52 protein-coding genes and 18 pseudogenes (1 of these 70 cut by a window edge) are annotated in these 55582 nt (G+C 68.7%); 36 read left to right on the forward strand and 34 right to left on the reverse strand.

Annotation, left to right across the window (positions count from 1 at the left end; genetic code table 11):
* The 4 genes and pseudogenes from ABZ937_RS29490 to ABZ937_RS29505 form a co-directional block, all read right to left on the reverse strand.
* The coding region (locus ABZ937_RS29490; RefSeq protein ID WP_361696376.1) for a hypothetical protein at positions 1-1197 on the reverse strand (1197 nt) is incomplete at its 3' end.
* A complete protein-coding gene (locus ABZ937_RS29495; RefSeq protein ID WP_361696377.1) occupies positions 1194-2339 on the reverse strand; it encodes a hypothetical protein in 1146 nt (381 codons plus the stop codon). The genes ABZ937_RS29490 and ABZ937_RS29495, both read right to left, overlap by 4 nt.
* A 919-nt stretch (positions 2340-3258) precedes the next feature.
* Positions 3259-4224, reverse strand: coding sequence for a serine protease (locus ABZ937_RS29500; RefSeq protein WP_361696378.1), 966 nt, complete (start codon positions 4222-4224; stop codon positions 3259-3261).
* 255 nt (positions 4225-4479) lie between these two features.
* Positions 4480-4578 (reverse strand): annotated as a pseudogene (locus tag ABZ937_RS29505) (LysR family transcriptional regulator); the annotation flags it as partial.
* Positions 4579-4703: 125 nt separating this feature from the next.
* Between ABZ937_RS29505 and ABZ937_RS29510 the strand changes: the two are divergent.
* Together ABZ937_RS29510 and ABZ937_RS29515 are read left to right on the forward strand one after the other, a co-directional pair.
* Positions 4704-4904, forward strand: a complete 201-nt coding sequence (locus ABZ937_RS29510) for a DUF5707 domain-containing protein (protein WP_361696379.1) — start codon at positions 4704-4706, stop codon at positions 4902-4904.
* Between the two features lies 1 nt (position 4905).
* Positions 4906-5154, forward strand: coding sequence for a DUF5707 domain-containing protein (locus ABZ937_RS29515; protein ID WP_361696380.1), 249 nt, complete (start codon positions 4906-4908; stop codon positions 5152-5154).
* 219 nt (positions 5155-5373) lie between these two features.
* Here ABZ937_RS29515 and ABZ937_RS29520 read toward each other — a convergent pair whose 3' ends face one another.
* Positions 5374-6054, reverse strand: coding sequence for an NAD(P)H oxidoreductase (locus tag ABZ937_RS29520; protein WP_361696381.1), 681 nt, complete (start codon positions 6052-6054; stop codon positions 5374-5376).
* A gap of 104 nt (positions 6055-6158) precedes the next feature.
* Between ABZ937_RS29520 and ABZ937_RS29525 the strand changes: the two genes are divergently transcribed.
* Both ABZ937_RS29525 and ABZ937_RS29530 read left to right on the forward strand, forming a co-directional pair.
* Complete coding sequence (locus ABZ937_RS29525) at positions 6159-7097, forward strand: AraC family transcriptional regulator (RefSeq protein ID WP_361696382.1); 939 nt, start codon at positions 6159-6161, stop codon at positions 7095-7097.
* Between the two features lie 381 nt (positions 7098-7478).
* Positions 7479-7991 (forward strand): annotated as a pseudogene (locus ABZ937_RS29530) (transposase family protein); the annotation flags it as partial.
* Here ABZ937_RS29530 and ABZ937_RS29535 read toward each other — a convergent pair.
* Positions 7973-8808, reverse strand: a protein-coding gene (locus tag ABZ937_RS29535; RefSeq protein WP_361696383.1) for an IS5 family transposase whose coding sequence is annotated in 2 segments (ribosomal slippage) — positions 7973-8482 and positions 8485-8808 — 834 coding nt in all. Because the reading frame shifts where the segments join, the coding sequence is not laid out codon by codon here. The pseudogene ABZ937_RS29530 and the gene ABZ937_RS29535 overlap by 19 nt on opposite strands.
* A 316-nt stretch (positions 8809-9124) precedes the next feature.
* Between ABZ937_RS29535 and ABZ937_RS29540 the strand changes: the two genes are divergently transcribed.
* A complete protein-coding gene (locus tag ABZ937_RS29540; protein WP_361696384.1) occupies positions 9125-10579 on the forward strand; it encodes an RNB domain-containing ribonuclease in 1455 nt (484 codons plus the stop codon).
* 63 nt (positions 10580-10642) lie between these two features.
* Here ABZ937_RS29540 and ABZ937_RS29545 read toward each other — a convergent pair whose 3' ends face one another.
* Together ABZ937_RS29545 and ABZ937_RS29550 are read right to left on the reverse strand one after the other, a co-directional pair.
* Positions 10643-11017: a transposase gene (locus ABZ937_RS29545; RefSeq protein WP_361696459.1), complete on the reverse strand. Its 375-nt coding sequence runs from the start codon at positions 11015-11017 to the stop codon at positions 10643-10645.
* 133 nt (positions 11018-11150) lie between these two features.
* Positions 11151-11360: pseudogene (locus ABZ937_RS29550) on the reverse strand (Tn3 family transposase); the annotation flags it as partial.
* A gap of 228 nt (positions 11361-11588) precedes the next feature.
* On the opposite strand from ABZ937_RS29550, the gene ABZ937_RS29555 reads away from it, so the two are divergent.
* The 3 genes from ABZ937_RS29555 (at position 11589) to ABZ937_RS29565 (ending at position 13991) form a co-directional block, all read left to right on the forward strand.
* The gene (locus ABZ937_RS29555; protein WP_361696385.1) at positions 11589-12668 is read left to right on the forward strand and encodes a protein kinase family protein; all 1080 of its coding nucleotides are present in this window, start codon (positions 11589-11591) and stop codon (positions 12666-12668) included.
* Positions 12669-12991: 323 nt separating this feature from the next.
* Complete coding sequence (locus tag ABZ937_RS29560; protein WP_361696386.1) at positions 12992-13132, forward strand: hypothetical protein; 141 nt, start codon at positions 12992-12994, stop codon at positions 13130-13132.
* 469 nt (positions 13133-13601) lie between these two features.
* Positions 13602-13991: a transposase gene (locus ABZ937_RS29565; RefSeq protein WP_361696460.1), complete on the forward strand. Its 390-nt coding sequence runs from the start codon at positions 13602-13604 to the stop codon at positions 13989-13991.
* 7 nt (positions 13992-13998) lie between these two features.
* Here the strand turns inward: ABZ937_RS29565 and ABZ937_RS29570 are convergent, their stop codons facing one another.
* Positions 13999-14523, reverse strand: a complete 525-nt coding sequence (locus tag ABZ937_RS29570; protein WP_361696387.1) for a MepB family protein — start codon at positions 14521-14523, stop codon at positions 13999-14001.
* A gap of 456 nt (positions 14524-14979) precedes the next feature.
* Between ABZ937_RS29570 and ABZ937_RS29575 the strand changes: the two genes are divergently transcribed.
* The 3 genes and pseudogenes from ABZ937_RS29575 to ABZ937_RS29585 all read left to right on the forward strand — a co-directional run.
* Positions 14980-15540, forward strand: coding sequence for a hypothetical protein (locus ABZ937_RS29575; RefSeq protein ID WP_361696388.1), 561 nt, complete (start codon positions 14980-14982; stop codon positions 15538-15540).
* A gap of 1605 nt (positions 15541-17145) precedes the next feature.
* Positions 17146-17661: pseudogene (locus tag ABZ937_RS29580) on the forward strand (phosphotransferase); the annotation flags it as partial.
* A gap of 539 nt (positions 17662-18200) precedes the next feature.
* Positions 18201-18435: pseudogene (locus tag ABZ937_RS29585) on the forward strand (IS630 family transposase); the annotation flags it as partial.
* Positions 18436-18470: 35 nt separating this feature from the next.
* Here the strand turns inward: ABZ937_RS29585 and ABZ937_RS29590 are convergent.
* The 4 genes and pseudogenes from ABZ937_RS29590 to ABZ937_RS29605 form a co-directional block, all read right to left on the reverse strand.
* On the reverse strand, positions 18471-19115 hold the full coding sequence (locus ABZ937_RS29590) for a dihydrofolate reductase family protein (protein ID WP_361696461.1): 645 nt from the start codon (positions 19113-19115) through the stop codon (positions 18471-18473).
* A gap of 186 nt (positions 19116-19301) precedes the next feature.
* Positions 19302-19633: pseudogene (locus ABZ937_RS29595) on the reverse strand (transposase); the annotation flags it as partial.
* Positions 19633-19951, reverse strand: a pseudogene (locus tag ABZ937_RS29600) (transposase); the annotation flags it as partial. The pseudogenes ABZ937_RS29595 and ABZ937_RS29600, both read right to left, overlap by 1 nt.
* Positions 19952-20037: 86 nt before the next feature.
* The gene (locus ABZ937_RS29605; protein WP_361696389.1) at positions 20038-20835 is read right to left on the reverse strand and encodes a VOC family protein; all 798 of its coding nucleotides are present in this window, start codon (positions 20833-20835) and stop codon (positions 20038-20040) included.
* Positions 20836-20912: 77 nt separating this feature from the next.
* On the opposite strand from ABZ937_RS29605, the gene ABZ937_RS29610 reads away from it, so the two are divergent.
* Both ABZ937_RS29610 and ABZ937_RS29615 read left to right on the forward strand, forming a co-directional pair.
* Positions 20913-21164, forward strand: coding sequence for a helix-turn-helix domain-containing protein (locus tag ABZ937_RS29610; RefSeq protein WP_361696390.1), 252 nt, complete (start codon positions 20913-20915; stop codon positions 21162-21164).
* 2 nt (positions 21165-21166) lie between these two features.
* Positions 21167-21451, forward strand: coding sequence for a hypothetical protein (locus ABZ937_RS29615; RefSeq protein WP_361696391.1), 285 nt, complete (start codon positions 21167-21169; stop codon positions 21449-21451).
* Between the two features lie 129 nt (positions 21452-21580).
* Here the strand turns inward: ABZ937_RS29615 and ABZ937_RS29620 are convergent, their stop codons facing one another.
* Positions 21581-22570, reverse strand: coding sequence for a YafY family protein (locus ABZ937_RS29620; RefSeq protein WP_361696392.1), 990 nt, complete (start codon positions 22568-22570; stop codon positions 21581-21583).
* A gap of 94 nt (positions 22571-22664) precedes the next feature.
* Here ABZ937_RS29620 and ABZ937_RS29625 point away from each other — a divergent pair, with 94 nt between their 5' ends.
* Positions 22665-23063 carry a VOC family protein gene (locus ABZ937_RS29625; protein WP_361696393.1) on the forward strand — a complete coding sequence of 133 codons (399 nt, stop codon included), beginning with the start codon at positions 22665-22667 and terminating at the stop codon, positions 23061-23063.
* Positions 23064-23220: 157 nt separating this feature from the next.
* On the opposite strand, the gene ABZ937_RS29630 is transcribed toward ABZ937_RS29625, so the two are convergent.
* On the reverse strand, positions 23221-25632 hold the full coding sequence (locus ABZ937_RS29630) for an ADP-ribosyltransferase domain-containing protein (protein ID WP_361696394.1): 2412 nt from the start codon (positions 25630-25632) through the stop codon (positions 23221-23223).
* A 96-nt stretch (positions 25633-25728) separates the two neighbouring features.
* Here ABZ937_RS29630 and ABZ937_RS29635 point away from each other — a divergent pair, with 96 nt between their 5' ends.
* Positions 25729-26025 carry a hypothetical protein gene (locus tag ABZ937_RS29635; protein WP_361696395.1) on the forward strand — a complete coding sequence of 99 codons (297 nt, stop codon included), beginning with the start codon at positions 25729-25731 and terminating at the stop codon, positions 26023-26025.
* Here the strand turns inward: ABZ937_RS29635 and ABZ937_RS29640 are convergent.
* The 3 genes from ABZ937_RS29640 to ABZ937_RS29650 form a co-directional block, all read right to left on the reverse strand.
* The gene (locus ABZ937_RS29640) at positions 26009-26296 is read right to left on the reverse strand and encodes a hypothetical protein (RefSeq protein WP_361696396.1); all 288 of its coding nucleotides are present in this window, start codon (positions 26294-26296) and stop codon (positions 26009-26011) included. The two genes, ABZ937_RS29635 and ABZ937_RS29640, sit on opposite strands and share 17 nt — an antisense overlap.
* Before the next feature lie 31 nt (positions 26297-26327).
* Positions 26328-26636: a hypothetical protein gene (locus tag ABZ937_RS29645; RefSeq protein ID WP_361696397.1), complete on the reverse strand. Its 309-nt coding sequence runs from the start codon at positions 26634-26636 to the stop codon at positions 26328-26330.
* Positions 26637-27735: 1099 nt separating this feature from the next.
* Complete coding sequence (locus ABZ937_RS29650; RefSeq protein ID WP_361696462.1) at positions 27736-28551, reverse strand: class I SAM-dependent methyltransferase; 816 nt, start codon at positions 28549-28551, stop codon at positions 27736-27738.
* A 195-nt stretch (positions 28552-28746) separates the two neighbouring features.
* Here ABZ937_RS29650 and ABZ937_RS29655 point away from each other — a divergent pair, with 195 nt between their 5' ends.
* Both ABZ937_RS29655 and ABZ937_RS29660 read left to right on the forward strand, forming a co-directional pair.
* The gene (locus ABZ937_RS29655) at positions 28747-29205 is read left to right on the forward strand and encodes an SRPBCC domain-containing protein (RefSeq protein ID WP_361696398.1); all 459 of its coding nucleotides are present in this window, start codon (positions 28747-28749) and stop codon (positions 29203-29205) included.
* On the forward strand, positions 29202-29546 hold the full coding sequence (locus tag ABZ937_RS29660) for a metalloregulator ArsR/SmtB family transcription factor (RefSeq protein WP_361696399.1): 345 nt from the start codon (positions 29202-29204) through the stop codon (positions 29544-29546). The genes ABZ937_RS29655 and ABZ937_RS29660 overlap by 4 nt, the downstream gene beginning before the upstream one ends.
* Positions 29547-29563: 17 nt before the next feature.
* On the opposite strand, the pseudogene ABZ937_RS29665 reads toward ABZ937_RS29660, so the two are convergent.
* Together ABZ937_RS29665 and ABZ937_RS29670 are read right to left on the reverse strand one after the other, a co-directional pair.
* Positions 29564-29941, reverse strand: a pseudogene (locus tag ABZ937_RS29665) (transposase); the annotation flags it as partial.
* A 325-nt stretch (positions 29942-30266) separates the two neighbouring features.
* Positions 30267-31536 (reverse strand): annotated as a pseudogene (locus ABZ937_RS29670) (transposase).
* 109 nt (positions 31537-31645) lie between these two features.
* Here ABZ937_RS29670 and ABZ937_RS29675 point away from each other — a divergent pair.
* Positions 31646-31830: pseudogene (locus ABZ937_RS29675) on the forward strand (methylmalonyl Co-A mutase-associated GTPase MeaB); the annotation flags it as partial.
* A gap of 43 nt (positions 31831-31873) precedes the next feature.
* Here ABZ937_RS29675 and ABZ937_RS29680 read toward each other — a convergent pair.
* Both ABZ937_RS29680 and ABZ937_RS29685 read right to left on the reverse strand, forming a co-directional pair.
* Positions 31874-33493 (reverse strand): exo-alpha-sialidase, encoded by a 1620-nt coding sequence (locus ABZ937_RS29680; RefSeq protein ID WP_361696400.1) that lies wholly within the window; start codon positions 33491-33493, stop codon positions 31874-31876.
* 649 nt (positions 33494-34142) lie between these two features.
* Positions 34143-34363: pseudogene (locus ABZ937_RS29685) on the reverse strand (IS1380 family transposase); the annotation flags it as partial.
* A gap of 200 nt (positions 34364-34563) precedes the next feature.
* On the opposite strand from ABZ937_RS29685, the pseudogene ABZ937_RS29690 reads away from it, so the two are divergent.
* Positions 34564-35298: pseudogene (locus tag ABZ937_RS29690) on the forward strand (transposase).
* A 54-nt stretch (positions 35299-35352) separates the two neighbouring features.
* Here ABZ937_RS29690 and ABZ937_RS29695 read toward each other — a convergent pair.
* Positions 35353-35970 carry a hypothetical protein gene (locus tag ABZ937_RS29695; RefSeq protein ID WP_361696401.1) on the reverse strand — a complete coding sequence of 206 codons (618 nt, stop codon included), beginning with the start codon at positions 35968-35970 and terminating at the stop codon, positions 35353-35355.
* 532 nt (positions 35971-36502) lie between these two features.
* Here ABZ937_RS29695 and ABZ937_RS29700 point away from each other — a divergent pair.
* The 6 genes and pseudogenes from ABZ937_RS29700 (at position 36503) to ABZ937_RS29725 (ending at position 39996) form a co-directional block, all read left to right on the forward strand.
* Positions 36503-36760 carry a hypothetical protein gene (locus ABZ937_RS29700; protein ID WP_361696402.1) on the forward strand — a complete coding sequence of 86 codons (258 nt, stop codon included), beginning with the start codon at positions 36503-36505 and terminating at the stop codon, positions 36758-36760.
* Positions 36761-36876: 116 nt separating this feature from the next.
* A pseudogene (locus ABZ937_RS29705) lies at positions 36877-37119 on the forward strand (peptidoglycan-binding protein); the annotation flags it as partial.
* 99 nt (positions 37120-37218) lie between these two features.
* A pseudogene (locus ABZ937_RS29710) lies at positions 37219-37503 on the forward strand (M23 family metallopeptidase); the annotation flags it as partial.
* Positions 37504-38261: 758 nt separating this feature from the next.
* Positions 38262-38840, forward strand: coding sequence for a glycoside hydrolase family 25 protein (locus ABZ937_RS29715; RefSeq protein WP_361696403.1), 579 nt, complete (start codon positions 38262-38264; stop codon positions 38838-38840).
* 3 nt (positions 38841-38843) lie between these two features.
* A pseudogene (locus tag ABZ937_RS29720) lies at positions 38844-39067 on the forward strand (hypothetical protein); the annotation flags it as partial.
* A 344-nt stretch (positions 39068-39411) separates the two neighbouring features.
* Positions 39412-39996 carry an RICIN domain-containing protein gene (locus ABZ937_RS29725; protein WP_361696404.1) on the forward strand — a complete coding sequence of 195 codons (585 nt, stop codon included), beginning with the start codon at positions 39412-39414 and terminating at the stop codon, positions 39994-39996.
* A 348-nt stretch (positions 39997-40344) separates the two neighbouring features.
* On the opposite strand, the gene ABZ937_RS29730 is transcribed toward ABZ937_RS29725, so the two are convergent.
* Complete coding sequence (locus tag ABZ937_RS29730; RefSeq protein WP_361696405.1) at positions 40345-41331, reverse strand: alpha/beta hydrolase; 987 nt, start codon at positions 41329-41331, stop codon at positions 40345-40347.
* Positions 41332-41477: 146 nt separating this feature from the next.
* On the opposite strand from ABZ937_RS29730, the gene ABZ937_RS29735 reads away from it, so the two are divergent.
* Positions 41478-42107 (forward strand): XRE family transcriptional regulator, encoded by a 630-nt coding sequence (locus ABZ937_RS29735; protein WP_361696406.1) that lies wholly within the window; start codon positions 41478-41480, stop codon positions 42105-42107.
* 192 nt (positions 42108-42299) lie between these two features.
* Here ABZ937_RS29735 and ABZ937_RS29740 read toward each other — a convergent pair whose 3' ends face one another.
* Positions 42300-42824 carry an AAA family ATPase gene (locus ABZ937_RS29740; protein WP_361696407.1) on the reverse strand — a complete coding sequence of 175 codons (525 nt, stop codon included), beginning with the start codon at positions 42822-42824 and terminating at the stop codon, positions 42300-42302.
* A 311-nt stretch (positions 42825-43135) separates the two neighbouring features.
* Here ABZ937_RS29740 and ABZ937_RS29745 point away from each other — a divergent pair, with 311 nt between their 5' ends.
* Complete coding sequence (locus tag ABZ937_RS29745) at positions 43136-43441, forward strand: DUF6247 family protein (RefSeq protein WP_361696463.1); 306 nt, start codon at positions 43136-43138, stop codon at positions 43439-43441.
* Positions 43438-43698: a hypothetical protein gene (locus ABZ937_RS29750; RefSeq protein ID WP_361696408.1), complete on the forward strand. Its 261-nt coding sequence runs from the start codon at positions 43438-43440 to the stop codon at positions 43696-43698. The genes ABZ937_RS29745 and ABZ937_RS29750 overlap by 4 nt, the downstream gene beginning before the upstream one ends.
* On the opposite strand, the gene ABZ937_RS29755 is transcribed toward ABZ937_RS29750, so the two are convergent.
* The 4 genes from ABZ937_RS29755 to ABZ937_RS29770 all read right to left on the reverse strand — a co-directional run bounded on the left by ABZ937_RS29755 (position 43638) and on the right by ABZ937_RS29770 (position 45771).
* Positions 43638-44135 (reverse strand): DNA alkylation repair protein, encoded by a 498-nt coding sequence (locus tag ABZ937_RS29755; protein WP_361696464.1) that lies wholly within the window; start codon positions 44133-44135, stop codon positions 43638-43640. The genes ABZ937_RS29750 and ABZ937_RS29755 overlap by 61 nt on opposite strands.
* A 329-nt stretch (positions 44136-44464) precedes the next feature.
* Positions 44465-44884, reverse strand: coding sequence for an SRPBCC family protein (locus tag ABZ937_RS29760; protein WP_361696409.1), 420 nt, complete (start codon positions 44882-44884; stop codon positions 44465-44467).
* An 11-nt stretch (positions 44885-44895) separates the two neighbouring features.
* On the reverse strand, positions 44896-45357 hold the full coding sequence (locus ABZ937_RS29765) for a MarR family transcriptional regulator (protein ID WP_361696410.1): 462 nt from the start codon (positions 45355-45357) through the stop codon (positions 44896-44898).
* Between the two features lie 39 nt (positions 45358-45396).
* Complete coding sequence (locus ABZ937_RS29770; protein ID WP_361696465.1) at positions 45397-45771, reverse strand: transposase; 375 nt, start codon at positions 45769-45771, stop codon at positions 45397-45399.
* Positions 45772-45773: 2 nt separating this feature from the next.
* Here ABZ937_RS29770 and ABZ937_RS29775 point away from each other — a divergent pair.
* Positions 45774-46043: pseudogene (locus ABZ937_RS29775) on the forward strand (transposase); the annotation flags it as partial.
* Positions 46044-46116: 73 nt separating this feature from the next.
* Here the strand turns inward: ABZ937_RS29775 and ABZ937_RS29780 are convergent.
* Entirely contained in the window at positions 46117-47025 is a 909-nt protein-coding gene (locus ABZ937_RS29780; RefSeq protein ID WP_361696411.1) for an oxidoreductase, read from the reverse strand.
* Positions 47026-47093: 68 nt separating this feature from the next.
* Between ABZ937_RS29780 and ABZ937_RS29785 the strand changes: the two genes are divergently transcribed.
* Both ABZ937_RS29785 and ABZ937_RS29790 read left to right on the forward strand, forming a co-directional pair.
* The gene (locus ABZ937_RS29785) at positions 47094-47723 is read left to right on the forward strand and encodes a hypothetical protein (RefSeq protein WP_361696412.1); all 630 of its coding nucleotides are present in this window, start codon (positions 47094-47096) and stop codon (positions 47721-47723) included.
* Complete coding sequence (locus tag ABZ937_RS29790; protein WP_361696413.1) at positions 47714-48076, forward strand: winged helix-turn-helix domain-containing protein; 363 nt, start codon at positions 47714-47716, stop codon at positions 48074-48076. The genes ABZ937_RS29785 and ABZ937_RS29790 overlap by 10 nt, the downstream gene beginning before the upstream one ends.
* A gap of 17 nt (positions 48077-48093) precedes the next feature.
* On the opposite strand, the pseudogene ABZ937_RS29795 reads toward ABZ937_RS29790, so the two are convergent.
* Together ABZ937_RS29795 and ABZ937_RS29800 are read right to left on the reverse strand one after the other, a co-directional pair.
* A pseudogene (locus ABZ937_RS29795) lies at positions 48094-48300 on the reverse strand (IS5/IS1182 family transposase); the annotation flags it as partial.
* Between the two features lie 206 nt (positions 48301-48506).
* The gene (locus ABZ937_RS29800; RefSeq protein WP_361696414.1) at positions 48507-48665 is read right to left on the reverse strand and encodes a hypothetical protein; all 159 of its coding nucleotides are present in this window, start codon (positions 48663-48665) and stop codon (positions 48507-48509) included.
* Between the two features lie 613 nt (positions 48666-49278).
* Between ABZ937_RS29800 and ABZ937_RS29805 the strand changes: the two genes are divergently transcribed.
* The 5 genes and pseudogenes from ABZ937_RS29805 (at position 49279) to ABZ937_RS29825 (ending at position 53663) form a co-directional block, all read left to right on the forward strand.
* Complete coding sequence (locus ABZ937_RS29805; RefSeq protein WP_361696415.1) at positions 49279-49836, forward strand: peptidase inhibitor family I36 protein; 558 nt, start codon at positions 49279-49281, stop codon at positions 49834-49836.
* 7 nt (positions 49837-49843) lie between these two features.
* On the forward strand, positions 49844-50833 hold the full coding sequence (locus ABZ937_RS29810; RefSeq protein ID WP_361696416.1) for a hypothetical protein: 990 nt from the start codon (positions 49844-49846) through the stop codon (positions 50831-50833).
* A gap of 89 nt (positions 50834-50922) precedes the next feature.
* Positions 50923-51540 (forward strand): annotated as a pseudogene (locus ABZ937_RS29815) (transposase family protein); the annotation flags it as partial.
* Positions 51541-51613: 73 nt separating this feature from the next.
* Positions 51614-52087, forward strand: a complete 474-nt coding sequence (locus ABZ937_RS29820; protein ID WP_361696417.1) for a GNAT family N-acetyltransferase — start codon at positions 51614-51616, stop codon at positions 52085-52087.
* Positions 52088-52130: 43 nt separating this feature from the next.
* The gene (locus tag ABZ937_RS29825) at positions 52131-53663 is read left to right on the forward strand and encodes an asparagine synthase-related protein (protein ID WP_361696418.1); all 1533 of its coding nucleotides are present in this window, start codon (positions 52131-52133) and stop codon (positions 53661-53663) included.
* 113 nt (positions 53664-53776) lie between these two features.
* Here the strand turns inward: ABZ937_RS29825 and ABZ937_RS29830 are convergent, their stop codons facing one another.
* A complete protein-coding gene (locus ABZ937_RS29830) occupies positions 53777-54133 on the reverse strand; it encodes a cation:proton antiporter (RefSeq protein WP_361696419.1) in 357 nt (118 codons plus the stop codon).
* Positions 54134-54352: 219 nt separating this feature from the next.
* A protein-coding gene (locus ABZ937_RS29835) for an FAD-dependent oxidoreductase (RefSeq protein WP_361696420.1) crosses the window boundary here: on the reverse strand, positions 54353-55582 show its 3' portion. The gene runs 216 nt beyond the window's last position; only the last 1230 of its 1446 coding nucleotides appear in the window; its start codon lies beyond the right edge, outside the window; its stop codon occupies positions 54353-54355.

The following is a 55582-nucleotide window of genomic DNA, read 5'->3' on the forward strand; positions in this document are numbered from 1 at the left end:
CTTGCTGGGGGTCGCGGGGGGCGGTGCGCCGGGCCCCCGCCCCGGCGGTGGCAGCTTCAGCTTCAGCGGGCCGCAGCCGAGGCGGGCGGCCTCGGCCTCGACGTAGCGGGGGAAGAGGGTGCGCAGGTTCGCGCTCATCCCGCCGTCGTTGGCCTGTACGAGGAACACCGTCGAGCCTGCCTGGCAACGGGCCCGGAAGACGCCGAGGTTGGGGCCGAGGCCGCCGTATCCCGCGGCGGAGCGCACCCGGTCGCCCTCGTTCAGCGTCATCCTCGTGAAGATCGCGGCCAGTCGCGGGTCCTCGACGGTCATCAGGCGCTGCTCCGGCTGCGAGCCGGTGATGTCCCGGTCGCAGGTGCGCACCGGGCCGTGCCCGTCTGTGATCATGGGGTAGTGGGCCGGCTTGCGTTTCTTGCCCAGGGTCAGCCCCTTGATGCCGCAGAGCGCGTCCGGCTTCTCCGTGCGGGTGTAGCGGGCGGCCTTCGGCAGGCGATCGACCGGATCGGCGATCGTGCCGGCGCAGCCCAGGTCCGCGCTGACCTTGTTGACGAGCTTCACGACCATGCGGGCCATCGCGTCCCGCTCTTTGGTACGCGGCTCCATGTCGGTGATCCAGCTGCCCTGGGCGATGTCCACGACGGTCGGCCCGTCGAGGTCGCCGGGGCGGCCCAGGCAGCCGTCCGGGATGGCGAGCCAGGCGCGGTTGTCCGAGGCCATGCCCAGCAGGCCGCCGCCGAGCGGGGTGAGGCGGGCGGAGAGGAACTCATCAGCCCACTTGCCGTCGTCGCCGGCCCGGTCGTCGAGCTGGTGCACCCGGACGGTGAGCGCCCATCCGTCGCCGTCGCTGTTCGTCAACTGACAACTGCCGGTGGGGCCGTCCAGGGAGCGCCCGCCGCGCAGCACGGGCGCCTCGACCGCCTGGACGCCCTCGGGCTTGCGGAACGTCGGGGCGAGGTCATCGCGGGACAGCGCGCCCCAGCACAACTCGTCCGGCGCGAACGGCCCGGCCTGCGTCTGCCAGGCCGTGCCGCCGACGCCGAGCAGCATCCCGGCGAGACCTGCGGCCAGCAGCGGCCGGACCCGGCCGCGCAGCAGTCTGCGCCAGTGCCACCGGCCCAGGCGCCGCTCGCTGAGCAGCTCCCGCTCGGGGGGCAGGGGCTGCTCGTAGCGGTTCGGCTCTTCCTCCGTGCTGCTCACCGGGCGGCTCCCTTGGGGGCGATGGGGGCGCAGCCCAGGCGGGCGGCGACTGCGTTGGCGAAGGCGGCGAGGTGGCCGGGGTCGGTGGAGGCGCCCATCAGGAAGGTGGCGGGCCGACCGGCGCAGTCGGCTCGTACGATCGCGTGCTTCTCGCCGATGGTGCCCGTACCGCGCCAGCCGCGGGCCGCGGGGCGTTCACCCGTGATGCCGTCGAACACCGCGGCCAGCCGGGGTTGCGCGACCATCGCCAGCTGCAAGTACGGCACGCCGTCGCGATCGCCACGGACGCTGCACGTCTGCAGGTCGCGGGTCGCCGCGCCGGTCTGGTCCTCGACGTCCTCCGTGTCGAGGTGCAGGCTGCGGATGCCGCAGACGTCGTCGGAGGTGCTGAAGATGAGCTCCGGCTTGCCCGGCAGGTCGTAGAGCGGCGAGCTGACCCTCAGCGGCTCGTCGGGCGCGCAACCGGCCGCCGCCATTCCACGGTTGGCCGCTGCGACGAGCAGCTCCGCCGCCTGACGGGCGCCGCCCAGATCGGCCGGATCGTTCTGGGTGTACGTGGGGCCGCTGGTGTATGTGCCGGACGCGTGCATGGTGACGACGGTCGGCCGGCCGTCCTGAGTATCGCAGGACTTCGGGAGCACCAGCAGGCCACCGCGCCCGTTCACCGTGCCCGGCAGACCGTCCGGGAGCGGGACCATGTCGCCGCCCAGGAAACCGTCGTGGACCATCGCGAGCCGGGCCTCCGCGGCCTTGGGCACCGGGCCGTACTCGACGGTCACCCGCTGGTCGGTGGAGACTTTGTCACCGTCGTAACTGCTCTTGTAGTCGCTGGCGATGACGACCTCGCAGCTGCCGGTCGGGCGCTCGGCGGTAGGCGCCGTCTCCTTACCGGTGCGTGACCCGTCGTCATCGTCACCGAATGCCTTGTCGCCTAGGAAGTCCGGGCCGCTGTCCTCCTCCCATGCGCCCCAGCAGTAGCGGTCCTTCGGCCATGGCCAGGTGTCCGTCGCCCACGTGCCGAGCCCGGTGCCCGCAAGCACGAGCACCAGCGCGGATATCAGCGACAACCGGCCGCGCCTGCTGTGCGGCAGCGCTCGGCGCAGCCGACCGGGCGCCCCGGGCGCCTCGTCTGTCTCACTCACCCCGTGATCCTCTCCGACCTGCGGATCTTGACCAGCAGTGTATTGATTTGCTGACAGCAGCAAAGGGAGTGCCCGCTTCGCACACCGAACCTTCGCCAGTGCCCAGTCAGGACGAACCATCGAGCCATTTCGCGAGACGCAAGCAGCGGTAACCGACCAGTCTCAGGCAGCACGAGAGCCGCCAAGTCCCGCTCACGGAATGTTGGTTCAGGCACAGCCGGGGAAGTCAGCAGGACCCCACCGGACCTGCCACTTTCTTCAAGTTGGTTCAGTCAACTCACCGAGCGTGCCACTTCACCCATCACCCGGATCCGGACGGCACGCCACACGTGTGCGGACGCCGCGCCCGCGGTGTGAACAGCGTGGACCATCCGTTACGTGACGTCGGGGGCCTTCGCCGGCCGCCGGGAGCAGGCCGGCTTCGAGTACACCCGCCCCAGCGGGGCGCCGCTCGGCTCCGTCGTCGATGTCCGCTGCCCGTACGGCGCTGTGCGGGTGCACCTGGACCAGGCGGTGGCCCCGGTGTGGGGCAACGGCACGGAGCCGGTGCTCGGCACGATGGTCCCGGTGGACCGTGACACGCTGATCCGCCGTTGGTACGTGTACCGGATCCGCCTGGACAACGAGGGCACGGCGCGCCCCGTACGGATCGGCACCGGGGCCTTCGCCCGGCCCACTGAGTGGTTCGCCCTGGACGAATGCGAGATGACCGAGCCGGGCCTGACGATGCCGGCAGTCGAACGCATGGTGTGCCCTGTGTGCGGTGACAGCAGAGGACTCAGAGGTTGTCAGGCTGCAGCGGCGCTGGGGCGTGCCGTGGCGGACCTGCCCGGCACTGCGCGCCCCGCCCCAGGACGCGGCGAAGAGCGGGCGGTCCCCTGGCGAGGGGGCCGCCGCCTTCGGGTTACGGCGGTTTCGCTCAGGCGGCGTGGCGGGTCTTGCGGCGGCGTACTGCGAGGGCGGTGCCGCCACCGGCGGCGATCAGTGCGGCGGCCACGCCGGTGATCGCCGCCGTGTTGTCGTGGGTGCCGGTCTCGGCGAGGACGGAGCTCTTGGCCGCAGTCGACGCAGCGCTGTTGGTCTTCATGGTCTTGTCGATCCAGCTCGCGTAGGCGGGCGCGCTGGTGTAGAGGCCGGGGCCCTGCGAGCACAACGTCTTCGGGGCGCCGGGCCCCGAGGTGACGCCGATCAGCTCCCAGTGGCCGTGCCGGCCCTTTTGGACCTGCGGTCCGCCGGAGTCCCCGGAGCACGCCATGGCCTTGGGCACGGTGGTGATCGTGCACAGCCGGGTCCGGTCCGCGTAGCCGGGCGCGCACTCGGACTCGGCGCCTCTGCGGGTGTTCAGCTCCTGCAGCCGGTCCGGGAACTTGAACTCGGTGTCGACGGTGGTGCCGAAGCCCAGGAGCCGGGTCGGCGTGCCGGGCCGTCCTGCCTGCTCGGCGATCTTGATGGGTTGCTGGGCGACCGGGCGGTCCAGGCGTATCAGCGCGATGTCGTTCTTGTTGGCGGCCTTGTTGTCGCCGTTCACATAGCCGGGATGGACGAAGGTCCGGTCGATCTTCCGGACGGTGCCGCCGGACTTGCGGTGGTCGCTGCCGATCCGCACGATGCCGTCCAGCTTGAGCCCCTCGACCTTTATGCAGTGAGCCGCCGTCAGCACCCACTGCGGATCGATCAGCGACGCCCCACAGTTCCCGTCGATCAGACCCTGGTCGGGGGCCGACTCCGGGATGGTCGCCATGAACGGGTAGCTCTCGGTGGAGTCCGACCCGTTGACGATGGCTCCGGCGCTGCCGGCCATGACAGTGATGCAGGCCGCAGCGGCGAGAGCGCCGACTGCAGCGGTGCGGGCGGTACGGCGGCGCGGCGACTTGAAGCTGAACACAGAGGGTTCCCTTTTGCTTGGTGGATCCGTATGCGTTCAGCCTCGTTGACCGAATCTTGCCGCACCATCCGGGCAACGGGCCGGTCGATGGTGTGGCCAGCCCCCTTCTGTACCGGGGAAAGCTCGGGGGGCCGGAGTGTGGCTGCGCGGCGAAGGACTCCGCAGAGCGCCGGAGAAAGCCCCCGGATACGCTTCTTCGCCTGGAAAGTGCCTCCGACGGTGGCGGGAACAGGCACCTCAGCAATCCTCATTCTCGCTGGTCAGAGGCTGGGAGACCGCGGAGGGGGCCATGTGCCGGGCCTTGGCCGACGCGGTGACGGTGCCCCGCTCGCGCAGGGTGCGGAGAATCTGCAACTACCCAGGCCGAGTTGAGTGTCTCTGCTCACGTCCGGGGCGGCCCCGCGCGGCGAGTATCGGTGTAGCGGCGCAGCCCAGAGCGCTGAGCTCCACAGCACCGAGACAGGTTACGGAGAGCCCCCATGTCCTGTCGTGTTGCTCTGTCCCTGACCGCCGGTGTCGTCGGCCTCGGCGGCGCCGGAGCCTTCGCTGTTGCCTACGCCGGGGACCAAACCCCGGCCCTGGCCCACAGCACCGCCCGCTACACCGCCCCCGACGGCGGCCGGGTCGGCTCGCTCACCTTCAGTACCGAGGTCACGGCGTCCTCTGCGTCAAGAGCCTGAAGTGCTGGCCATTCCGGCGCATTCCTCCCTCGCCGAGAAGGAGCCGACCGCCAAGGAGATGGCCGCAGCGGAGTGTGCCACCTGCAAGCCCGTCGGTAAGTACACCGTGCGCTGCAGCTACACGACCCGGGTGACCGCCGCAGAGTCCGCATCGTCCCCGCAAGGTTCCTGGCACGTCGCGGTCCTCGCCACGACCGCCGACGGCAGCACCGCCCTGGACGCCAGGGCGGCGGGCTTCACCGCTCGTTGAACCTCGTCGCCGCGCACAGGTGCTCGCGGGGCAGGTGCGGCGCAGCACCGGAGCGATCGTGACCAGGGCTTTTACCGATCGAACTTCCCTGCACGCGCACATGCGGCGCATCATCGACGCCCTGGGGTACGTCCCATCGGCAAGGCGCTGGAGTACCAGCTCGACCTCCAACGTTCGGCACCCACAGGTCGTCCACGACCACGTATGTCTTTTTGGCGGTCAGGCCGCCACAAGTCCCTCGGCGACGAACCGTTCCACGAACTCCCGTGCACGCCGGTCGAGACCGGCGTACTGTGCCTCTCGCTCAGCGCCTGCGACCGCTTCGCCGATCAGGAGGTTGCCTTCGGCGTCGACGCGCTGCGGGCGCTCCTCCGCGTCGGTGAGCAGGCCGACGGTGGAATGGGAGAAGCCGCAGTAGTAGGCGATGCCTTCGCTCAGATTGGTCTCGAGGACGGTTTGCATCCCCTCCACGATGGGATCGTCGGCAGTGGCGCCGGCGAGGCCCAGCCACAGGATGCGCTTGCCGGCGAGGCGGGGCTTGCTGCGGCCGTAGGCGAACCCGTAGTTCCACACGCGGTCGATCCAGCCCTTGAGGATGGCGGGCACGCTCTGCCAGTACACCGGGAAGACGGCGACGACGACATCGGCGTCGAGGATGCGCTGCATATGGGCGTGCGCTTCGTCCGAATACGCCTTTTCCCTGTTGCCCCAGTCCGGCTGGTCCGACACGTTCATCCGTGGGTCGAACCCCTCGGCGTGCAGGTCGAGCAGGTCAATGCGGTATCCGGCGGCTTCGAGCCGGGCGGCGGCACGGCGGGCCGTGTGCGCGGTGAGGGAATCGGTGCGGTGGTGTGCGACGACCACAAGGGCTGTCCTGGCATGGCTGTCGTGCTGCGTCACGGTGTCTCCCGGCTGGTCTCGGTCGATTCGGTGAATCCAGTACAGCCGCGGTGGCGTGGATGATCCATGCGAGAAACGCTCCGGAACATAGGAGATCGTCTACGATGCGTCCCGTGGATCCTTTGAGTGCGCTACTGAGTGGCATCCGGGCCGAGGGCTCGGTCGTCAGCCATGCCGTGCTGACGGCGCCCTGGACCATCCGCTTCACCGACGACGCACCGCTCACCTTGATCAGCGTGCTGCGCGGCGGGGGCACCCTGCTGCTGCCCGACGGCACCGAGCGAGCGGTCGGGGTGGGCGATACTGCCATCGTGCGCGGCCCCGCACCGTTCCATCTCGCGGACCATCCCACGACTGTCCACCGCTCCCATGCCGCGTACGAGATCGCCTGCTTCACCACGGACGCCGAGTGCACCGCCCAGGAACTCGGCGGTATTCACTGGGGCACCGACTCGGAGGAGGCGACCGCGCTGATCGTGGGCGCCTACCGCGCCTCGGGCCACCGCCACGAGCGGCTCCTGCGTTCCCTGCCGCCCGTCCTGGCGATCAAGGAGGACGTCGAGGTCTGTGCCTGGCTGGAGACGGCCGCCGCCGACGCCGCCCGTTTCTCGGCCGGTTCTCAGGCGCTGATGGACCGGCTCTTGGACTGGGCCCTGGTGTGCACGTTGCGCAGCTGGTTCGACCAGGCCGGCGCCGACGCGCCCAGCTGGTACCGGGGCCTCGCCGACCCAGTCCTCGGCTCCGCCCTGCAGGCCTTCCACGACCGGCCCGCCGAGGCCTGGACGGTGGCGTCGCTGGCCGCTCGAGCCGGCGTCTCCCGGGCGCTGTTCGCCAAGCGCTTCACCAAGCTGATGGGCCGCCCGCCGCTCGCCTACCTCACGGAATGCCGCATGGACGAGGCCGAGGCGCTTCTGACCGACACCGACCTCAGCATCGCCCAGATCGCAAGGTCCGTCGGCTACGCCGACGCTTTTGGCTTCAGTGCCGCGTTCAAACGCCACAAGGGCCTGAGCCCCAGCACGTTCCGCGCCGCGGCGGCCTGAGTTCCGGTCGGCCGGAGTTCCGGTCCGGCGACCAGGGGGTGCCCTTCTCATGGGTGTCGCTCTGCGTACGGCGTGCCAGGCCGCGCACTGCCCGGCCCGCTCGGTGCCCGATCCGTGGTACGCCCCGAGTGGCTGTGTCACTTTCGCGGGGACTCATTTCGAGGTGACCTGGGAGCCGTTTCACGGCGCCAGCCAAGATCAGTGTCAGTGAGCCCTTTCAGCGTGGCCACTGATCGGGTGACAGCGTCGGTGCCCGCAACGCACAAGGCTCCCGTGCCGTTGGAGGAGGTGTTCGAAGTCTCAACCCATCGGCGCAGGAGCCCTGTTGGTTCCTGTCCTGCCGCACTCGACCTGCTTCACGCTCTGGTCGAGTGGGTCACCATGCTCATCGTCACCCGCGAGGGTGACCACCGCTGCAAGCTCCCGCCGCACCAGCGTGCCCTGGTCGGTCTGATGTACCTGCGCCGGCACGACACCCTCGCCCAGATCGCGGCCGGCTTCGGCATCGCCGTCGGTACCGCCCACGCGTACGCGAGGGCCGTCATCGACCTGCTCGCCGACCGCGCGCCCGGGCTGCTGCGTGCCCTGCGCGAGGCCGACCCCGACTACGTCCTGCTGAATGGCACCCTCGCGGAACGCGACCGAGTCGGCGACAGCCGGACCGACTACTCCCACAAGCACCGACGGTACGGGGTGAACGTGCAGGTGGTGACCGATCCGGCGGGGCGGCTGCTCTGGATCTCGCCCGCGTTGCCCGGACGTGCGCACGACTTGACCGCGGCTCGCACCCACCGGATCATCCGGATCTGCGAACGCCAGGGCGTCCCGGTCCTCGCCGACCGCAAATCGAATGTCGTCCATCGCCGAGGCCATCCTCACCATGGAGCGGCAACGCTGAAAGGACTCAATGACCTGAGTTGTCGGTGGGTGATCAGGCAGCAGGCGAGTGCGGGGAAGGCTTCGTGGATGTCGGCTCGCCGTTCCCAGCGGATGCGGAGCCGCCGGAAGCCGTGAAGCCAGGCGATCGTTCGCTCGACCACCCACCGGTAGGTGCCCAGGCCGGTTCCGTGCAGAGTTCCGCGTCTGGCGATCGCGGGCACGATGCCTCGGGCACGGACCTGGTCGCGGTAGATGTCGTGGTCGTAGCCGTGGTCGGCGAACAGCGAGTCCGGCTTGCGGCGGGGCCGACCGACCCGACCGCGAACCGGCGGGACCGCGTCGGGCAGGGGCAGCAGCTGGGTGACGTCGTTGCGGTTGCCGCCGGTCAGCAGGACCGCGAGCGGGGTTCCGTGCCCGACGGTGATCAGATGGTGCTTTGAGCCGGTCCGGCCCCGGTCGGCCGGCGAGGGGCCCGTGTGCTGCCCCCTTTCATGGCTCTGACGTGCGAGGAATCGACCACGCAGCGAGACCGGTCCAGCCGCGAGGCTGCGTTCAGCTCGGCCAGCAGGACCTCGTGCAGCCGCTGCCACACGCGGGCCTCGTTCCAGTCCCGCAGTCTGCGCCAGCACGTCGTGCCGGAGCCGAAACCAAGGTCCTGCGGCAGGTACTCCCACTGGATCCCGGTGTACAGCACGTACAAGGTCCCGCTCAGCACATACCGGTCCGGCAACGGTTTGCGGCCGGGATACCGAAACCTGCGCTCACGCTGCGGCAGCAACGGCTCCAGCCGATCCCACAGCTCATCGGACACGACCCACGGCGACGTCCCCACGCCAGACCGAACGCTCAACTACCGCCCGGGACACGGCAGCCAGGACCGATCCACCTCATTGTGTTGGCCGCTGTAAGGGCTGTCCGTAATCCCCGGTGGATCAGCGCGCGGCGTCAGATGCGGTGCATCGCAAGGCGGAGGGTCGCCCTCATACTGGGCATGTTCGGGCGATCCGACAACGCGGCGAGGTGCCGTAGCTGTCGTCGCGCGCCCTCCGGCGATGTCCCCTCCCCGCGCGGCCGCCGTCGCCCCGGTCCCTCCGCCGCCTGGCCCCGCTCGCCTCGCCGGCTCGTGACCGCCGCCCTACGCTCGGGGCATGCAACGCCGCCTGATGCACATGTCTGCCGAGGCCCAGGACGCTCTGCGCACCGCGCTGGAGGAACTCCGCGCGGAGCTGAAGGTCCCCCTGAGCTTCCCCAAGCGCGTACTCAAAGCGGCCGACAAGGCCGCGGGTGAGGCGCGCTTGCCCGACAAGGACGCCACCCACCTGCCGTTCTTCACGATCGATCCGCCGACCTCGAAGGACCTCGACCAGGCCATGCACCTGGAACGCCGGCCCGGTGGCGGCTACCGCGTGTACTACGCCATCGCGGACGTGGCGACCTTCGTCAGGGCGGGCAGCCCTCTGGACATCGAGGCGCACGACAGGATCGAAACGCTGTACTTCCCCGACCTCAAGGTGCCCCTGCACCCGCCCGTCCTCTCCGAGGGCGCGGCCAGCCTGCTGCCGAACAAGGACCGCCCCGCTCTGTTGTGGCAGCACGACCTCGACGCCCACGGCAATCTGACCGACTCGTCCGTGAGCCGGGCCGTGATCCGAAGTCGGGCCCAGCTCGACTACGCCGGCGCCCAGCAGGCCATCGAGAACGGCACGGCGGAGGAGTCCCTCGCCCTGCTGCGCGAGATCGGCGAGCTGCGGGAGGCAGTCGAAATCGCGCGCGGTGGCATCTCGGTGAATCTGCCTGACCAGGAGGTCACCCTCGAGGACGGATCGTTCCGGCTGCGCTACGTGGCGACGCTGCCGGTCGAGGGCTGGAACGAGCAGATCTCCCTCATGACCGGGATGTCCGCGGCCCAGATCATGCTCGACACGGGTACCGGCATCCTGCGGACCCAGAAGGAGCAGGCCGATCAGAACGTGATCAAGCGCCTGCACGACATCGCGAAGGCCTTGGGCATCGTCTGGCGGCCCGGCATCTCGTACGCCACGCTGGTCCGCAAGCTCGATCCCCACAACCAGCAGCACATGGCCTTCCTCACCGAGGCCACGAGCACGATGCTCAAGGCGGAGTACACCGTCTTCCGCGACAACCAGAAGCCGGCGTACACGATGCACGCGGCGATCGCGGCCCCGTACGCCCATTGCACGGCTCCACTGCGGCGCCTGGTCGACCGGTACACCGGTGAGCTGTGCGTGATGGCGTGCGCGGACAAGGCCCCGCCGAACTGGGTACTCGACGCCCTGTCCTGCATCCCGTGCGACACGGCACGGGGGAAGGGCAGCCTGGCGCACCGACAGACCGTGGACCTGGCCGAGGCCGCGGTGCTCAAGGACCGCGTGGGCGAGGTGTTCGACGCCACGGTCATCGATACCGACGCGGAGCGGGGCAGGCCGCGCGAGGGCAAAGTGTTCCTGGCCGACCCCGCCGTGCTGGCCAAGGTCGTCTCGACCAACAGCCTGGATCTCCAGCTCGGATCCAGCGTCAGGGCCAGGCTCAAGCAGGCGGACCCCGCCGCGGACGAGGACAAGGTTCTCTTCACCGTGCCCTAAGGGGTATCCCGTAAAGATCTTGGAGCCGCCTCGGGCATAGCGGGCCATCGTGCCACCTGCGACCTATTCGGCGAGGGCGAGGTTGTGCGTCCGGGCGATGCCGGGCATGGCGTGGTGGACGCCGTCGCCATTGAGGCGGCAGTCGCGGAGGATCTTCCAGGTCTTCATGCGGGCGAAGACGTGCTCGACACGGGCTCGGACCTGTTTGTGGGTCCTGTTGTGGTCTTCTTTCCAAGCTGGGAGCTCGGTCTGGCCGCGGTCGCGACGGTGCGGCATGACGAGTCCGGTTCCCGGGTAGCCGCCGTCGGCGATCGTGAGAGGCTTGCCGACGGTGTGCGGACAACGTCTGGAAAAAGCCCGTACCGGCGGCGTGCCCTGCGGCGCGAGGGCCGCTGACCTGCCTCTGCCATGGAGGCTGTGTCCGTATCGTCCGACCAGCCCACCGCCACCGCCCCGTACCCCTACGGGTGTTGCTGCCCAAGGGGGAGGCGCCCGTCCGGCAAGGTGACCAAGATCCGGAGCGGAGACGGATCAGCGGAGGGCATGCCGCCGACTCTCTGACGACGAGTGGCCCGTCGTCCTCGTCGAGCTCCGCCGCGTCTGGGTCGCGCAGTGGCCGCAGGGCCTCTGCGGCCGGGACGCTGGCGGTGAAGCTGTAGCGGCCGAGCAGGTTCAGGTTGTGGTGCTTGAGCGGGGAGAGCCGGGCGATGCCCTCCTCGCGGAGCTCGTGGCCCTCGGACTGGAGCCGGTCGACGGCGGCGTCGATGTAGCGGGTGGTCCACCAGGTCTCCGGGGCAAACGGGTGAACGGGTGTCGTTTGTGCAGGTAGAACGCTTGCGGTCGCGTCCGTCAGAGACCGGTGCCAGGGGCGCGTCATCGTCTGAGGCGGCGTCCGGGGCCAGAGTTCCGTGCGGCTTCGCGTACCTGCTCCTTCGACAGCCCGGCGGATAGGATCGACCGGGTCCGCGAGAGCGCCGAGGCCCTGGTTCTGGGCACCGAGGAGTCTTCTATGCACCACCCGGACCCGCGGTATGCCGCTCGGCTCGCCGCCTATGGGACCGTGGCCACGCGCCTGTCCCTGCTGAGTGACCGTCGGCTCGGTGAGGTCGTGGCCGCCGCAGCGCCGCTCGGGTCCGGTATCGGCGGCAGGTCTGCGGAGCTGGACGTCGATGGCACGTGGGTGTTCGTCAAGCGGGTTCCCCTGACGGACACCGAGTTGCGGCCGGAGAACGTGCGGTCGACGGCGAACCTCTTCGGACTGCCGATGTTCTACCAGTACGGGGTGGGCTCAGCGGGGTTCGGGGCCTGGCGAGAGCTGGCCGTGCATGTCATGACCACCAACTGGGTCCTCGGGAACGAGTACGAGGGCTTTCCGCTGATGTACCACTGGCGTGTCTTGCCCGACTCCCCTCCCGAAGGGTTCGCCGACGAGTTCGGGGGTGTCGACGGGGCGGTCTCGCACTGGGAGGGGTCATCGGCCGTGCGTGAGCGTCTGGAGGCCATCGGCCGGTCTTCGTCCAGCCTAGTGCTCTTCTTGGAACACGTCCCGCAGACACTCGGCGACTGGTTGCACGACTACCGGACCGCCGCGCCGGAGGGCGGGGAGGGCTCGCCGTACCCGTGGGTGGAGGAGGCCCTTTCGCGGGGGACTGCCTTCATGAGCTCGCACGGACTCGTTCACTTCGACGCCCACTTCGCCAATGTCCTGACCGACGGTCGGCTGCTGTACTTCGCGGACTTCGGACTCGCCCTGAGTTCCGGCTTCGAACTGTCAGCGGTCGAGGCGGAGTTCCTCAACGACCATCTCGCGTATGACCGCTGCCACACCATGAGTCATCTGCTCCGCCACCATCTGCCCAATGGCCTGCGCGGCGGGATGGAACACGAGGCGTTCCTGCGCCAGTGGATCGCCGGCCACCGGCCCGATGGCGTCCCGGGCGAGATCGCCTCGATCATCGACCGGCACTCCCGAGCTGCCGTGGTCTTCGGTGAATTCGCCCGTCGTCTGCTCACCGAGAGCAAGCGGACGCCATTTCCGGCCGCCGAGGTCGGGCGGGCCTGGGGCGCAGCGGTCGCGGCGCCCCACTGAAGCCGGCCTTCGGCAGAAGATCGCCGTCAGGACGTCGCGGGACGGGTGGTGTGCCGGGGGCCGAGGCGGCGTCTCAGTTCAAGGTTCTCGCTCTGGGCGGCTTCGAGGGCCTGCCGCAAGGGCTGGACCTCGTCGTGGTGCTGCCGTTTGAGCGCGGTGAGCTGGGAGATGGGGACCCGGCTACTGAGGGTTTCGGTTCGGGGTGATGGTGATCTCGGGGGTGGGTGTATCCCGGTGTCATGCGGTATCCCGATGGGGGCGGCCTGACGGCCAAACAGCGCGCTCAGCGAGAGCAAGTACGCTTCCAAGTCGCCGAGTTATTTATGGAAGGAGCAGCTCCGTCGCAGGTCGAGCAGCGATTACGGGTGTCCCGCAGGTACACCTACGACTGGCACGCTCGCCGACGGGACGACGGAGTGGAGGCGCTGCGTTCCCAAGGACCGCCGGGCGGCCGTCCCGGATGAAGCCCACTTGGCGGGCCTGGCCGGCCGCGGAGCCGGAGAGGGGCCTGCCGCGCACGGCTGGGTGGAGGACCAGCGGTGGACGCTGGCCCGGGTGGCTACGGTGATCGCGTGACACTTCCATGTCCGCTTCAGCCCTGCGCAGCCCTGTCGCATCCTGCACCAGATGGGCTTCACGGTGCAGCTCCCGCAGCGCAGGGCCGCCGAGCGTAACCCCGATGCAGTGGCCACCTGGATGAAGGCGACGTGGCCTCGGGTGGAAAGACGGCGGGGGACCAGGATGCGTGGCTGTATTTCGCCGACGAGTCGGGCCAGGTGCTCCGGCCGCCGACAGCACGGACCTGGTCCCGGCGTGGCCACACGCCCCGCGTCACCGTCCGGGTCGGCGGCTCGGGACGTATCGCGCTGGTCGGCCTGGTGTGCCGCAGGCTGGGCCGACGCACCCGGCTCATCTTCCGGATGCTGGTGCACCATGGCCGCAAGGGTGAGCGGAAGGGTTTCCGAAGAGAAGGACTTCGCCGCGTTGCTGGACGCATTTCACCAGCAGCTTGGCGGGCGTGTCGTGCTGGTGTGGGACAACTGCACCCATCATGTCGATGCCGCGATACGTGAGCTGATCGAGGCTCGAAGCTGGCTGACGGTCTTCCGCTTTCCCTCGTACGCGCCCAACCGCAACCCCGCCGAGGGCGTGTGGGGACATCTGAAGAACAGCCTGGGCAACCTGGCCCCGTGCAGCTTCGACGAGCTCGCCACGCTGGCCCGCACCCGCTTGAAACGGATGCAGTACCAACCCGGCCTCCGCGACGGATTCATCGCCGAAACCGGACTGATTCTGCCCAGCAGTCGGACGCCGCGGCAGTAGTGGGCACCTACGGGTGATAGAGGGCGTGGGCGCGCGTCAGGTCGGCAGGCCCGTCCCCGCCCAGGTGGAAGAAGTAGTCCACCTGCCATGCCTGGGTGCTGCGGGCCTGCCGGTTGGTCGTGGTCACCCACGGCGGGTACACACGAAATGCACGCTTCCCGCCGCAGCCGTTGCGGGAGACGATGTCGCGCTCGCACAACACCTCGCGCGGGAAGACGAACTGTCCGAAGCCGTCGGCGCCACGGCTGCTGATGACGAAAAGGTCCACCCCGTCGTCAGCGTCGAAAGGCCGGATCGGCCCCTCAGCGGACCGCTGCCACATGGTGACGAACTGGCCCACCTTCGTCGGGGTGGTCTTGCCCGCGCGGAACCGGACCGACCGGCCATCGAGCGTGAAACCGCACGCCGCGTACTCGACGCTCTCCGGTTCGGGCACTGGCAGCGAGCAGGCAAAGACGCTCGGGTCGTACACCAACGCCTTCGCCGCCAGCAGATCACTGTGAAGCCCCGCCCACGGCTGATTCGTCACCATGCCGCCATCCTGCCATCGCGACTGCCGCGCTCTGCCTTGGCCCTCACCTGCCTCGCGATGCAAAGCCAAGCCGACCTGTCAGCGCCGGGCCCCTGGTACAACATCGTCATCCTGAACCGAAAACCTCAGTAGCTCTCTGGCTGTGATCCGGGAGCGCGTCCCAGCTCGTACGGGCTGTGCTCGGCTCCAGACCCATTTCCTGGATTACTCCGCTGATCCGGGCCGTGAACTATTGCACTCGTATGCAGTCCTGTCAAGACACGAATATCCGGTACGTGCTGAGCCCTCTTCGCTACGTCAGGATTCTTAGCAGGTGTCAATGCGCATCGAGAATGAACATACAGATCGGTAGCGATGCGTGGGAGTCGGGAAGCACTAGACCGACAAATGGTCCGGAATGGTTAGCCGAGACTTAATTACTCCGCGACGCCTATGCCCCGCAGTGCCACCCAGGCGATGAGCAGTTCTCACGCCACCACGGGCACCGGTCAAAGGGACCTGCCGACGGCACAGGACACCAATGGCGACGATGACGGGACCGAGAGCAGTGACACCGACCCCGCCAGCCAGGACTCGATTCCCACGTCCCCCGGGGACCAGTCCGACATCGGCGGAGGGGGCGGCGCGGAAGGCGCAGGAGGTGAGGGAGGCGCGGGAGGCGGCGAAGGCGGGAATTTCCCCTCCGACGACCACGACTACAGCAAGGACCAGTCCACGCCCGCAGACCACGACTACAGCCAGGACCAGTCCCATGAGCCAGTAGCGGGGCAGGACTACACGGGTCCGAACGACTTCAGCCAGTACCAAACGCATCCATGGGACGCCCCTCCGCCGGTAGCCCCGGACGAAAATCAGCACATGATGCCTGGCAACCCCAACCCTGATCCCATGCCGGACGACCCATACGGCTGGAGGACTGATCTTGATAACGACTTGTCGCACGAGGACGGAGAAGGGCTCAGGGGAGGCAGGGACGTGGCCCCCGAAATCGACACCGACTTCCTCTATGCCCCCTGATCCATCCCTTCTCAAAAAGAGCAGGAATTCCCATGACTCGCAGCCCCCGGACAAAGCGTCGTGCGCTGAGTGCCACCGTGGCCGCTCTGGCAATCGGAGGCGCGCTGCTGCCAGCCAGTGCATTCGCGGTCCCGGCGACGGCACACACCGGCACCGCGATCACGATCGAATCTCACGGTGGTCACAGCTGCCTCGGCTACGGTCTTGGCTCCAGCCAGGGCGCTGCGGACTACGCGCCCTGCATCCCGCAAGCCAGGCCCTACCTCAACCCCGATCCCAGGCCCCACTCCGACCCCAGTCCCTGCGATCCCGGTCCTTGCTTCCCCGAGCCCAAGCCCCTCCCCAGTCCGGACCCCATTGGCCCGCAATGCGACTGCAGCGGCATCGTGCCGCCCGGCGATGACAGCGCCTGACTGCCCAGGCCACCATCGGATGCGTTCGCACTCTGGCTGGGCGGTAAAGCGCCACGCTCGAAGGCCAGTTCCTGTGGAACTGGCCTTCCCCTCAGCGGGCAAGCAGCCCTGCGACGTGCGAAGGTCCTCAACTGCCCACGACACCAAAGGAAATCGGGCTGCGCCCCCTTGGAGGTCGCCGGAGGCAGGCGAGCGGCCCCGCGGACTGTCAGTGATGGCTCGTTGAAAACGGCTTCGACCCAAGTTCCGTGAAATGCCAGGCCCGGTAGGGGAATGCATGACCGACCTCTACCAGCGGGTGGTGTCACCCGCTCCCACGCGGCCCCAGGCTGGGGGGCCGGCGGTGACACAGCGAGCGTGAGGTCCTGGCGGCGCTGTGTGCGGCCGACCTCACGAGCATCGCGGCCGGATTCCGCGTGATGTCCAGACCGGCGGCTTTGCCGCCCGGGTGGGCCGCTGATCGCGGCACCGTCTTCGCCGGGGACGCTTCCTGGGTCCGTGCCGGGGCTGGGTGCGGTCGGCCGCACGGGCATCGCGGCCGGTCTCGGCGTGATGTCCGGGCCGGCACTCGTTGGCTGCGCCCGATTGGCCGCGTCCGAGATGAAGCCTGCGGCGGGGGCATGCAAAGTGATCCACACGAAGGCAACACCCCCAACTCGTCTGGAGATATCAATGTCACGAGCACTCGCGATCGGCGCTCTCCTCGGCCTCGCTCTCGCAACCGGGTCGTCCACGGCCGCATACGCCGTGGCCGGGTCGTCGGTCCCTCACAGCGCGATGAAGGCCACGACGGTCCAGTCCGCTCCTGCCGGCGGTTACGGCGAAGACGATGGCTGTAACGGTGACAACGGCACCGGCAACCTGTGTGTCTGATTGACACCTGTCTCGTGTGAGCCAGGGGTTGGCGGAGGCGGTGGGCTGTGTGCCTGCGTAGTTCCTCCTCCGCCTCCCCAGGGTGCGTTTGACTACATGCACCAGCCCCCAGGCCACATCAGAGGCCGGCATCGCAGACTCTCTCGGATGGTGACTGCGACGGTCGCATCGAGACGGCTTCCGCAGTCAGAGCCACGGTCACGTACGTAGCAATCGCACGCGAAATCCCGGCGACGTCGGCGGTCATCTCCGGGATACTGGTCGCCCGTGGATGAGGTCGAAGTCGTCGTCCCCCATTGTGAGCGTGCCACTGTGCGCGTCGGCGACGTGGGCCGCGGCGGGCGCCGCCATCCGCAAGCTGCACGACGCGCCGCTGCCGTCCCGGCCCGGCCGGGCCGGGCGGAGCATCGTCGCGCTGGCGGCAGAACTCGATGACGAGTGTGAGCTGCTCGTGACGAACGGTGTCCTGCCCGCCGGCCTGGTCACCCGCAGCCGTCAGGTCGCCGAGGCTGCGCTGCGGCCGTGGACCGCGGCGTTCACGCACGGCGATCTGCAGATCGCGCATGTCTTCGTCGACGGCGACGAGGTCACGGGCGTCATCGACTGGTCCGAGGCGGGCCAGGGTGATGCCCTGTACGACCTGGCCACCTTCACGCTGGGACATGAGGAGCACCTCGACGACGTCATCGCCGGCTACGGCATCGACGTCGACCTCGACGTGATCCACGCGTGGTGGTCATTGCGAAGCCTGCTGGCGGTTCGCTGGCTGATCGAGCACGGCTTCGACCCCTTCGCGCCGGGCTGTGAGGTCGACGTGCTGAAATCCCGGATGTGAGGCTGCGCGCGCCCGACTGCCCCGTATGCGTGTCGACGCATCGAGCAGGCCATCTGCTCCGGCGCATCGCCTGCCCTTACTCTCAACAAAATGCGGTGCGCGCACTTCGCCTTGCCTCACCCTGTCTACCCCGCCGCCTCGTCGCCGGCAGATGACGGCGCTGCCGAGGGTGACGAACGCGTGGTGGAGGTGGAGGTCGTCGGGGCTCTGCCAGCGGATGCGCGGGCGGCGAAACCAGTGCGGCAGCGTGATCGTTTTTCCACGACCCAGCGGTACACGCCCATGCGGGAGCCGTGCCCGGTGTGGCGCCGGGCGAGGTATGGGGTGATCTGGAACCAGCGGATCTTGTCCCGGTAGACCTTGTGGTCATGAGCCGCGGTCGGCGTACAGGTGCTTGGGGTGGCGCAGTGGCCGGCCGCGCCTGCTGCGGACCGGCAGGACGGCATGGATCAGCTAGTGCTGTGAGCGCGTAGGTTGGCCAGGGTGGTGGTCATTGCAGTTGGATGTGAGGTGACGTCCGATCGACCGCTGGAGGCGCGGTGGCGGAGCCCGTCCGCGTACGCAGACTGACCGACCAGGGGGCAGGAGCGGCAGCAGATCGTGCGCCGCGGCAGCACCAACTCGGTGTGCTACCGGCGCGCGATGGTGCTGTTGGCGTCGGCGGGCGGCAACCATGTGCCGGTGATCGCCCTGCTGGTGCAGGCCGATGAGGACGCCGTCCGGGATGTGATCCGCACCCACAGCGAGAAGGGCATCCGCTGGGGCGGACGCCCCCTCGTCACCGTGGCCTGAACTTGATTGCCCTCGCCTCACCTCCGCCAGAACAGGTGGTGCGTCACGCCGCTCGGGCTGGGCACGACCTCCAGATGAAACCGGTCGCTCAGCTCATCGGGGGACTCCCACAGGCGTAGTCCGGACCCGAGCTTTACCGGCGAGACCGCCACATGCAGGGTGTCGACGAGCCCCGCATCAAGGAACTGCCGGATGGTGGTGACCCCGCCGCCGAGTCGGACGTCCTTGCCCTGCGCCGCTTCCCGCGCCCGGTCGAGGACCGTGGCCGGGTCGCCGTCGACGAAGTGGAACGTCGTGTCGGAGAGCGTGAACGACGGACGCTCGTGGTGGGTCATGACGAACACCGGCGTGCGGAACGGGGGCTCCTGTCCCCACCAGCCGCGCCACTCGTCATCGCGCCAGGGCCCGCGCTGGGGCCCGAACTTGTTGCGGCCCATGATCTCGGCACCGATGTTGCGTGCGAAGTCCCGCGTGAAGTAGTCGTCCAGGCCCCGGCTGCCCCCGGGATCCGTGCGCATGGGCCAGCTCGCCGTGGCGCCGGCCCAGGCGAACAGCCTCTCGGGATGATCGTGGCCGAACGGCCGCTCGAGACTCTGGTACTCCCCGGCACCGATTCCGTCACTCGAGACGTTGAAGTTCATGACTCTCAGCAGTTGATCCACGTGTGTCCTCGTCAGTCCTGTCGTGTCACTGTGTGGCGAAGCGCCGCACACCATGACGTCGAACGGGACGTGGCCAGATCGACAGCGGCCCACAACTTTTTTCCAAGGCGTGTCAGGAAGCGGTCCCGTCAGCGGTGTGCCCGTGGCGGACGCGGACGGCACCGCGAGGGGCCGGGGTGGCCGCCACCCGTCGACCGCCAGGTGGATCTTGGCGGTCAGCCCGCCCGGGACCGGCCAAGCGCCTCCCGCCGATCACCTGCTGCCACATCATCCGATTCGACCTCAGGCTGATCCCCTTTTTGAGAGACCGTCCGCTACACAGTCTCCACCGCGTCGTTGCGGACCTGGACCTCGCGCAGGAGTGCGGCCCAGGTGCCATCCTTCTCCCATTGGGCGAAGCGCCGGTAGGCGGTCTGCCACGGGCCGTACCGTTCGGGCAGGCCACGCGACGGGGCTCCCGCGCGCAGTCGCCACAGCACCCCGTCCACCAACTGGCGGTGATCACGCCAAGGACGCCCGGCCCCAGCCGCAGCACGTCCAGGATCTGGCACCACGAGGCCCGGCCGACTCCAGAGCGGCGATGAACGAGTGGGGCCAGCCGGGCACGAACTGGTCCGACGAACGTCCGCTGCGGCGGTAGACGTGGCAGAACAAGCGGTCCGCACTGGTCAGCGCGTCCGGCCGCAGCCAGTGGGTGACGTCCACCACCAGGACCGGACGGCCGTCGGCGGCCTCGGGCTGCGGCAGCCCGGCCAGCACCTGTCGCAACGTGGCACTTCGACGTTCCCGCAGTTGAGCGCGTCGTACATCGCGTCGTGCCCGCGCCGGTGCTCGGAACGGTCACGGTGACCGTTCCACGATATTGAGCATCTGATGCCACGGGTGGAGCAGCGGCGAGGGCCGCCGGCCGTGGAGCGACAGCCTAGTTACCTGTTGGGTCGGTGCTCTTGATGACGGCGAAGACGGCACCAGCGGGGTCGAGGAACATCGCGAAGCGGCCGATGCCTTCCGCGTCGGCGGCCGGGATGATGACGGTGGCTCCGGCTTCGGTGGCTCTGGCGAGCGTGGCGTCGACGTCGGCCACTTCGAAGTACGGATGCCACTCCGGTGTCGATCCGGCGTCGAGGTTCTCCTGGGGCAGCTGCATCAATCCGCCGTGGCTGTTCTCCTCGCCGCCGCCAGCCGGCGTGAGGACTGTGTAAGTGAGCTCGGGGCTCATCTGTACATCATTTGTCTGCCAGGAGAAGATCGACCTGTAGAACGCCTTCGCTGCGGCAGCATCGGTGGTGTAGAGCTCCACCCAGGACAGGCTGTTGGGCTCACTGACGAGCTCGACTCCATTCACGTCGCTTGGCTGCCAGACAGCGAAGTCCGCGCCGGTGGGGTCGGTGAACTGACCCAGCCTCCCGAAGGAGAAGACGTCAGACGGGGCAACCCGGACCGTTCCTCCACCCTGCTCTACGGCCCTGGCGGTGGCGTCGGCGTCTGGCGTGTGGAAATACACCGTCCAGGAGGAGCTCGCGCCCTCTTCGGTGAGCGGGCCGATGCCCGCGACCGTCTTGCCGTCCTGCCTGAAGAAGCCGTAACCGCCCGCCTCCGGCCCCGCCGACTCGTATTCCCAGCCGAAGGTGGCGGTGTAAAAGGCGGCGGCTGTGTCGGTGTCCGGGGCACCCAAATCGAGCCAGTTCGGAGCGCCCGGCACGTACTCAGTCGACAGCATGGTGTGGTCCTCCGCAGTGGGTTCGGGACGCCGTCCACCCGCCGCTACGCCGCGGGTGAACCGTTTCTTGGGGGTTCGTGCTGAGGAACGAATACAGCCCTCCGAAGTTTTGGCCAGCAGCAGGCGATCACGTCGGATCTCAGAACCGGGTCATCGACCGGACAGCTGCCGGAGCGCCAGTTCAACGTGATCACCTGCTGTTCGCTCTGGGCTACCCGGTGAAGCAGGTCGCCGAGATCATGGGCATCCACGAGCAGACGGTGCGCAGGAACCGGCGCATCGCCGCCAAGCTCGGTATCGACCTGAGTGGCGACGAGGAGAAGGAGTAGACGTGCCGCGCCACATCGACAGGATCCTCGACCAGGCGGCCATCCCCGACACGGCCACCGACGACGAACTCGAAGACCTGAAGCAGGAGATCGTCCGCAACGTCACCGCCACCCTCATGTTCGGCGCCCGGCCCGCACCACAGGGCCATGACCCCACCCGTCTGGAGTACGCCGAACCTGCCTGGAGGCGCTGTCCTGTGAGCTCCTGCGCAGCACGCAGGCGGCGGAGCACTTGGCCGGCATCGCCGGCGACCTCGTCGGCGTTCTGCACCTCGGCTGCCTGCTGAACCTTGCCGAGAAGCCCGAGGGAGCACTGTGGTGGTGGCAGTACGCCGCCGGCGCTGGCAACGCCACAGCTGCCTCGGGGCTGCCGCAGACTCTAGTTGTGCCGTCTCATGACATTGGTTCCGTCGCCGTCAGGTTTGGCGGGCGCAGGACGTGAGGCGATCGGCGAGCGCGATGACGAGGTCTCGCAGTTCGTCGGGGCGCTCGATGACGAACGGCCGGTCGAGTGAGGCGAGTACCGGAGGCAGCCAATCGAGCCGGTCCGCCCGCAGCTCGACGCGCAGCCAGCGCTCGGTCGCCCGGTCCTGGCCTGCCGCGGGCTCGTGCTCTTCCAGGCTCGCGATGCTGGCGGGGAGGTGGGCGCGGATCTGCTCGACCGTCCCGTGGATCCGCAAGGTCACCTCATGCCGGTACTCGGCCGTGGCGAACGCTGACAACACGCGCTGTGCCGGACCGGGACCCACGGGCGCTTCGAATGAGCCGGGCAGGGTCCGCGCGTCTGCGATGCGATCGAGCCGGAAGGTTCGGTCCTCGCCGATCTGGGCGTCCTTGCCCGTGACGTACCACCGGCCCGCATGGGCGACGATCCCGTACGCGTGCAGTGTGCGTTCGCTGCGCCGTCCGTCGCGGTCGGTGTAGCGGATCGAGACCGGCCGACGGTGGCGCACCGCATCGGCGATGGTGAGCAGGACGCCGGCGTCGGGGTGGTCCAACTCGCCGGGCTGATCCGTGAAGGCGAGAGCTTCCAGGAGGGTGTCGAGCCGGCGGGCGATGTGCTTGGGCAGCACCCGTCGGATCTTCGCCGACGCCGTCTCGTTTGCCGTGCGCTCCGTCGTCGTCAGCCCTGCTCGGCGGCCGGCGACCAGGCCTAGCAGCACGGCCAGCGCCTCGTCGTCGCTGAGCATGAGCGGAGGCAGGCGGTACCCGGGAGCCAGCCGGTACCCGCCGTAGCGGCCGCGCACCGACTCCACGGGCACGTCCAGGTCGATCAGCTGGTCCACATACCGCCGCACAGTGCGCCCTTCGACGCCGAGACGGTCGGCGAGCTCGGCCACAGTCCGGGTGCCGCCCGACTGCAGCAGCTCCAGGAGTGTCAGCACGCGGCCGGTGGGTCGAGGCATGTTCGCAGACTAGCGCGAATACAGGACCGATTCTGTCCACTATTTCTCCTAGCCTGCGACGTGCACGCCTTCCAGCAGAGCCAAGGAGATTCCCATGGACTTCGTCTCGATCCGCATCATCACCAGCGACGTCGCACGCCTCGTCGAGTTCTACGAGCGAGCCACAGGGACGCAGGCGATACGGGCCACCGAGGACTTCGCCGAACTCAAGACCGCGGGCGCCACCCTCGCGATCGCCAGCACCCGCACCGTCCCGCTGTTCGCGCCGGGCTCTGCCCGCCCGGCGGACAACCACAGCGTGATCACCGAGTTCCTCGTCGACGACGTGGACCGCGTTCACCAGAACCTGACCGGCTTCGTCACCGACTTCGTCAACGAGCCCACCACGATGCCCTGGGGTAACCGGTCGCTGCTGTTCCGCGACCCTGACGGCAACCTCGTCAACTTCTTTACCCCCGTCACCCCGGAGGCCATCGAAAAGTTCGCACGCTGACGTCACATACAGCCGCTCACGCGGGAGCCCTGAGATCCCTGGGCTCCCGGTGAACGCGGCCGCCGAGTCCAGGAGCGCCAACCAGCAGGGCAGCACATCGGAACGCTGCCCCCGCAAGTGGTACGCCCGCTGGCGCGCACGGAGGAACAGGGGCGGTTCAGGACACCACGGGAACGCCGTCCGTGACCTCACTCAGCCGGACCGTGCACAGCCCGCGGGGCTCGCTCTTCACCTCCGTCACCTTGAGCTGGGTACCCGGCGTAAGGATGTATTCCTCCTCACCGGTGAAGGCGGAGAATCTCTTGATCCCGACCGCCCGGGCCGGCGTCACCTCGAAGAGGGTCCGCTTGCCGCGACTGCCCAAGAACGCCCTGGCCACCTTCAGCTCGGAGGTACACGAGGAGACGCCCCACCAGGTCACCGTCCGGCCCACCGGGTACTGCGCCCGAAGGTCCAGTGACACCCCGCGCCACAACGGCTGCGTGTAGGCCGGCAGCTCCGAGACCGCCGAGAACAGCAGCCGCAGGTAAGGCAGGTAGGGCGTGACCCTGGTGCGGTCGGGGGAGCGCAGAACGCTGTTGATCTCGCGGTAGAAGGCTGACTCACAGGTGTAGAGGTGGAGCGCGGCGATCGCGTCGGCGGACAGGCCGCCGCCGGCCGCCTGGTCCGCACGCTGCTTGCCGAAGTCGTGGGAGCGCCGGATGTGCCCGGCGAGCCCGGACAGTGCCGCGGAGACCGGGGCGACGGCGTCCTGGAAGTCCATCAGCGGGGTGTCGAAGACACCGGTGATCGTGGGCAGGACAAGGCCCTCGTCCTTGACGCTGGTGAGGCGCTCCAGGTACAGCTGGTGCAGGTTCATGGTCGACTCGATGAAAGCGCCCATGCGCGCCGAGACACCTCCGTCCACACCGCCCACGCCAGCCGCCGGCACGTTCCACCCCGTGCTCGGCAGCCAGTCGATGCGGTCGGCGCCCAGCGAGGTCAGGGCGTCGTTGACCTGGGCGAAGTGGTCGCCTTCGCAGAAGATGTCGCCCTGTGCCGCCGGATTCGCGTGGTCGAGGTGCCGGACTTCGACGTCCGGGTACTTCTGCTGGAGCCGCAGGACGACCCGCTTCAGGCTGCGGGCGTGCGCCCCCCACCACGCGAACACGACCCCGCGGTCCTCCTCGGTCGCGTCCTGCTTGGCCTTGAGGATCTCCTCGACGATCCGCTCGGCGACCGGCCGCCAGAAGGCCGTGTGCTGGTCGGCACCCATCGCCCCGTCGCCGCTCGCGGTCAGCGACGCGTTCAGCAGGAGCACGCCCTGCGTCAGCATCGCCTGGAACCACTCCGGCGGCTGGACCGTGTCCCGCTCCTTCAGCAGCGCCCGCACGTCGGCGATCGGGGTCTTCTTGGCGATGCCGTACTTCCACATCGCCGCCGCCTTGATGAGGCACCGGATGCTGACGACCCGACCGAACTGGCTGTCCTTCCAGTCGCTGAAGGTGTTGTCGAACATGGCTATGCCCGTGGCGCTCTCCGGTCGCGGGTACGGGTTCTGACCGAAGACCACGACCTTCCACTTGTGCGGCGGGTTCGGCTTGAGCGCCTGGAACGTCAGCTCGCGGACCGGGACCACCTCGTGGCTACGGTCCTTCCCGATGAACCGCGCGGCGTCCGGCTGCGCCTCGATGACCGGCTTCAGCAGCGGGAGCCAGGCCTCCCCGCCGCCGTCGAAGAGCTCGGTCAGGGCGAGGGGGTCGTTCGCATCGGGATGAGGCTGCAGCGGCTGGCCCGAAGCCGGGACGCCGGTCGTCGGTCCGGTCATGGCGGAGGCGCTTTCGCTCGTCGTGGCAGCAGGTGAGGAGGGGGCGGTGGAGGAAGCGGGAGCGGCAGTTCCGGCCGCCGGCGCGGGAGCGACGGGCGTGACGGCCGCCGGCGGCACGATGCGCACCCGCCGGTCGACAGGCGCATTCTCGATCCCATGAAGCTGGGAGATGATCGTGGACCGCAGCTCGTCGTCGTCCTCGAACCAGTGGTCGTGGAAGAGCGTGTAGCCGGTCCACATCAGATTGGCGCACACACGGGCCGGCACCTGGCCGGTCTGCGCTCCCATCCCGACCAGCGCCACGGACCGGATACTGCCCGGCTTCTTCCGGTTCTGCCGGTGGACGGCCTGGAAAGCGGCCGCGCACGCCAGTGCCACGTTCAGCGTGGCGCTCACGTTCTGCGAGGACCGCACCATCGTCGGCGTCGATATCAGGTACCGGGGGATGGTTGCGCCGGACGGGACGCAGACCGCGCTGCCCACGGGCATGGGTCCGGCGAACCGGTCGCGGATCGCCCGCTGGACGCGCACCTGGATGCCGGACCCCAGATACCGCTTGATGACGGCGTCGACCCCGCCGTCCATCCGGCCCCGGGAGTTCGTGGGGGTGACCCAGGCGTCGACGTCCTCGTCGAGGATCGAGCCCTTGCGGATCTCGATGCCGGGGGTGTCGGCGAACGCGGCGCGCCACGCCTCCACCACACGCTCGTTGACGTCCGTCAGCACCACCCTGAGCGCGGGCAGCACACTGCTCTCGGTCATCGTCCACTCCTGTCGTGCAACAGCGGTTCCAAGACCTCGAACGTATCGCCCACCACTGACAACGCAGCTCCGACAAGGGACCGGTGACCTGGCGTCATGCTGCGCGGTTGTTGCAGGAGCCGGCAGCTGGGGGGCGATCTCCAGGAGCGGGATGAGCCAGGCGAGGCCGGTGATGTCGATCTGGGCGCGCAGGACGGTGGCGCGGTCGGTGACGTCGCGGTCGGTGCCGGCATCGCGTACGAGGCCCAGAAGGGTCGTCGTGCGCTGATCGAGCGGCTCCAAGGACTGGCGGACGAGGGCGAGTTCGTCGTCGGCGTGGTCCGGTATGGATCGGCGGAACACGCTGCTCCGGCTCCCCACCTGCCCCAAGGCTGCTTCATGGCAGCACGTTGAGGAACGCGAGCACCTGGCGCGGGCCCGCGATCAGAAGCGAGGGGACGAGCCCGGCGACGCCGTAGCACCACCCGCGCAGGCCGTCGGGCACCCCGAAGTGTGTAAGCAGGGGATACACCGCCAGCATCCCGCCGAGGGCGCCGAGGGAGGCCAGCGAGAGCCGTACGGACAGCCGTAGCGTCTCCTGGGCCAAGGACAGCGGCTCGACGTTCCGCAGGTTCTCCTCGGGTAACAACGCGCCGCCCCGACCCTCGGCGTACCGCTCGCCCACGGTCGGTGCGCGTGCAGTGTGTCCCTCTCGATCAGGCGGCACAGTCGGTCGAGGCGACGCAACAGCGGGCCGCGTGCGGCGGCGGGATTGTCCAGCAGGTCGGCGCAGAGGACCATGGCTCGCGCGGCACGCACCGTGAGCCGGTGCGTACGGCCACCCCACCGACGCGCGGGGTCCGCATCAGCCACACGATGAGCGGCCAGGGCAGGGTGAGGAACGGCAGCATCACATAGACGTCGACCGATGCGGAGCCGGCCAGTGGGCCACTCAGGTGGAGCGTTGTCTCGCCGGACACGGCCGCCTGGACGTACGGGGACAGGGTGATGTCCAGCGTCGCCATCAGAAGGGCGAGGACTTTCCCGTAGCGCGGCAGCCAGCCCTGCGGCCGTAGCGGTCGAGCAAGGGGAACCGGTGGATCACATCCCGGACGATGTCCTCATCGGCCTGCCGCATCGCCGTGCCCCACTGTTCCCGTAGGGGGTTGAGGCACCGCCTGCACAACGGCAGCCCGCCCCGCCCGTACCGGTGGGCTGGTGCTGGCACGCTGCGCACGGCCCCCCATGTTCGCCAGGGCAGACCAGCGCGGACGGGTCCGGCTCGGTGACCGGGGGAGGGGAGTCGGTCGGTGTCGCGGGGTTTCCTTGCAGGCGGCGCACGCCGCCGCCCCGAGCCGCAGGTATCGACCGCATAACACACACGTCCGATAGTGCGCCGTGAGATCCGGCGCGGCGGCGGCCCGGAACAGCCCGGCGGGCCCGGGACACAGCGTTTCGGGCCCGCCAGCGCCGCTCCGTCCTCTCCCCGCTACGCGGCCCAGTCGAGTCCGAGGCTGGTGAGCGCGGCGAGCCTGTCGGCGGTCAGCTTCCGCGTCGGCTCTCGGTGTTGGACAGCCACACCCCGAGTTTCACATCGGTGCCGTATTCCAGCCGCTCCTACACATGGGACTGGGGATCTCCACCGAGCCCGTGCCGCTCCCTGTACTGGGGAAGGGCCGCAATGCCCCGCGCCTACGGTCGTCTTGGGGCCCTTCGTGGGCTCGGACCGCTCCGGGGGCAGGTGGTGAGCCGAAGGCCGCCAGGCACTCGGCTGCGGAGGCTTCGCGGGTTCGACATGCGATGCCTTGATGCGGCACACGCCAGATGCGTCGTGTGGGAGGGGGGCAAGTTCATGGTGAACAGACCCGGTTCTCCCGGCGATTGGAGAGCGGGGCGCTTCTGATCGCCGCTGCCACGGGCGCTCCGCTGTTGTCGGCCACGCCCGCGGCAGCTGTGCACGGGGTGGTGCCCGGCGACTTCAACCACCGTCCAGCCAGGCGGTTTTCGGGCGGACTTCAGCGGTCGTAGGCGGTCAGCGCGCGCATGACTGGCTGGCCGCGCATGAACCTGGCTCCACTCATCAGGCGCACTAGAAATCGATCATCCAGGGGACCAGGAGGCGCTCTACCGGCGGACCGCCGAGATCAGTCCGCCGGGCCCCTCCTCGCGCTGTGGCGGGGTTCTGATCGGGCGGCCGTAGGCGGCGGCGCGTTCGTGCAGGGTGTGGCAGCTGGCCTCCCAGCCGTGCCCGGCCAGCCAGCCCACCGGGTCGTCGGGCATCTCCGAGACCCACATGGACGCCGCCGATCCCGGCCCGGCGTTCGCGCCGAAGCGCTCGATCACACCGCGCGAGCCCAACGTCAGCCCCATCCGGCTGCCTGCCGCCGACTGCGCGCTGATCCGGGCCAGCAGCAGCTCTACCGCGTCCTCGGGCAGATAGATCAGCAGTCCTTCGGCGATCCACACGGTCGGCACCGCCGGGTCGTGCCCTGCGGCGGCCAGCGCGCCTGGCCAGTCCTCACGCAGATCCACCGCGACGGTGATCCGCTCGCAGCGTGCGACGGCCCGCTCCTGGCGCAGCACCGAAGCCTTGAAGTCCAGTGGCGCGGCGGTGTCGACCTCGAACAGCCGCGTGCCCTCGGGCCAGTCCATCCGGAAGGCCCGGCTGTCCATGCCGGCGCCGAGCAGCACGACCTGCCGGACACCGGACGCGGAGGCCTGCTGCAACACGTCGTCGAGGAACTTCGTCCTGATGACGATGGAGAACGACACGGCCAGCCGGCGGCGTCGCGCGGCCTCGTCATCGGGCAGCGGCGGCGAGGAGGGCCACAGGCCGCCGGCGGTGGCGAAGGCCTGTGCCAGTGGGTCGCGGAACAGCGCGTTCTCCCGCTCGGTCTCCAGCGCCCGCACCCTGGCCACTCCCACCGCCGTGGCCGACACTCCCGACAGCTGCACCCGCTCCGGCTCATCAGTCACCGCGCCAGCCTAGAACTCCTAACGGAATGAGTACGTAGCGGGTGCTCGAAGGTTGGCGGGATCCATGCGGCCACTTACCTCATGTGCAACCAATTGGTTGCTCATGCGCCTCCGGATGTGCAACCTTTGGGTAGCGCATCCGGATGAGATGAGGTTGCAGTGATCCCCAACACGATCGAACGCGCCATCCTGATCAATGCGTCCAGGGAACGGGTCTGGTCCGTGCTGAGCGAGCCCGCTTTCCTCGGCCGCTGGTTCGGCAATGGAGAGCCGGTCAAGATCGACCTGCGCCCCGGCGGCCTCTTGGTCTTCGACCACGGCATCCACGGCGTCATTCCCGCCCGTATCCAGACAGTCGAGCCTCCGCGCCTCCTGTCCTGGCGGTGGTCTCAAGGCGCCGCAGGCGAGGAACCGGACGACTCGAACGCCACTCTGGTCGAGTTCACCCTGACCGAAGACGACTCCACAGGAGGCACCCGGCTCACCATGGTCGAAAGCGGCTTTGCGCACCTCGGGCTGCCCGCAGAGGAGGTCATCGGCCGGCACCGCGCCAACGGTCAGAACTGGCCTGGCAAGCTCGACCAACTGCGCGCGGACTGCGAACAGGCCACGGCATGACCCGCACCAACGAGGGCGAACAGGCTCCCGATGACGTCCTGGTGGCCCTGGCCGAACCGATCCGCCGAGAGGTCCTGGCCGTCCTTGCCCGCGAAGGCGGCGCGACCTCGACGTCCCTGGCGGCAAGCCTCCCCATCACCCGCCAAGCGGTGGCCAAACACCTGGCCGTCCTCGACCGCGCAGGACTGGTACGCGCCCACCGGGTCGGACGCGAGGTCCGCTATGAAGCCGACCTGCAACCACTGAGGCGGACGACGCGGTGGATGGACACCCTCGCCACCCAGTGGGAACACCGCCTCAACGCGATCAAGGATCTGGCGGAGGGGGCCGCTGGGCCCTGACCCCCCGCAGCGCTGTCTCAAAGGCCCATCGTGGTGCGGAGTCTTCTCCAGCAGATCAGTGCGCATCCCTGAACGAGGAAGGCTTCGTGGACGTCGTCGCGGATCTCCCAGCGGATCCGCAGTCGGCGGAACCAGTGCAGATGGGCGAAAGCGCGCTCCACGACCCAGCGTTGGGTGTCCAGGCCGGAGCCGTGCTCGGTGCCGCGGCGGGCGATCAGCGGCTTCACGCAGAGGTCCCGGACCAGACGACGGTACTTGTCGTGGTCGTAGTCGCGGTCGCCCAGCACCACGTCCGGGCGGCGCCGGGGCCGGCCGCGCATGCCCCGCACGGGCGGTACGGCTTGCAGGAGCGGGATCAGCCGGGTGACGTCGTTGTGGTTGCCGCCGGTCAGGATGCCGCTTGCGTCCGGGATGCCGGGTCCGGCGCTCGACCCTGGGCAGCAGCGGCTCGATCATCGCCCACGGTTCGTCGTCGACCTCCCACGGCTCCGGCCGCGTCGCCCCGCACCCCCTGGTCATCAGTCTGGGAGTGATCCAACCACGCCGAAGATCATGTTGTTAGGAGCTCTAACCTCGCCGTTTCGGTTGGGGCGATGAGGAGTCGTTGATCGCCAGCTGCCGGGTGGGGGAAGTGTTTTCGCTGCTTGGTCATGGCGGAGCCCGGCGCGGTGGCCGGGTTCTCCAAGTCTTTCGGGTCGTGGGTGGGCAGGGGTTTGCCGGTCAGCCAGTGGGACGGGGCAGTGCGGTGAGGCGGTGGAAAGCCGTGGCGAGTTCGTGTCTCCAAGCCCAGGTCGCCGATATCCGCAAGTGCAGGCGCCGGCCGCCGCGCGTGAGGCGTGCGGCGACGTGCAGCAGCCGGTAGCGGAGCTTCTTCGGCTCGGCCGTCGCGAGTTCACCGTCCAACAGGAGGACGCGCATCCAGGCCAGCAGCTCGATCGCTGCGAGGCTGAGTTCCAGCCACGCGGCATTGACGTTGAAGTCGCGCGAGGGAAAGCGGCCGAAGCCGGTGGTCCTGCCGCATCGGATGTGGTCCTCGACGCATGCATGGCCGCGGTGACGGACCTCCAGGCACTGTGCGGAGCCGCCACTATGCCGGTCAGCTCGGCGACCTCGGCGCCGTCACGCAGTGTCCCGTCCTGGTCCAGGGCGGGATGCCAGAGGCGGTCGGGCATGGCCCGAATGGCGCGACGGACCGGCCCGGTGATGGCGTACCCGACCGAAAAGTAGGTACCGATTCCTCGTTTACGCAGGTCGTGGACGTGGGCGAGGAATGTCTTCGCGGATCCGGCGCTGTCGGCGCGGATGAGCATGTCGGTGCCGTAGCGGTGCGCGTCGGAGATCTGGGCGAGTGCCTGGTCGAGCACCGTGATGTGGTCGCTCGCGGTGTTGGCACCGGCGTTCCCGGGCCGCAGCCGGCCGGACAGTGCTTCGCCGGTGTTGGCCAGGAAGCACAGCAGCGGGTGGTAGCCGAAGCCGCCCTTGCAGGTGGGGTGCGGCCTGCTGTTTCTCGGGGTGGCAGGTGATCAGCGTGGCATCGAGGTCCAGGACCAGACCGGGCAGCATGCGTCCCGCGGCCCGGGCCGCGGGTATGCCCTCACCGCGCTCGGCGGCCTTCAGCCAGGCGACCTCCCGGGCCTGGGCGCGGGCACAAGTCAGCGAGGCCAGCACAGTGTCATCAACATCGGCGAGCAGCCTCCAGGCCGTCGGCGTCGAGGCGACAGGGCCGAAGACTGCTGCCTGGTCCGTAGCACGGCCAGGTCCGAGATGGCCGCCTCACCGCCGTCGGCGAGCATCACCGCCAGGTCGGTGGCGATCCGGCCCGGATCGTGACCGATTCCGCGCGGCCGAAGGGTCTGAGCGCGGCGGAGCACGCGGCGGTCAGACCGGTGGCATCGGCGAGATCCGCCAGCAGCCGTGCCCCGGCATGACCGACTACCCCCGAACCATCGGCACTGACCTGGATCTTGGGATGCAACCCGATACCCTGCACGTAGAAGGTGCCCTCCGCCTGGGCCGACAGAACCCCTCAGCAAGGTTCATCGTCCCAGGTCAGGAAGGCACTTTCGCGTTGCCGCCTCAACACTCGCCGTACCCGACCGAAACGGCGAAGCCAGCAGGTCGACTGGACCTGGTCGATGGTCCGCGACGAACTCCTGGGCCGCCTGCACGCGAACACCGCGGTACGCGAAGCCGCCCCGGCCTCGAACAGCACGTCATGGACAGCAGGTTGACTGCGACACTGGCGGCGGAACAGATCCTGCGGGCGTCCGAAGGCACCGACTAGCGGCGCCTTCGGGATTGGCCCGGTCAGGGGCGTCCGGGCCGGTTCAGCCCACGGTGAGCGGGCCGGCGGTGTACAGGGCCTCGTCGAAGGCCTGGCCGGTGGTGGGGGCCCTGCCGATCGGGAACGCGGAGACGGCCCGGCCGCCGACGATCGAGGTGGAGATGTAGTCGCCGACCATGCGGCCCTGGTTGGTGTTCGCGATCTGTGAGAGCGGGAACGGCCCGGTCAGCGCGGTGGCGGTGGTCCAGGTGGCGCCCCGGTTGGCGGAGGAGATGTAGCCGACCTGGAGGCGGCAGGTGGTCGAGGTGCAGTTGGCGGACGGGTAGAAGTAGTAGTGCAGCCCGATCCGGGTGGTTGTACCGGATGTGGTGCGGTCGACGCCGAGGCCGGGGAGGAAGTGGTCGACGCCGCTGGTGGTGGAGTCGATCGGGACCCGGGTCACTCCGGACCAGGTGACGCCGTCGGTCGAGGTGGAGTAGACGATGTCGTTGGCCGTGCAGTTCGCGCGGAAGCGGCAGTCGTGCCACGCGACGAAGATCCGGTTATCGCCGCTGACCTCCGCTGAGGCGATTCCCCTGGGCGCCCGCAGGCCGCCGGCGACGGTGTGGGCCTGGACGGAGTGGACGAACGAGGTGCTGCTCCAGGAGGCCCCTCCGTTGGTGGAGTTGAAGGCGCGGATGGCGCTTCCGTTGGCCGAGTAGGGAACGACGACCTTGCCGTTGGACTGGACGAGCGGCTGTCCGGCGAGGCCGCTGGGTGAGCCGGACGGAGCGACCGGCGCCGACCAGGTCAGTCCGCCGTCGGTGGAGGTGCTCATCAGGATGCGGTTGCCGGAGGAGACGTTGTCGACCTCGATGTAGCAGCGCCCGTAGAACGGGCTGGTGGGGGTGTTGTCGCAGGTGATCCACGGCTTGTCGTAGTTCGGTCCGTTGAACCCGACCGCTCTGACGGGGTTCTGCCAGCTCACGCCGCCCGTGGTGGAGCGGCTGACGGTGACTCCGGCGCCGGTGACGCCGCTGGAGGTCGAGTTGAGGGGCAGTCCGGCGACGAGCCAGGTGGCGTGCCGGGCGTCGTAGACGACCGACGGGTCGGAGACCCGGGAGAAGGCGCCGCCCTGGTAGACGGTGATGCCGGGGATGGTGCCGTGGGTCCAGGTGACTCCGCCGTCGGCCGACCGGGCCCAGCCGAGGCCGGAGGCGCCGCCGTTGAAGAAGCGGCCGTTCTGGGCGACCGCGATGACGGTGTTGCCGGAGGCGAAGGTGTCGGGCTCCACCACGGTGGCGTGCTGGCTGGTGCTGTTGGTGAAGGGGTCCGTGTCGATCTGTGTCAGAGCGGGCGCGGCGGTGAGCTGGACGTCGTCGAAGCGAGCGAAGGTGGGGGCGCCCCGGTGGTCGCCGTAGTGGCTGACCAGGCGGAGGGTGGAGTCGCCCTTGGCGTGGCTGGTTCCTCCGACGCGTGCGGCGTACGTGCTGCTGTGCGCGCCGGAGCCGACCACGGCGGCGGCGCCGGCCGAGGTCCAGCCGGTCAGGGTGCCGGTCTCGACGCCGCCGTTGGACACGGCGGCGGAGGCCGGCGGAGCCAAGAGGACGGACGGGACGGCGAGGGCGGCCGTGGCGGCGAGGCTGAGGAGGCCGCGGGTACGCAGGGTCTGTAGCGAGAACACGAGCGGATCATCAGGGTGGCGCGCTGCGGCACGGTGAGCGACACACGCACACGTCCCCCGTCCGGGCGGGGAGTCCGGGGCCCTTTCAGGGGACTGTCCAGGTCGAATGGGCCGTATGCCCGTCGGGTGTCGCTCCGTCTTGTCGGCCCACGTCTTGTCGGGCTGTGATCAGGCGCTGGTGAGGACGGCGGGCGGGTGTGGGGGCGGTGCAGGTAGGTGTGGGCGCTGGGCAGAGTCTCCAGCAGGATCCGCTGCTGGCGCCGGATTCTGGTGAAGTGGGCGTCGGCGGCCCGACGGGCGGCCGTACGGTGCCACAGGGCTGGCGGCGGCGGGCCGCCCTGCAGGTCGAGGGCGGCCAGCAGGGTGCGCAGCGGCAGTTCGCCCGTTCGGGGGACAGCCCGGCGCGATGCCCCTCCAGGCAGGCCGACAGGGCATCGGACGACGGCAGTTCGCGGTGTGCCTGTCAGAACGGCATGTCCGCGCGCGTAGCGGCCGGAACAGGAGCTGGGCCAGGTCGTCGGCTGCCGCGGCGCGCAGGTGCTGCCGGGCAGGGAAGGCGCTCACCAGTCGGTCGAGGTGGCGCAGTACGCCGGTCGCCGACCCCCTGATGCAGAAAGCTATGTCCCTCCCGGGGTAACTGACCGTACCTGGCCTCACCGCCGTCGGCGAGCATCACCGCCAGGTCGGTGGCGATCCAGCCCGGATCGTGACCGGTTCCGCGCGGCCGAAGGGTCTGAGCGCGGCGGAGCACGCGGCGGTCAGACCGGTGGCATCGGCGAGATCCGCCAGCAGCCGTGCCCCGGCATGACCGACCACTTCCGAGCCGTCGGCACTGACCTGGATCTTGGGACGCAACCCGATACCCTGCACGTAGAAAGTGCCCTCCGCCTGGACCGACAGAACCCCTCAGCAAGGTTCATCGTCCCAGGTCAGGAAGGCACTTTCGCGTTGCCGCCTCAACACTCGCCGTACCCGACCGAAACGGCGAGGCCAAGGGCTGTGTGATCACACCAGGCACGGCAAGATCATGGCACCCCACCAGCGGTTACGGGGCGTCGGAGCTGACTTGGATGGCCCCGTTCCCTGGATTGAGCCCACAGCAGTTCGGCACATTGGTCACCACGCTACGCCGCGAAGGTGTGGCCCCGACCTGCCAGCGCAGGCCGTGGAGCCTGCCGCTGCAGGACCGGGTTCTGCTGGGCACCGCGTACTGGCGGACGAACCTGACGCTGCGGCAGCTCGTCCCCTTGTTCGGGGTGTCAAAGTCTGCTGCCGCCCGGATCGTCGAGCATCTCGGGCCGCTACTCGCCCTGCGACAACGCAAGCGGTCCCGCAAGGAAGCCGTGCTGATCGTGGACGGCACCCTGATCCCCACCCGTGATCACACGGTCGCCGTGCGGTCGAAGAACTATCGGTACTCCACGAACGACCAGGTCGTCATCGACGCCGACACCCGTCTCGTCGTCGCCGTCGGCAAGCCAGTCCCCGGCAACTGCAACGACTGCAAGGCTGGGGAACTGTCCGGCGCCAAGGCAGCTGTCGGCCGCACCACGGTGATAGCCGACGGCGGCTACCGAGGCACCGGCCTGATCACCCCGCACCGAATTGAACCAGGTCAGGGCGACCTCACGGCCTGGAAAGAGGAACACAACTCCTCCCACCGCAAGGTCCGTCCACGGGTCGATCACACCTTCACCCGCATGAAGACCTGGAAGATCCTCTGAGACTGCCGCCTCAAAGACGCCGGCGTCCAGCACGCCATGCTCGGGATCGCTCGCCAGCACAACCTCACCCTCGCTGGGTGACCCACAGGCAACAGCCAGGACAGCCAGCACGACAGAGACCAGGAAGCAGGCTGGCTATAACTCCTCTCTCAATCGCGCCCAGGTGTGAGTGTCGAGGCTGTCATGGGGCCCAATCCGGGAGAGTTCGACGCCGTCGCGCCCCAGGGCCACAATCACGGGACGGACGCCGCGGCTGATACGGGGAGACGTCCAAACAGCGATGAGACTGCGCTGCTCGGGAACCCCGATCCGGCGGACACCGAAGAGAACGTGACTCACATCCCGCCCGAGGCGCACTTTGACGCAACTGATCCATGGGGCCGCGGTGATGGAGTGCGGAGGGTCAAGGCGACGGGTGAGGCTGAGCACGCCTGCTCCGTTGCGAACGTCGAGCACATCGACGTCGATGCGATCGTCTCCGGGGCCACTGCCGCCCCCGACGTACCGCCACTGCTCGCCGAACCACTCCAGAAGCGCAATGTGCTCACGCATCCGCGACGACTTCGGACGCCACAGGAGCCAGATCGCCCCGACACCGGCAGTGCCGTCGACATCGGCCGACACCACGGTCAGCACGCGCCGCGGTATCCACCACGGTTGCGGCTCATCTCCCGCCAGCGCCCGCTTCACCATGCCCCGCAGAAAATTCTCGCACCGGTGTCCCGCCCACACGGCCTCTCCCCATGCCTGCATGCGCCTGCGATACGCGGCACGCGAGGGCATCAAGCCCGATGCCGCTGAGGCGGACGCCTCACACCCCTGACCAAAAGATCATTACGGGACAGCCCTTAGATGATCGATTCCAAGGGGCCTGATGAGGGGAGCTAGCTTCATGCGCGGCCAGCCAGTCATGCGCGCACTGACCGCCTACGACCCCTAAAATTACCATTGGGCGAAGACCAACAGCCACCCTTTGTAAGCGACCACACGAAGTGGACCACAGCCCGAAATATTGAACACCTCGGTCAGTGGGACGACGACGACTTATTTGCCAGCCGACCCTGTGCCCACCATTTGCTCGCATTCTCGATTGGTGCTGTCCCGGAAGTGGAAGGGCAGTGGATCACTCCGTACGTTGCTCCGTTTGCGGGACATGTCCCACAGGCGCACGATGGATGGGAGCGTAGCGGCAGCCCGGAGAAGGAAAATCCCACGCGGAGTGCCCCTGCGTGGGGGCGCTGTGCGAAGGCCGAGCGGGATCGCCTCCAAGCTGGGGAGGAGCGCGATGGTCTCCCTTTCCAGTGTGCGGTTCGACAAGACGAACAGCGACGTCAAAACCGTGCCGAGTGCACCGATCGGAGCTGGTTTCCGTATCCCTGCAGGAGCCACGGTCTTTTTCGGCCCGCAGACGAAGTCCGCCTACGCCGCCTGGCAACGATTAATCGACTTCACCGGCTCGGATGCGGATGAATTCCCCGGCTGCTCCTACCTGGCGAAACTCGGCGCCCAGGCCGGGTTCACTGTGGATGGCTCACCGGGGTGAGAAGTGACGCGAACCTGCCTATACCTATACAGCGGGAATCGGGTTTCATTGCCGCATCTCACGGGTCCAGCAGGCAAATCCGCACCTTGAGCCTCCCTACTGAGGAGAGAGTCATGCCTGCCCATGAGCCGTTCCCTGGAGCGGCGTTCTTCCACAAAGGCCAACGCAGTCCGATTATCACTGCAATGGGGAAGCGTCTCGTCGAGGAAGGGTGCGGGCAGTACCAGACGGGCCCGGGCCCCGAGTGGACCGACACCGACCGCCAGTCCTACGCCGCTTGGCAGCGCAAGATCGGCCTCTCGGGAAGTGACGCCGACGGCACACCCGGCAAGCAGTCCTGGGACCGGCTCCGCGTCCCAACGACGGGTGCGCGCGTCTCCTCTCCAGTGCCGGGACACGGAGTGACAACCCCGTACCACAAGCAAGGACCCCACTGGAGCCTGGGCTACCACACCGGCGCAGACTACGCCGCCCGGACCGGTACGCCCTGTGTCGCCGTACTCAACGGTTCCGTCCGCGCCGGACAGGATCCCAGCTTCGGCACCTACCTTGTGCTGAGATCAGGCGGATTCGACTACTGGTACTGCCACCTCTCTCATCGGGACGTCACCAGTGGTTCCGTGCGGGCCGGGCAACAGGTCGCCAAAGTGGGCTCGACCGGGAACGCCACCGGACCCCACCTGCACTTCGAAAAGCGCCCGGCTGGTGGCCGTTTCGGATCCGACGTGGCTCCCAACTGGTAACCGGGCACCAACTGCATCGGGCCCGGAGCATGATGAACACCGAACGGCCCAGGACATGGCCGCTATTCGACTGGATTTCGTTCAACAGTCCTGAGCGCACTCCAACGCCCAGGGACGCGATCAGGCCCTGCGCATGGACGACGGCGAAGACCGCCCCGACCGGCAGGCCGGACAGCGCCAGCACCGCCGTGCCGGCTGCGAAGGCGGGGGCGTGGGCGACGGCCGGACAGGATCAGGCCTGGGGGCAGGCCGTCGGGCCGAGAGCAGGAATGTGGCCCTGTAACCGTGTCAGCTGCGGGCCGAACATGCGCACCGCCGACAGGGTGGGACCGCGCGCCACCGCGGCCGCGCGAGCGATGGCGAACATCCGCCGCGTCACGGACGGCCCAGCGTCACCAAGGTCACCACCCGCAAGTTGCGCGATCCGGCCACCGGACAGATCGTGGAAGTGACCGTGGAGGACCGCACCGTGCCGGACTGACGCACGGACGTCCGATATCCGGAACGGCAGCACCGCGAACACCACCGCAAGGAACGATGGTGCCCGTGGAGACCACCGGCGTGAGCGGTGCCCGTGGACCTGGTCGCGCTCACCGAGCGCTTGGAGCACAGCCCTGTTCGTGGTCGAGTAGCCGCTGAGTTCGGAAACGGCGGTGTCGTGGACGCCGAGGTCGTCGCCCCGCTCGGGCAGCGCGCGACGTCATCCGTACGGCTGCCCCATGGTGCTCCCTCCGGATCAAGCATCGGAGGACCACGTAATGATCAAGGGTTACGACGTATCCGCATTCCAGGACGCGCACTTCCCCACCGCCGGCACCAGCTTCGCGTTCATCAAGGGCACCGAGGGCCGTTCCTACGTCAACCCCAGGCAGAAGGAACAGACCGCGCACGCCCGTGCCGCGGGCCTGGTCGTCGGCTTCTATCACTTCCTGCACCCGGGCCACGTCAAGGAGCAGGCGGCCCACTTCGTGGAAGGGTCCGCGAGCATCGAGTACGACCTCCTGGTCGTCGACTGGGAAACCAACCCGAACGGCACCGCGGCGACCTGTGCGGAGAAGGATGCCTTCATCGCCGAGGTCAAGCGGCTGCGCGGCTCCAGCCACAAGATCGGGCTGTACTGCAACCGGGACTTCTGGCGTCACCGGGACACCACCGGCAACGCGGGTGACTTCCTCTGGATCGCCGAGTACGGCGTGGCCGCGGGCAAGCCCAACATCCAGTCCAAATGGATGTTTCACCAGTACACCGACAAGCCTCTGGACACCAGCGTGGGCAACTTCGCCTCCAAGGCCGAGCTGGTCGCTTTCGCGGGTGGCATCAACGGCACAAGGAAGTAGCCTTCCGCGGTGATGCGGCACTTGGAGGCGAGGGCGATTGACGAGGCTCTGGACCTGTTCCAGGTCCTCATGGCCACCCGTCTGCTGGACGCGGCGAAGAGGAAGACGGAGAAGGAGCGGCTGTCCGCGCTGCCGCAGCTGGAGAAGGCGTCGAGGTGCTCGCGCGGGCGGCGAAGGTGCTGTTCGAGGAGCTGGAGCTGGTCGAGGAACACGGCGCGGATGTGGACGCGGGCGCGCGGTGGCGACTATGGCCTTCTGAGCAGCGTCAAGGGGGACCCTGCCGTTGCGGACGGCGGTGTGCAGCTTCGTCTTCACGGGGTCCTTCTTGTTGACCCCGCTGCCCGGCTTGTGGCACGGGTCGGCCGGCCCAGCAGATCGCCAAACTGCCCCGCTCGCCGCATCTGACCTGCGGAGCCACACGTCAGGAAGGGGGCGTGCGTCTGGCGCGGAAAAACGCACCCGTACGCCGGTAGCGGCCTGGGGGCGTGGCGTGGATAGTGCCTGCGAAGCGTCCGCCGCACACGCACGGGCCCTTCTGCCTGTTCGCTTCCGGCACCAGGGGGGACTCACCTTGAACACCGTCAGGCTCCGCCGCATCTTCGGCGTCGCCGCCTCCACGATCCTCGCAGGCGTCACCCTCGCCCAACCAGCCCACGCGGAAAGCAGCTGGGGCCTGGTCAACACCTCGACCAACAAGTGCGCCGACCTGCCCGGCTTCTACGCCACCGGGCCCAACACCGGCGTCTCCCAGTACACCTGCAACTTGACGGACAGCGACAACCAGCGATGGTTCATGCGTCCCACCCGCCCGCCGGTGGCCGGCTACTCCGTCGTGGAATTCGTCAACGTCAAAAGCGGCTTGTGCATGGACCTGCCCGGCTACGGATCCGTCGCGGCCACGACCCGTGTCTCCACCTTCTACTGCAACTCGGTGCCCGACAACGACAACCAGGAGTGGGTACTGGAGGACGGTGTCGGTCCCAGCAACACGTACTTCCACATCGTCAACTACAAGAGTGGCCTGTGTCTCGACGTCGCAGGCTGGGTAAGTGACGGCTCCGACCTGGCCAACGACCTGCCGCTGACGGTCTACCCCTGCTACAACGCCGCCTGGGCCAACAACGGCTGGGACGACCACACCTGGCACGCCGTCTAGCCGTCGACGGAAGAAAGCGGCACCGGAGGGGAAAGCTGCCTGGTGCCGCTTCGGCGACTTTACGCCGCTGGAGATTCTGAGGAGTAAGGGTTCCGCGCGAGAAAAGGAAGTTGACCGAGCAGCCGGGCCCGTCACCACGGTAAAGCGATCTGCACCGAATCAATGGCTGCGACAAACCTGTCTGCTGAGCCGGAGAACGGTAGTTGTCACGAAGGCACGCTTGTTGTCACCGGCGTGGTGGAGCACGGGCGGTGTGACAGTTCGGCACCACCGAGCAGACCGCCATGCGCTACCTCGGCGCGCCCTGCCCGAAACGCACCGCCAAGCTGCCCAGGCAGCCCGCCTGGTTCACCCCTGGAGGGTGGCGAGCCAGTCGGTCAGCAGGCTGTTGACCTCGTCGGGGCGTTCCTGCTGGATCCAGTGGCCGCAGCCGTCCAGGAGGTGGGAGGCGGACAGGGCGGGGAGGGTGGTGGGGTAGGCGTCGATGGCGTCGGCCATCCAGGTGGTGGAGGCGTCCAGTGCGCCGCCGACGAACAAGGCGGGCTGTTTGATGGGGGCTCCGCGGTAGGGGGCGAGGTCTTCCCAGTCTCGGTCCATGTTGCGGTAGCGGTTGAGGGCGCCGGTCAGGCCGGTGCGCTCGAACTCCCCGGCGTAGACGTCGAGGTCCTCCTCGCTCAACCAGGCCGGGAGGGGGCCGGCGGGGAAGCGGTCGCGCAGCTGGCCGCCGTGGGCGACGAAGTGCGGGTCGGGCTCGCCCTCGGCCGGCATGGTGTCGGCGGACAGGGCCGCGTAGAAGCCCGCGAGCCAGCCCCGGACGTCGGGCTCGATCTCCGCCTCGGCGCGGCCGGGCTCCTGGAAGTAGGAGACGTAGAACTCCTGCTCGGGGCCGCCGATCCGGCCGAAGATGTCGGTGGGGCGGGGGCCTCCCGGCGGCGCGTACGGGACGCTCAGCAAGCCGACCGCACGGAAGACTCCGGGGTGGAGCAGGGCCGAGGCGGCGGCGATGTTGGCGCCCCAGTCGTGGCCGACGACCACCGCACTCTCCTCGCCGAGGGCACGGACGACGGCGACGTTGTCCTCCACCAGGTCGAGCATTCGGTAGGCATCGGTCGCGGCGGGCTTGGAGGAGCGGCCGTAGCCGCGTACGTCGATCGCCACCGCCCGGTAGCCGGCCGCGGCGAGGGCCGGGAGCTGGCGGCGCCAGGAGTACCAGGACTCGGGGAAGCCGTGCACGAGCAGGACCAGCGGGCCGGTGCCCTGCTCGACCAGGTGCAGGCGCCCGGCAGGCGCCTCGACGGTGCGGTGGCGGAGTACGGCGGCAGGCTCGGACTGCATGGGGGAGTTCCCCTCGGTTCGCGGGCGGCCAGCGGTACCCATCGATCATGCGGCGCGGCGGCCACTCGGCGCGATCAGCGTTGCCATTCTGGCAAGCTTGCAGGACAGGGCGGTGAAGCGGCACGGCGCGGGAAGGAACAGGGACGGTGGCAGGGGACGACGTGGCCCAGACGCTGGCGGCGATGGGGCCCCGGCTGCGGGTCGTGCGCGAGCGCCGTGGCGTCACACTCGCCGATGTCAGCTGCGCGACCGGCATCTCGACCAGTACGCTGTCGCGAATCGAGACCGGCCGGCGCAAGCCCACGCTGGAGGTGGTGCTGCGGCTGGCGAGGGAATACGAAGTCGCCCTGGACGAGCTGGCCGGCACCGCACCCGCCCCTGCGGCCGAGCCCCGCAGCACGGCGCCGCACAGCTTCGGCGACGACAAGGCGGTGTTGCCGCTGACCCGGTACGTCGGCGGCCTGCACGCCCACAAGCACGTCCTGCCTGCCGTCGCGGAGCCGCCTGGGCGGCCCCGGCAGGTGTCCCACGGGGGCTACGAGTGGCTGTGTGTCCTGTACGGGCGGTTGTGGCTGGCACTCGGCAGCCAGGACCTCGTTCTGACTGCCGGGGACGTCGTCGAATTCGACACCCGCATCCCCCACGGAGTCGCGAACGCCGGATCCGACGGACCGGTCGAGTATCTGATCATGTTCGGGCCTCAGGGAGAACGTCTACGGCTGCGCACCCCTCCAGCAGTCGGTCGCGGGACTGGTGACAGAAAGGCTGCTGAATGAGCAGTTGTGACAAGCCCCGTGCCTCGTCGGTGACAACCACGCTGCTTCGTCCGGTCTCATTCGCCACGTCATCCCGCTCTGCCGGTGACAAGTACTGAGCTTCGGCTCAGCGCCAGTGAGTCGAAGCACGGTAGGTGTCACACAGGCAGTCTTGTTGTCACCTGCGACGTTTGGCGCCGGAAGGTCGTTCTCTCAACTCTTGACGGCCTCTGCGATCTGCTGGGCGGCCTGGGCGGGGGTGAGGTGCGTGGTGTCGACGACCTCGGCCTCGGCGTGCAGCCACGTGCGGGCCGCCTCAGCGTAGGGCTCAAGGTATTTCAGACGGAACGGGGAGTTGGGGCCGAGAACGGTGTCGCCTGCGATGCGCGCGCGGAGGGTGTCCTGGTCGGCATGTAGGACGAAGTGCCGGACCGGAATATCGTGCTGGGCGAGGCCCGAGCTGATCTCGCGCCAATATCGCTCGACCAGGACCGTCATGGGCATCACCAGGGTGCCGCCGGTGTAGTCGAGGACGCGTCGGGCGGTCTCGACCACCAGCGGCCGCCATGGCGGCCAGTGCTGGAAGTTGTCCGTCGCGGGCAGTCCTGGCTTGATGTCCATGAGTGTCTCGCCGACTTTCTCGGCGTCGAACACCCGTGAGTCCGGAATCAGCTGCTGGACGAGCGCGCTGGTCGTTGTCTTGCCTGCGCCGTGGGTGCCGTTGAGCCATACGATCATGGACTTGACGCTAGCGTCGTCCGGACTGCACTCGCAGGGCGCCACCCGGATCCTGCCGTCCCACGAGCACGTCCATGAGATGGCCCGGCCGACCACGGCTGGCGTTGCGAGGTCACCCCGGACGGCGAGCGGCCCACGCCCGTCGCACCCGTGCGTGCTGACGGATGCTCTACCTCCTGCGCCGGACCGCCGACACCGACCAGGCGCCGGCCATCCCGGTCGGCAATCCGATGGGAGGGATCTGGTCCATGCCCGCAGCCACAGCGACCCGGCGCGCGTACCGTGGCGGTACGACCCGCTGGGAGGACCAGATGAGCGCGCAGCCCGACCACGCACCCCTCACCCCGTACGCCCCCGCGGCGGGAGCTCCAGCTGAACTGCTCGCACAGCTGCGCGCCGACCGGCGTGCGGAGCGGTGGGTGCCGGCCTTCAAACAGGAGTGGGCGGCGGCGCTTGAGGAATCCCGTCGGACGTTCTCCCTTGCTGCGCTGTACGAGGTCGTCCAGGTGTGGCAGGCCCGCGTCGCCTCCGCCCCGGCGGTCGACGCGTTCCTCGACTCCGGCCGGGACGAGACCGGCTTCGTGGACCTGGAGGAGATCCGGAGCAGGCGCCGGTGACCGGACAGCCACACGCGGTCCGGCTTTCGCCGCCGGCCGCGAAGGTGCTCACCGCGCTACCCGAGGACGCGGAGCAGATGGTCTGGGACCTCCTGGACGCCGCGGCCGGTAGCCCGTCGGGCTTCCCGCAGTGGGACGCCGGCGACCCAGAGGGCGAGGACGTGCGCATCGCCTCCGTCGGCCAGCTGTCCGTCATCTACTTCGCCAACCGCGCCCTGCGCCACCTGTCCGTCCTGGACATCGTCTGGCTCGGATAGCCACCTGGTGACAACGCCCCGGCCCCGCATTGCAGCTGCCGGGGCCGGGGCGTTCTGTGTGCTGGCCGCGCCCTGATTGCCGCGGTCAGTCGTGGCTTCGGCACGGGCGGTACCCGAGCGGCACTTCGGGGCCCATCGTCGATGCGGCTCTCCACCGATGCCGTTACGAAGCGGTGGTCTCGGCGGGTGGTTTCACGCAGTACCCAGCCGATGGCTTTGCGAATGAAGAATGCGGTCTCTTCCGGCAGGGCGTCGGCGTATCGGCTCAGCCGGTTCAGGTCGGCCGCGTCGGCGCGGACGCCGGGGAGCAGAGCTGGGAGGGCTGAGCGGCGGAGGCAGAAGTCTTGGTCGATGGCCCAGCGGTCGAGGATGGTTCCGGCCGCTTTCTTGTCCTGGAAGGTGATGGCACCGGCGCCGTTGACGGCGAGGGTGTCCACCAAGGCCCAGGTGCGGGCGCCTCACAGCATCACTTCCACCGTCACGAGGTCGGCGGGGGTGAGGAGGTGGACGGCTGCCTGCCGGTGTTCCTAGACGTTGCTGGTCCATAGCAGATCGACCAGGGTCAGGACGTCCGACCGGGTGAGCGAAGGCAGGTTACGGCTCGTGGTGTTGACGGCGCGGAGCAGGTCGGGGATGGGGCAGCCGAGGTGGACGAGGTCGCTGTGGAGGTAGTCACGGCCCCAGGCGGCTCGCTGGGGGCTGCCGAGGCGGGCGAGCTGCTCGGTGAGCTGGTCGGCCGCCTCGGTGAGTCGTGAATGGGGCAGGCTTACGCGCCGGTTTCCAAGATGCGCTTGAGGGCGGCGAGCTCGGTGTCGACCAGGGCGACCTGCTCGTCGAAGAAGGCGTCGGTGAAGGCTGGCGGCTGGAAGAAAGTGATCACGAATTCGGATCCGGTGCCGTTGGCCACGACGCGGGCGGGGACCTGCCAGGACGCCTGCTCCTCGATGTAGTCGTGGTCGAGGATGCCCAGTTCGGCGTTGCCGCGGATGCGGAGCCGTGCGGGGCCGTGCGGGGTGGTCATCAGCCACCAGTCCGGCTCGTCGGTGGGCTCGATGGCCTTGATGTTGGCGATCGCCCAGGCGGGCCAGTTCGACGCGTCGGCGAGGAAGGCGAAGACGTCGGCGACGGGGCGCTCAATGGTGACGGTCTTGGTGACCGAGCGCGCGGTGGTGGGGGCGATGCTCACGGTGGTGCCTTTCAGAGGGTGGGTGGTGCGGGGGGCTCTGGGTGGGCTTCCCCGACGAGGTGGCGTATCCAGGACTCCAGCTGGCGGCGCTGGTCCGGTTCCAGGGCGGCGAAGAAGTGGGCGTCGTTGCGGTCGGCAAGCTCTGCCAGCTTGGGGGCCAGGTCGCGGCCTGCGTCGGTGAGCGTCAGTCGTACGGTGCGGCGGGAGGCAGGATCCGGTTGTCGGGTCGTCAGCCCCTTGGCGGCCAGACGATCGACCAGGCGCGAAACCGCGCCGGCATCGATGCCCATATAGCGGGCCACCTCGCGGGTGGTGGTGGCGTCGCCTCGGTACAGGGTGATCAGGACCGCCCACTGGGAGACGGTCACGTCGTGCTCGGCGAGTTCCCGTTCGAAGCGGCCGTGGACTTCGTCGGAGAGCCGGCGAAGCCAGTAGCCGAGGTGGTCGCGCAAGCCGCTGGTGGAAGATGTCACCCCTCCAATATGAGTGCCGTGACAACTGTTGTCAAGACATCATTTGTCATTCGTGTGGCCAGGCCGCGCCACTGGTTGAGGCAGTTGATGCACGGCTCGACGGTGGTGCGCTGCTTGCAGGACTCCGCATCGAAGGCGGGCGGGCGGCCACCTTGGCGGCCTCGCCGTAGTCGGCGGCCGATCTGGTCCGACGGCTGCGGGACGACCACGCGGACGCAGGTGGCTGCGGATCGCGCGGGATGAGTAGGCGCGGTCGGCCAGGACCATGGCGGCGCGGGTTCGGGATCGGCCGCTGCCGGTTCTCGGCACGCGGATGCGGGCCATGACCATCTCGAAGACGGGCGCATCACCGGCCTGACCCGCGGTAACGGCCAGAGCCAGGGGCGGTACGTGGCCATCCGCGGCCAGATGGATCTTCGATCATCTGCGCACTTGAGACGGGCCGCAGCTCTTGGACCGCCCCGCTGGACGCATGACGCCTGGCGCCCGGGGACGACACCGCCACCGTCACCGCCCGGCAACTGCGTGAACTGGTCGAGACCCTGATCAGGGCAGGTCAATGGCAGGAAGGCGACCCGAACATCCTCATCATCGTGGTCGCCGGCTACGACGCACCCCGTCTCGCCTTCCTGCTGGGGGACTTGCCGGTGCAGGTGCTGGCCCGGATGTGCTCGGACCGCGTCTTGAGCGCGGGCGAGGAGCTCTCGCACAGAGAACGGGGCGATGGGCAGTTGGTCCTATGGCGGCCCCGAGAGCCACTCAGAGATTCTGGCGGTGCAGGGAGTCGAGGACGGCAACCTCGTCCTCGGAGAGCCGGAGGGCGCCTGCGGCGACGTTCGATGTCAGGTGGTGGGGGTCACCGGTGCCCGGGATGGCCAGCACGTGCGGGCCGCGGTGCAGGGTCCAGGCGATCCGGACCTGGGCGGGGCTGGCCCCATGTGCCCGGGCGACGGACAGGATCTCCGGATGGTCGCTGTCGCCCGCCCCGGCCTGGCGCCCGGTGGCGGCGATCGCGTAGAACGGTACGAAGGCGACACGTTGCTCGCCGCAGGTGCGCACGAACGCGTCCTGCTCGGGCCGCACTCCGAGCCCATACATGTTCTGCACGCAGACCACGGGCGCGATGGCCTGGGCCTCGGCGAGGTGATGGGGGCGGACGTTGGAGATGCCGAGGTGGCGGATGAGTCCGGCCTCGCGCAGCTCGGCCAGCGCACCGAAGCGCTCGGCGATCGAATCGGTGCCGGTGATGCGGAGGTTCACCACGTCCAGGTGGTCACGGCCGAGCTGACGCAGGTTCTCCTCGACCAGTCCGCGCAACTGCTCCGGCCTGGCGTGGGGCAGCCACGCTCCCGACGGGTCGCGTGGCTGGCCGACCTTGGTGGTGATGACGAGGTCGTCCGGGTAAGGGGCGAGGGCTCGGTTGATCAGTTCGTTGGCCGAGCGTAGCGCAGAGAAGTAGAACGCGGCGGTGTCGATGTGGTTCACGCCGAGCTCGACGGCGCGGCGCAGCACGCTGATCGCCTGGTCGCGGTCGCGGGGGACGGCGTCGCGCACCAGCGCCGTGCCGGTCTGCGGCAGGCGCATCGCCCCGAAGCCGATCCGGTTGACCGTCAGGTCTCCCAGCTTCCAGGTTCCCGATGCGGCCGCGGTGATCATCTCTGAGGTCATGCCGGAATGATCTCCACTCGCTATGGTGGCCGCCATTGATTCAGGTATATGTGAATCCTGGGGGACTCGTGGCGGAGCTTGCGTTCTCGGCGAGCGATGTGGCGCAGGTGCGGTTCGCCGTCTCGCCGATGTGGGAGGTAGGGGCCAGCTTCCGACTGCTGAGATCCGGTGCCGGGGATCCCGTGCACCGGCGTTGGCTGGAGCAGGTGCAGCCACGGGTCGCGGCTGCCGGCCTGGACAAGGCATGGCTCGCCGAACTGATCCCGCCCACGGGTTACGTCCCGGACTTCCTGAACCCGGCACCGACCGGGCCGGCCCCCACGCTGGCGGAGGAGCTGGCCGTGGTCGTGGCCTCTCCTGCCGACCGCATCCGCAAGGACCTCGACCACCTCGGATACCACCAGGGCGGCATCGGACCCCGGCTGCGGTCCTTGTATGCCGATCCACACACCCGCCTGGCCAAGGTCGCGGAGGAGATCGAGACCTACTGGGAGTTGGCACTCGCTCCCTACTGGGCGCGGATCCGCACGGTACTGGACGCCGACGTCTTCCACCGCGCCCGGCAGGTCTCGCAGTACGAACTGGCCACCTATTCAACGAACTCCATCCACAGGTCAGCTGGAACGACGACGTACTGCGGCTGGTCCGCTGGCCACGGCCCCTGTCCCGGGAGACGGCGGGCACAGGGATGCTCCTGATCCCTTCGGCCTTCAAAGGACCGGGCCTGTCCACGCGGGTCGCTCCGCCAGACCCGCCGCAACTCGCCTACCGGGCCCGCGGCAACGGCACGTTGTGGGAACGCCACACCGTCACCAGTACCGCGGCGATCGTCGCCGTGCTGGGCCGTGCCCGGACCCTCCTGCTCACGGAACTGGAGACTCCGGCCACCACGACAGAACTGGCCCACCGCACCGGGATCTCCAAGGCCGGGGTCTCCCAGAACCTCACGGCACTGCGCAATGCCGGCTTCGTCACCGCCCACCGGGCCGGCCGCTCAGTGCTGTACGCACGCACGTCCGTCGCAGAATCCGTCCTCGCCGCAGGCCAGTGACCCAACGACCGATCATTGCGTTTGTGGTGCGGCACCGCCAAGCCGCAGTTGAGACAGGCGCCGTTGCCGAGCACCGTCACGCCCTGACAGCGCTCGCTGAGCCCGGAGGCACGCCAGGTGTGCGCGTTCGCCGTGGTACCGGCACCGGACGCGTGGCCGCGATCACCAACCGCGTGTCCGCATCCACGATGACCTGCACATTCGGCGGAGAACCGGTAGGTGCGGCAGCACGAGTACGGGCGCCAAGAGCAGGGTGTTTGCGCCCCTGACTGAGCCGGCGGTGGGTACATCCGGGACGTGCATGCCTGCCTAGCCCCCGGGGACGCTCCCCTTTCGGGCGAAGTCCTCAGATGCAGGGGTCCCGGTGACGATCAGGGCGTCGTCTTCGTCCCGCGGTCGGTCCTCTTCCACCTGCAGCCTCGGGGACTCGTCACAGCATCACCTGGTCCTGGTACGGGGTGATCTGGAGCCAGTCGGCAGCTGTCAGGTTCCGCCGGCGCTGCGGATCGCCGTCCGGTATCACCAGGTCCAGGACGCCCCGCCCGCCTCGCAGGACCCCCTGATCCGTCACCGGTCCGGTGGTGGCCATCGAGCCGGTGTTGGTGGGGTGAGCACTACAGCGGTGCCCTGCAACGGATGACGCCCCGGGTAGCCGGTCATGCCGACGGCCCTGTTTCGAACGGTACTTCGGCGACCGGGTACCACTGGATGTGTGTGCCGTCGTGCCACTGTTCCACCGGGTGGATGCGGTCCACGGCCGGCGTGCTGGAGACCGGCTGTTCAATGTCGGCCAGGGCGGCTGTGCGGATGTCTGCGGCCTGGTGGGGCGTGTACGCGACCGGCGTATGTGGGTGGCGGCTGGGCACGGCCTGAGGTCGGCTCCGGTACGGGGCATCTCCTCGGTCGCGGCGTCGACGACGCCGGTGAACGTCTGCCGGGGCTGGACACCCGTTGTCCTTCACCGCGAGTTTGCCCATGGCGGGCGGGTCGAAGGTCAGCCTGCACGGCGTCACTGTTCGCACGGCGGCGGCGGTCTGCTTCTGCGGTACCGCGGAAGTTGCAGGAACCGGGCGGCTACTGCACCGGTTTGCAGGGGAGTTCAACCCTCTGCGGGACGCGGGCCACACAGGGCGGATCGTACGTTGTGGCATCACGACGGTGCCGGACGACCGCCGGCACCGCGCTCGGAAAAGGGGGAACGTATGAACAGGTCGTCGCAACCCTCGCGGTCTGCACGGTGGCGGCTTCCTCGTCGCGCAGAGGAGGGCAAGGAGGGCAAACAGACGAGGCTGCACATCGCTCGATGGGGAACCGGTGCCGTGGCCCTGGCGTCCGCCCTGCTCTTTGCCGGGACCACGGCCGCCGTGGCCGGTCCCGGACCCGCTGCCGGCACGGCGTCCTCGGCCGGTCAACTTGCAGCACCGTCCTGTCAGTCGGGGCGAACCTGCCTGTGGCCCAACGCGAACTTCCGCGGATCGGCGTACTTCTTCAAGAACGACTACGCTGACTTCACCCGGTTGAGCCGGCCCGCAGGGTGCACTCACGCGGGGTTCAACGACTGTGCGAGTTCGGCCTACAACGACGGTCGCCAGTGCACCGTGTACCTGTGGACGAGGATCAACTACAACGGGAGTTACCACAGTCTGTCCCGGGGGGACTACATCGTGGACTTCGGGTCGCGTTCGGGACCGCCGGCCGGGTACGGGGATCCGTCGTTCAATGACTCGGTGAGCTCGCTGCACTGGTGCACGCCGAGGTAGGCCGACGGTGAGAATCGCACGTGGGGGCCGGTGTCTGACACTGATCCTGGCCCTTGGCCTGGGCCTGGCCGGCTGCGTCTCCGCGCAGCCGGCCAGGCACCCGGAGGGCACCGCACCGGCCTCGCCCCGCGTATCGGTCACCGACCTGGCGACCCGGTCGGGCGCGTGGCCGGCCTCCCAGCACCTCCTCGAAACGGCGGTCAGCCGACTGGTGCAGCGGTGCCTTGACGCACACGGATTCGATGTCCCTGACGGGGATCCGCTGCCCCTGCCCGCACCGGAGGACGAGGCCGCGGCGATCGACCTGCCAGGCCGCCGGGATCACGGATACGGTCTGGGACCGGACTGGGACGGCTCGCCGCCGCGGCAGGCACAGGAGCGGTACTACGAGCGACTGCCCTCACGGGAGCAACGACGTTACGACATAGTCCTGTTCGGTCGGAAAGCGGACCGGGTCACTCTGGGCGTCGGTGGTCGGCAGACCGTGGGCATGCCGGGAAGGGGGTGTGAAGCGGACGGGCGTCGGGCCGTTGCCGGCAGTCTTGCCCTGTGGGCGCGCATCGTCTACACCCCGGACCAGTACGACAACCGTCTGGCCGGGCAGGTGGCACAGGCGCCCGGTTATCGTGCGGCGCTTGCCGCTTGGCGCAGGTGCATGACCAGCCGAGGCTACCGGTACGACACGCCTTCGGCCGCGCAGAGCGCGCTGCAGGAGAAGTATCAGCGCAACGGCGCCACAGCTGCCGTCCGCCGGCAGGAAAAAGTGGTGGCGGTCGCCGACGGCGAATGCGCTGCCCAGGTCCATCTGCCGTCAACCGCCCTGGCAGCGCGGCGGACTCTGGTGGCCTCACTTTCCGCAGCCGACCACAGATCCCTGGAGGATCTGGCGCTTCGCCGCGCTGCGGCGGTGCGTCGAGCCGCTGCTGTGCTGGCTGAACTCTCCCATCGCCCAGCGCCGGGACCTCACGACGGGGTGACGCCGGAGAGGGAAGGGTGAGAATCCGAGTCCCGGCCGGGTGAAATGGGCTGGTCAGGTCGGTTGACGTGGCGAAGCCCCTCGTCGTTGGTGTGGTGATCTCACTCAAGACGTTGGCACAGGTCGGTGCCGGGTTCGGAGTCTCCGAGGCCACCGCCTGGCGGTACGTGCACGAGACCGTCGAGATCCTCGCCTCGTGGGCGCCAAGACTGCACGAGGCCCTCGTCGGTCTGGGCGACGGCGACTTCGTCATCCGCGACTGCACCCTCATTCCCACCGACCGCATCAAAGCGGACGAGCCGTCCTACTCGCACAAACACAAGAAGCACAGCATGAACATCCAGGTCCTCGCACGTCCCGACGGCACACCACTCTGGTTCTCTGGGGCGACACCGGGACGGACCCACGACCTGACCGCGGCCCGCGCGCACGGCATCGTCCAGGTCTGTCTCACCCGCCGGATCCTCGTCCTGGCCGACCGCGCTTACCAGGGCGCCGGCGCCACCGTCCGTACCCCGTACTACGGCCACCGCGACCTGCCCGAGCCCTACCAGCAGTACAACCGCGACCACGCCGGCCTGCGCGCCCCTGGCGAACGCGCCTTCGCCCGCGTCAAGTCGTGGCGACTGCTGCGGCGAGCGCGCCGCGCAACCAATACTCAGGATGAAAGAGGTTCATTCAGTGTGCTCCCCGCACAACCAAGTGATCACCGTCCCCGAGCCCTTTGACCCCGAAGGGAGTTGCCAGGCCATGCGGGTGCGGTGCGGGGTTCGGAGGCGATCTAGTGGGTAGGGTAGGCATGTGAATGCTGAGGGTTTAGTACGGATCCGAGCCGCAGGAGTATCGGATGCGGCGGACATCGCGCGCATCCACATGGCGTCCCGGGCGGCCACCATGCCCTACCTTCCGCCGCAGAAACGCAATCACGAGCAAGTGACGCGGTGGGTGGAGGAAGTGATCCTCAAGGAGAGCCACACCTGGGTGGCAGTGCGCGGCGCTGAGCTGCTCGGCTACGCCGCCCTCAAGGGTGACCTGCTGGAGCACCTGTACCTGCGGCCGGACGTCCTGCGCCGGGGCGTTGGCACGCTCCTGCTGGATGAGGTGAAGCGGAATTGTCCCGGCCGACTGATCCTGCATGTCTTTGAACTCAACACAGGGGCACGCCAGTTCTACGCGCACCACGGCTTTACTGTACTCGAGCGTACCGACGGCAGCCGCAACATGGAGCATCTCCCCGATCAGACGCTGGAGTGGGTCTCTGTCGCGACCCGTTGAAGCCTTCTCTGCCAAAGGCCGGACTTCAGGAGTGTGAAAGACGTTGTGCGGAATCGCCGCGATCATCGACGCCCGGATCACCGACGAATCACCGGAAGCTGTCGCGCACCGCGACGAACAGCTGGCCCGTATGCTCGACCGGATCCGGCATCGCGGCGACGCGGAGTGCTTCGCGGAACGCCTGACGCGGCCTGGGATCGCGCTCGGAACCAACCGGCTGGCGATCGTCGACCGTGACCACGGTCGTCAGCCTCAGTCCGACACCAATGGGCTCGTCGAGGTCGTATTCAACGGAGAGCTGTACGAACACAGGGCGCTGCGCAAGGAGCTGGAGCGGCTCGGACACAAGTTCCGCACCAAGACCGATACCGAGGTCCTGCTCGTCGCCTATCTGGAGTGGGGGGAGTCGTTCGTCGGTCGTCTGGACGGGATGTACGCCTTCGTCCTGCACGACCGTCGCACCGGAACCTTCTTGGCGGCGCGTGACCACATCGGGATCAAGCCGCTGTATCACGTGGTGAGTGATGGTGTGCACTACTTCGCTTCGGAGCAGAAGTGCCTGATCGGTGTCACTGATGCCATCGAAGAGGTGCCGCCCGGTACCTACCTGGTGAACGGGCAACAGCCGGTGCGGCACTTCGAGTTGCGGACCGACCCTCCCCGCTGCTCGGAGCAGGAGGCGGTGACGCGCTACCGGGAGCTGCTCGACAACGCTGTGCGCAGGCAGACGGACACCGACCTGCCGGTCGCGGTGCTGTTCAGCGGGGGCATCGACAGCGCTGCGGTACTGGAGGCGGCCTGCCGGTTTCATCCCGCAGTGACGGCTTTCACTGTGGGGTACGAGAACTCGGCCGACGTAGAAGTGGCGCAACGGTACTGTGCCGAGCTCGGCATTCCCCACGTGGTCAGTTACCTGGACCAGGTCGTGATGGCCGAGATCGTCCCTACCGTGATCCAGGGCGCGGAGCTCTTCGAGGAGATCGACGTGATGGACTCCTGCGTCTCCTACGTCGGCTACCGGGCGGTGCGGGAACACGGCTTCAAAGTCGCACTGTGCGGAGAGGGTAGCGACGAAGTGCTGGCCGGGTACGCCCTGTTCAAGACCCACCCCGAACCGGACGAACTCATGCGGTACCGGACGCATAACCTGTACCGCACTGACCTGCAGCGGGTGGATCGGATGAGCATGCTCCACTCGGTGGAGACCCGGGTGCCGTTCTTGGACCGGTCTCTTATGGAGTTCGGCTACCGATTGCCGATGTCCCTGAAACTCCGGGACGGCGTGGAGAAGTGGGTGCTGCGCGAAGCCTGCCGGGGCCGGCTGCCGGTGTACATCAGGGACCGGGAAAAGAGCCGGATGTCGGACGGCAGCGGGCTGACGAACGGGGTGATGGCGAGTGCCCGGAGGGTGGCCTCGGCCGACAACTCGCTTGCGGACCGCCTCGGCATCGACACCGAGGAAGGCAGGTACTTTCTGAGGGAGTACCTGAAGGCGGGCTTCCCCGCCCCGCGTGAACGCAGCAAGCGAGCCGGGTTCGACTACCCGCACTCCGACCACTTCGAGTTCATTCCGTAGCGGCCCCGGACGTGTCGGTGTGGGCGCGGTGCGTACCCGTCGGGATGTCACCGAGGGCACGTATGTCGTGGCCGGGGCCATCACCACCATCGGGGTACACAGGCCCGGGCTGATCAGGTTGAGTTGGCGCCTGTGGTGAGGATGACGGTCTCGGTGGGCCCGCGGGTGTTCATGAGGGCGGCCGACACTGTGGACTGCAGCCTGGGCACGGCACACGCTCGGGCTGCCGCATAGGTGCCGACCGTCTTGCCGGCGATGGCGACCACGAGCATCAGTACGAGTTCGCCCAGGTTGGGTGCGGTGCCGTGCGAGAGGTCGACCCGCATCCCCGCCAGAACGAAGTATGCGGGCAGCAGCAGTCGGCCGGTGCCTGTGAGGAGGAGCCCGCCGAATACGACGATGACCACCGGCCCGGTCGAGCCCTGGTGGTGGTCCGCACGGGCGAACGGCAGGCGCGGGGAGGGTCTCACGAGGAGGAGCATCGCCCGTAGACGGACCGGGGCGAGTGCTGTCTGCCACTGACCGGCAGGGCGGCACCGAGGAAGACGACCGAGGCCGTTCGGCTCGGAGACCCTGGGGACGGCCAGGAGCAGGGCCGGCAGCAGCCCGCCGGTGAAGAGGGCGTCAAGGGTCCGAACGCTACTCCGAGGCGACGCGTTCCCGAACGGTGCACCGGCCCTGATGCCCCGTCACGTCTGAGACACGCGAGCGGGCTGCTGGGTCCCCCTGGTCCAGTGCATGCCGTCCTCCGTCTCCACCAGTCCGCCCTCGCGCAGCGGAATGTCCCCGGCGACCTCTCCGAAGGCGGCCTGCACCTGCAGTCGTTGGCCTTCCCAGTGCATCCGCGGTAGGTGGTCGCGCAGTGCGGCCCTGCGCTGGGCCCGGTACGTCTCCGAGACCAGCGCGCTTTCGCTGGAGGCGCCACCGCCGACCAGCCCGACGAAGGCCTCGGCCTGGGAGGAGGCGGCGTCGCGGGTGACCCGTGCGGCTTCCTCGAAGTACCGCTGCTCGTCCTGGTTGACGTCGTAGAACGCGGTCAGGAAGTCGTGGAAGAGGTGGTACTCCTTGCGATAGCGCGCTTCGTACTCGGTGAAGCACTCCTGCTCGGCGATCTCGCCGCGCAGTGCGGTGTTGATGGACCGGGCCGCCAGCAGGGCACTGTAGGTGGCGAGATGGACGCCGGAGGAGAACAGCGGGTCGATGAAGCATGCGGCGTCGCCGATGAGGACCATACCCGGACGCCAGAACGAGTCATGGAGATAGGAGTAGTCCTTGCGGATGCGCACCTGCCCGTACGGGCCGCTCTGCACACGGTGCGCCTCGGACAGGTAGTCCGACACAAGCGGGCACTCACTGATCAGGGCGGTCAGGGCCTCGACGCGGTCGCCCTGAACCCGGTGGGCCTGGTCCCTGCGCACCACCGCACCGACGCTGGTGAGCTTGTCGCTCAGCGGGATGTACCAGAGCCAGCCGGAGGAGGAGGCAACGCAGGTGATGTTGCCCGAGTTGGGCGCGGGCTGCCTCATGCCGCCTTCGTAATAGCCGTACAGCGCGATGTTCTGGAAGAACTCGGAGTACTGGCGGCGACCGCCGATACGGCCCTGCAGCCGGCTCTGGTTGCCGGACGCGTCCACGACGAAGTGGGCGCTGACCTCGTGTCGTACGCCGTGTTCATCGTCGTAGACGACGCCGCGGACTCGGCCGCCGTCCTCGACGATGTCGACGACGGTGCTGCGTTCCCGAACGTCGACGCCCTTGCGGCGGGCGTTGTCGAGGAGCAGTTTGTCGAACTTCATGCGCTCGACCTGGTAGGCGAAGGACGTGTGGCCTGCGAACTTGGGGGAGAGCGCGAAGTCGAACGTCCACGGCTCGGCGTTGGAACCCCAGCGGAAGGTTCCGCCGCGCTTCACCATGAACCC

This window comes from Streptomyces sp. NPDC046727 (assembly GCF_040645635.1).
Classification (GTDB): Bacteria; Actinomycetota; Actinomycetes; order Streptomycetales; family Streptomycetaceae; genus Streptomyces.

Bases quoted from the DNA above. Each gene is read 5' to 3' on its own strand.
- ABZ937_RS29510 (WP_361696379.1), top strand. From the start codon at position 4,704: ATGTCCTGTCGTGTTGCTCTGTCCCTGACCGCCGGTGTCGTCGGCCTC.
- ABZ937_RS29525 (WP_361696382.1), top strand. From the start codon at position 6,159: ATGCGTCCCGTGGATCCTTTGAGTGCGCTACTGAGTGGCATCCGGGCC.
- ABZ937_RS29540 (WP_361696384.1), top strand. From the start codon at position 9,125: ATGCAACGCCGCCTGATGCACATGTCTGCCGAGGCCCAGGACGCTCTG.
- ABZ937_RS29555 (WP_361696385.1), top strand. From the start codon at position 11,589: ATGCACCACCCGGACCCGCGGTATGCCGCTCGGCTCGCCGCCTATGGG.
- ABZ937_RS29560 (WP_361696386.1), top strand. From the start codon at position 12,992: ATGGAAGGAGCAGCTCCGTCGCAGGTCGAGCAGCGATTACGGGTGTCC.
- ABZ937_RS29565 (WP_361696460.1), top strand. From the start codon at position 13,602: ATGGCCGCAAGGGTGAGCGGAAGGGTTTCCGAAGAGAAGGACTTCGCC.
- ABZ937_RS29570 (WP_361696387.1), bottom strand. From the start codon at position 14,523: ATGGTGACGAATCAGCCGTGGGCGGGGCTTCACAGTGATCTGCTGGCG.
- ABZ937_RS29575 (WP_361696388.1), top strand. From the start codon at position 14,980: ATGAGCAGTTCTCACGCCACCACGGGCACCGGTCAAAGGGACCTGCCG.
- ABZ937_RS29605 (WP_361696389.1), bottom strand. From the start codon at position 20,835: ATGCTGTCGACTGAGTACGTGCCGGGCGCTCCGAACTGGCTCGATTTG.
- ABZ937_RS29620 (WP_361696392.1), bottom strand. From the start codon at position 22,570: ATGCCTCGACCCACCGGCCGCGTGCTGACACTCCTGGAGCTGCTGCAG.
- ABZ937_RS29625 (WP_361696393.1), top strand. From the start codon at position 22,665: ATGGACTTCGTCTCGATCCGCATCATCACCAGCGACGTCGCACGCCTC.
- ABZ937_RS29630 (WP_361696394.1), bottom strand. From the start codon at position 25,632: ATGACCGAGAGCAGTGTGCTGCCCGCGCTCAGGGTGGTGCTGACGGAC.
- ABZ937_RS29635 (WP_361696395.1), top strand. From the start codon at position 25,729: ATGCTGCGCGGTTGTTGCAGGAGCCGGCAGCTGGGGGGCGATCTCCAG.
- ABZ937_RS29645 (WP_361696397.1), bottom strand. From the start codon at position 26,636: ATGGCGACGCTGGACATCACCCTGTCCCCGTACGTCCAGGCGGCCGTG.
- ABZ937_RS29660 (WP_361696399.1), top strand. From the start codon at position 29,202: ATGACCCGCACCAACGAGGGCGAACAGGCTCCCGATGACGTCCTGGTG.
- ABZ937_RS29695 (WP_361696401.1), bottom strand. From the start codon at position 35,970: ATGCAGGCATGGGGAGAGGCCGTGTGGGCGGGACACCGGTGCGAGAAT.
- ABZ937_RS29700 (WP_361696402.1), top strand. From the start codon at position 36,503: ATGGTCTCCCTTTCCAGTGTGCGGTTCGACAAGACGAACAGCGACGTC.
- ABZ937_RS29715 (WP_361696403.1), top strand. From the start codon at position 38,262: ATGATCAAGGGTTACGACGTATCCGCATTCCAGGACGCGCACTTCCCC.
- ABZ937_RS29730 (WP_361696405.1), bottom strand. From the start codon at position 41,331: ATGCAGTCCGAGCCTGCCGCCGTACTCCGCCACCGCACCGTCGAGGCG.
- ABZ937_RS29740 (WP_361696407.1), bottom strand. From the start codon at position 42,824: ATGATCGTATGGCTCAACGGCACCCACGGCGCAGGCAAGACAACGACC.
- ABZ937_RS29745 (WP_361696463.1), top strand. From the start codon at position 43,136: ATGAGCGCGCAGCCCGACCACGCACCCCTCACCCCGTACGCCCCCGCG.
- ABZ937_RS29780 (WP_361696411.1), bottom strand. From the start codon at position 47,025: ATGACCTCAGAGATGATCACCGCGGCCGCATCGGGAACCTGGAAGCTG.
- ABZ937_RS29790 (WP_361696413.1), top strand. From the start codon at position 47,714: ATGCTCCTGATCCCTTCGGCCTTCAAAGGACCGGGCCTGTCCACGCGG.
- ABZ937_RS29800 (WP_361696414.1), bottom strand. From the start codon at position 48,665: ATGGCCACCACCGGACCGGTGACGGATCAGGGGGTCCTGCGAGGCGGG.
- ABZ937_RS29805 (WP_361696415.1), top strand. From the start codon at position 49,279: ATGAACAGGTCGTCGCAACCCTCGCGGTCTGCACGGTGGCGGCTTCCT.